52 protein-coding genes (1 of these 52 only partly in view) are annotated in these 56,865 nt (G+C 62.7%); 29 read left to right on the forward strand and 23 right to left on the reverse strand.

Going from position 1 to position 56,865, the window contains the following annotated elements; genetic code table 11:
• Window positions 1–379: 379 nt before the first annotated feature.
• Both FQ746_RS20970 and FQ746_RS20975 read right to left on the reverse strand, forming a co-directional pair.
• On the reverse strand, window positions 380–1,666 hold the full coding sequence (locus FQ746_RS20970) for an SGNH/GDSL hydrolase family protein (RefSeq protein ID WP_144111572.1): 1,287 nt from the start codon (window positions 1,664–1,666) through the stop codon (window positions 380–382).
• Between the two features lie 64 nt (window positions 1,667–1,730).
• Window positions 1,731–3,356: an NAD(P)/FAD-dependent oxidoreductase gene (locus tag FQ746_RS20975; RefSeq protein ID WP_144111573.1), complete on the reverse strand. Its 1,626-nt coding sequence runs from the start codon at window positions 3,354–3,356 to the stop codon at window positions 1,731–1,733.
• Between the two features lie 228 nt (window positions 3,357–3,584).
• On the opposite strand from FQ746_RS20975, the gene paaA reads away from it, so the two are divergent.
• From paaA to FQ746_RS21015, 8 genes are all read left to right on the forward strand, one after another.
• Entirely contained in the window at window positions 3,585–4,583 is a 999-nt protein-coding gene (gene paaA / locus FQ746_RS20980; RefSeq protein WP_144111574.1) for a 1,2-phenylacetyl-CoA epoxidase subunit PaaA, read from the forward strand.
• Between the two features lie 108 nt (window positions 4,584–4,691).
• A complete protein-coding gene (gene paaB, locus FQ746_RS20985) occupies window positions 4,692–4,976 on the forward strand; it encodes a 1,2-phenylacetyl-CoA epoxidase subunit PaaB (RefSeq protein ID WP_007179854.1) in 285 nt (94 codons plus the stop codon).
• A gap of 8 nt (window positions 4,977–4,984) precedes the next feature.
• On the forward strand, window positions 4,985–5,788 hold the full coding sequence (gene paaC / locus FQ746_RS20990; RefSeq protein WP_144111575.1) for a 1,2-phenylacetyl-CoA epoxidase subunit PaaC: 804 nt from the start codon (window positions 4,985–4,987) through the stop codon (window positions 5,786–5,788).
• A 7-nt stretch (window positions 5,789–5,795) separates the two neighbouring features.
• Complete coding sequence (paaD, locus tag FQ746_RS20995) at window positions 5,796–6,338, forward strand: 1,2-phenylacetyl-CoA epoxidase subunit PaaD (RefSeq protein ID WP_144111576.1); 543 nt, start codon at window positions 5,796–5,798, stop codon at window positions 6,336–6,338.
• Window position 6,339: 1 nt separating this feature from the next.
• The gene (gene paaE / locus FQ746_RS21000; RefSeq protein WP_144111577.1) at window positions 6,340–7,428 is read left to right on the forward strand and encodes a 1,2-phenylacetyl-CoA epoxidase subunit PaaE; all 1,089 of its coding nucleotides are present in this window, start codon (window positions 6,340–6,342) and stop codon (window positions 7,426–7,428) included.
• 187 nt (window positions 7,429–7,615) lie between these two features.
• On the forward strand, window positions 7,616–8,428 hold the full coding sequence (locus FQ746_RS21005) for a DUF1835 domain-containing protein (protein WP_144111578.1): 813 nt from the start codon (window positions 7,616–7,618) through the stop codon (window positions 8,426–8,428).
• 14 nt (window positions 8,429–8,442) lie between these two features.
• Window positions 8,443–9,051: a TetR/AcrR family transcriptional regulator gene (locus FQ746_RS21010; RefSeq protein ID WP_144111579.1), complete on the forward strand. Its 609-nt coding sequence runs from the start codon at window positions 8,443–8,445 to the stop codon at window positions 9,049–9,051.
• A gap of 244 nt (window positions 9,052–9,295) precedes the next feature.
• On the forward strand, window positions 9,296–9,961 hold the full coding sequence (locus FQ746_RS21015) for a GNAT family N-acetyltransferase (RefSeq protein WP_144111580.1): 666 nt from the start codon (window positions 9,296–9,298) through the stop codon (window positions 9,959–9,961).
• Window positions 9,962–10,083: 122 nt separating this feature from the next.
• Here FQ746_RS21015 and FQ746_RS21020 read toward each other — a convergent pair whose 3' ends face one another.
• A complete protein-coding gene (locus tag FQ746_RS21020) occupies window positions 10,084–10,581 on the reverse strand; it encodes an Lrp/AsnC family transcriptional regulator (RefSeq protein WP_144111581.1) in 498 nt (165 codons plus the stop codon).
• A 168-nt stretch (window positions 10,582–10,749) separates the two neighbouring features.
• Between FQ746_RS21020 and hppD the strand changes: the two genes are divergently transcribed.
• Entirely contained in the window at window positions 10,750–11,850 is a 1,101-nt protein-coding gene (gene hppD / locus FQ746_RS21025) for a 4-hydroxyphenylpyruvate dioxygenase (RefSeq protein ID WP_144111582.1), read from the forward strand.
• 100 nt (window positions 11,851–11,950) lie between these two features.
• Here hppD and FQ746_RS21030 read toward each other — a convergent pair whose 3' ends face one another.
• Window positions 11,951–12,151, reverse strand: coding sequence for a hypothetical protein (locus FQ746_RS21030; protein WP_144111583.1), 201 nt, complete (start codon window positions 12,149–12,151; stop codon window positions 11,951–11,953).
• 362 nt (window positions 12,152–12,513) lie between these two features.
• Between FQ746_RS21030 and FQ746_RS21035 the strand changes: the two genes are divergently transcribed.
• On the forward strand, window positions 12,514–16,185 hold the full coding sequence (locus tag FQ746_RS21035; protein WP_144111584.1) for an indolepyruvate ferredoxin oxidoreductase family protein: 3,672 nt from the start codon (window positions 12,514–12,516) through the stop codon (window positions 16,183–16,185).
• 98 nt (window positions 16,186–16,283) lie between these two features.
• On the opposite strand, the gene FQ746_RS21040 is transcribed toward FQ746_RS21035, so the two are convergent.
• The 4 genes from FQ746_RS21040 to FQ746_RS21055 all read right to left on the reverse strand — a co-directional run bounded on the left by FQ746_RS21040 (window position 16,284) and on the right by FQ746_RS21055 (window position 24,166).
• Window positions 16,284–18,167 (reverse strand): type VI secretion system tip protein TssI/VgrG, encoded by a 1,884-nt coding sequence (locus FQ746_RS21040; RefSeq protein ID WP_144111585.1) that lies wholly within the window; start codon window positions 18,165–18,167, stop codon window positions 16,284–16,286.
• Window positions 18,167–20,083 (reverse strand): type VI secretion system baseplate subunit TssF, encoded by a 1,917-nt coding sequence (gene tssF, locus FQ746_RS21045; RefSeq protein ID WP_144111586.1) that lies wholly within the window; start codon window positions 20,081–20,083, stop codon window positions 18,167–18,169. The genes FQ746_RS21040 and tssF overlap by 1 nt, the downstream gene beginning before the upstream one ends.
• A gap of 186 nt (window positions 20,084–20,269) precedes the next feature.
• A complete protein-coding gene (locus tag FQ746_RS21050; RefSeq protein ID WP_144111587.1) occupies window positions 20,270–22,552 on the reverse strand; it encodes an NADP-dependent malic enzyme in 2,283 nt (760 codons plus the stop codon).
• Window positions 22,553–22,933: 381 nt separating this feature from the next.
• Window positions 22,934–24,166: an MFS transporter gene (locus FQ746_RS21055; RefSeq protein ID WP_144111588.1), complete on the reverse strand. Its 1,233-nt coding sequence runs from the start codon at window positions 24,164–24,166 to the stop codon at window positions 22,934–22,936.
• A 325-nt stretch (window positions 24,167–24,491) separates the two neighbouring features.
• Here FQ746_RS21055 and FQ746_RS21060 point away from each other — a divergent pair, with 325 nt between their 5' ends.
• Window positions 24,492–25,178: an orotate phosphoribosyltransferase gene (locus FQ746_RS21060; protein WP_144111589.1), complete on the forward strand. Its 687-nt coding sequence runs from the start codon at window positions 24,492–24,494 to the stop codon at window positions 25,176–25,178.
• A 105-nt stretch (window positions 25,179–25,283) separates the two neighbouring features.
• On the opposite strand, the gene FQ746_RS21065 is transcribed toward FQ746_RS21060, so the two are convergent.
• Window positions 25,284–25,973: a response regulator gene (locus FQ746_RS21065; protein WP_144111590.1), complete on the reverse strand. Its 690-nt coding sequence runs from the start codon at window positions 25,971–25,973 to the stop codon at window positions 25,284–25,286.
• A gap of 315 nt (window positions 25,974–26,288) precedes the next feature.
• Between FQ746_RS21065 and FQ746_RS21070 the strand changes: the two genes are divergently transcribed.
• The 6 genes from FQ746_RS21070 to FQ746_RS21095 all read left to right on the forward strand — a co-directional run bounded on the left by FQ746_RS21070 (window position 26,289) and on the right by FQ746_RS21095 (window position 33,018).
• Window positions 26,289–26,879 (forward strand): YbhB/YbcL family Raf kinase inhibitor-like protein, encoded by a 591-nt coding sequence (locus tag FQ746_RS21070; RefSeq protein WP_409932414.1) that lies wholly within the window; start codon window positions 26,289–26,291, stop codon window positions 26,877–26,879.
• A gap of 40 nt (window positions 26,880–26,919) precedes the next feature.
• Window positions 26,920–27,492, forward strand: coding sequence for a flavodoxin family protein (locus FQ746_RS21075; protein WP_144111592.1), 573 nt, complete (start codon window positions 26,920–26,922; stop codon window positions 27,490–27,492).
• Window positions 27,493–27,746: 254 nt separating this feature from the next.
• A complete protein-coding gene (argC, locus tag FQ746_RS21080; protein ID WP_144111593.1) occupies window positions 27,747–28,694 on the forward strand; it encodes an N-acetyl-gamma-glutamyl-phosphate reductase in 948 nt (315 codons plus the stop codon).
• Window positions 28,695–29,200: 506 nt separating this feature from the next.
• The gene (locus tag FQ746_RS21085; RefSeq protein WP_144111594.1) at window positions 29,201–30,631 is read left to right on the forward strand and encodes a DUF2957 domain-containing protein; all 1,431 of its coding nucleotides are present in this window, start codon (window positions 29,201–29,203) and stop codon (window positions 30,629–30,631) included.
• Window positions 30,632–30,731: 100 nt separating this feature from the next.
• Complete coding sequence (locus FQ746_RS21090; RefSeq protein ID WP_144111595.1) at window positions 30,732–31,988, forward strand: DUF2957 domain-containing protein; 1,257 nt, start codon at window positions 30,732–30,734, stop codon at window positions 31,986–31,988.
• A 205-nt stretch (window positions 31,989–32,193) separates the two neighbouring features.
• The gene (locus FQ746_RS21095) at window positions 32,194–33,018 is read left to right on the forward strand and encodes an OmpW/AlkL family protein (protein WP_144111596.1); all 825 of its coding nucleotides are present in this window, start codon (window positions 32,194–32,196) and stop codon (window positions 33,016–33,018) included.
• Window positions 33,019–33,311: 293 nt separating this feature from the next.
• Here the strand turns inward: FQ746_RS21095 and FQ746_RS21100 are convergent, their stop codons facing one another.
• Window positions 33,312–34,181 (reverse strand): NAD(P)-dependent oxidoreductase, encoded by an 870-nt coding sequence (locus FQ746_RS21100; protein ID WP_144111597.1) that lies wholly within the window; start codon window positions 34,179–34,181, stop codon window positions 33,312–33,314.
• A 149-nt stretch (window positions 34,182–34,330) separates the two neighbouring features.
• On the opposite strand from FQ746_RS21100, the gene FQ746_RS21105 reads away from it, so the two are divergent.
• The gene (locus FQ746_RS21105; protein ID WP_144111598.1) at window positions 34,331–34,609 is read left to right on the forward strand and encodes a hypothetical protein; all 279 of its coding nucleotides are present in this window, start codon (window positions 34,331–34,333) and stop codon (window positions 34,607–34,609) included.
• A 213-nt stretch (window positions 34,610–34,822) separates the two neighbouring features.
• On the opposite strand, the gene FQ746_RS21110 is transcribed toward FQ746_RS21105, so the two are convergent.
• The 7 genes from FQ746_RS21110 to FQ746_RS21145 all read right to left on the reverse strand — a co-directional run bounded on the left by FQ746_RS21110 (window position 34,823) and on the right by FQ746_RS21145 (window position 41,197).
• Window positions 34,823–35,035, reverse strand: coding sequence for a hypothetical protein (locus FQ746_RS21110; RefSeq protein WP_144111599.1), 213 nt, complete (start codon window positions 35,033–35,035; stop codon window positions 34,823–34,825).
• 223 nt (window positions 35,036–35,258) lie between these two features.
• On the reverse strand, window positions 35,259–36,011 hold the full coding sequence (locus tag FQ746_RS21115; RefSeq protein WP_144111600.1) for an IclR family transcriptional regulator C-terminal domain-containing protein: 753 nt from the start codon (window positions 36,009–36,011) through the stop codon (window positions 35,259–35,261).
• Between the two features lie 62 nt (window positions 36,012–36,073).
• Complete coding sequence (locus FQ746_RS21120; protein WP_144111601.1) at window positions 36,074–36,325, reverse strand: hypothetical protein; 252 nt, start codon at window positions 36,323–36,325, stop codon at window positions 36,074–36,076.
• A 714-nt stretch (window positions 36,326–37,039) separates the two neighbouring features.
• Window positions 37,040–37,726, reverse strand: a complete 687-nt coding sequence (locus FQ746_RS21130; protein WP_144111603.1) for a DUF2242 domain-containing protein — start codon at window positions 37,724–37,726, stop codon at window positions 37,040–37,042.
• Window positions 37,727–37,895: 169 nt separating this feature from the next.
• Window positions 37,896–38,531 carry a lytic transglycosylase domain-containing protein gene (locus FQ746_RS21135; protein WP_144111604.1) on the reverse strand — a complete coding sequence of 212 codons (636 nt, stop codon included), beginning with the start codon at window positions 38,529–38,531 and terminating at the stop codon, window positions 37,896–37,898.
• A gap of 113 nt (window positions 38,532–38,644) precedes the next feature.
• Window positions 38,645–39,961 (reverse strand): cytochrome-c peroxidase, encoded by a 1,317-nt coding sequence (locus tag FQ746_RS21140; protein WP_144111605.1) that lies wholly within the window; start codon window positions 39,959–39,961, stop codon window positions 38,645–38,647.
• Between the two features lie 12 nt (window positions 39,962–39,973).
• The gene (locus tag FQ746_RS21145; protein ID WP_144111606.1) at window positions 39,974–41,197 is read right to left on the reverse strand and encodes an alkaline phosphatase family protein; all 1,224 of its coding nucleotides are present in this window, start codon (window positions 41,195–41,197) and stop codon (window positions 39,974–39,976) included.
• A 219-nt stretch (window positions 41,198–41,416) separates the two neighbouring features.
• On the opposite strand from FQ746_RS21145, the gene FQ746_RS21150 reads away from it, so the two are divergent.
• From FQ746_RS21150 to FQ746_RS21170, 5 genes are all read left to right on the forward strand, one after another.
• The gene (locus tag FQ746_RS21150; protein ID WP_144111607.1) at window positions 41,417–41,677 is read left to right on the forward strand and encodes a DUF6723 family protein; all 261 of its coding nucleotides are present in this window, start codon (window positions 41,417–41,419) and stop codon (window positions 41,675–41,677) included.
• A 37-nt stretch (window positions 41,678–41,714) separates the two neighbouring features.
• Window positions 41,715–42,311, forward strand: coding sequence for a hypothetical protein (locus FQ746_RS21155; RefSeq protein WP_144111608.1), 597 nt, complete (start codon window positions 41,715–41,717; stop codon window positions 42,309–42,311).
• Window positions 42,312–42,551: 240 nt separating this feature from the next.
• Window positions 42,552–43,634 (forward strand): hypothetical protein, encoded by a 1,083-nt coding sequence (locus FQ746_RS21160; protein ID WP_144111609.1) that lies wholly within the window; start codon window positions 42,552–42,554, stop codon window positions 43,632–43,634.
• 102 nt (window positions 43,635–43,736) lie between these two features.
• Window positions 43,737–44,072, forward strand: a complete 336-nt coding sequence (locus FQ746_RS21165) for a hypothetical protein (RefSeq protein ID WP_144111610.1) — start codon at window positions 43,737–43,739, stop codon at window positions 44,070–44,072.
• Between the two features lie 89 nt (window positions 44,073–44,161).
• Window positions 44,162–45,625 carry a mechanosensitive ion channel domain-containing protein gene (locus FQ746_RS21170; RefSeq protein WP_144111611.1) on the forward strand — a complete coding sequence of 488 codons (1,464 nt, stop codon included), beginning with the start codon at window positions 44,162–44,164 and terminating at the stop codon, window positions 45,623–45,625.
• A gap of 25 nt (window positions 45,626–45,650) precedes the next feature.
• On the opposite strand, the gene FQ746_RS21175 is transcribed toward FQ746_RS21170, so the two are convergent.
• Window positions 45,651–46,310 (reverse strand): helix-turn-helix domain-containing protein, encoded by a 660-nt coding sequence (locus FQ746_RS21175; protein ID WP_144111612.1) that lies wholly within the window; start codon window positions 46,308–46,310, stop codon window positions 45,651–45,653.
• A gap of 113 nt (window positions 46,311–46,423) precedes the next feature.
• On the opposite strand from FQ746_RS21175, the gene FQ746_RS21180 reads away from it, so the two are divergent.
• The 6 genes from FQ746_RS21180 to FQ746_RS21205 all read left to right on the forward strand — a co-directional run bounded on the left by FQ746_RS21180 (window position 46,424) and on the right by FQ746_RS21205 (window position 51,544).
• Window positions 46,424–47,716, forward strand: a complete 1,293-nt coding sequence (locus tag FQ746_RS21180; RefSeq protein WP_144111613.1) for an MFS transporter — start codon at window positions 46,424–46,426, stop codon at window positions 47,714–47,716.
• Window positions 47,717–47,744: 28 nt separating this feature from the next.
• Window positions 47,745–49,271, forward strand: coding sequence for an amidase (locus FQ746_RS21185; RefSeq protein WP_144111614.1), 1,527 nt, complete (start codon window positions 47,745–47,747; stop codon window positions 49,269–49,271).
• A gap of 5 nt (window positions 49,272–49,276) precedes the next feature.
• On the forward strand, window positions 49,277–49,630 hold the full coding sequence (locus FQ746_RS21190) for a RidA family protein (protein WP_144111615.1): 354 nt from the start codon (window positions 49,277–49,279) through the stop codon (window positions 49,628–49,630).
• Between the two features lie 25 nt (window positions 49,631–49,655).
• Window positions 49,656–50,888: an NAD(P)/FAD-dependent oxidoreductase gene (locus FQ746_RS21195; protein ID WP_144111616.1), complete on the forward strand. Its 1,233-nt coding sequence runs from the start codon at window positions 49,656–49,658 to the stop codon at window positions 50,886–50,888.
• Window positions 50,889–51,010: 122 nt separating this feature from the next.
• Window positions 51,011–51,379, forward strand: coding sequence for a superinfection immunity protein (locus tag FQ746_RS21200; RefSeq protein WP_144111617.1), 369 nt, complete (start codon window positions 51,011–51,013; stop codon window positions 51,377–51,379).
• Between the two features lie 21 nt (window positions 51,380–51,400).
• Complete coding sequence (locus FQ746_RS21205; RefSeq protein WP_144111618.1) at window positions 51,401–51,544, forward strand: DUF2934 domain-containing protein; 144 nt, start codon at window positions 51,401–51,403, stop codon at window positions 51,542–51,544.
• Between the two features lie 69 nt (window positions 51,545–51,613).
• Here the strand turns inward: FQ746_RS21205 and glmS are convergent, their stop codons facing one another.
• From glmS to FQ746_RS21230, 5 genes are all read right to left on the reverse strand, one after another.
• Window positions 51,614–53,431, reverse strand: a complete 1,818-nt coding sequence (gene glmS / locus FQ746_RS21210; protein WP_144111619.1) for a glutamine--fructose-6-phosphate transaminase (isomerizing) — start codon at window positions 53,429–53,431, stop codon at window positions 51,614–51,616.
• A 60-nt stretch (window positions 53,432–53,491) separates the two neighbouring features.
• A complete protein-coding gene (glmU, locus tag FQ746_RS21215) occupies window positions 53,492–54,853 on the reverse strand; it encodes a bifunctional UDP-N-acetylglucosamine diphosphorylase/glucosamine-1-phosphate N-acetyltransferase GlmU (protein ID WP_144111620.1) in 1,362 nt (453 codons plus the stop codon).
• Window positions 54,854–54,981: 128 nt separating this feature from the next.
• Window positions 54,982–55,956, reverse strand: coding sequence for a tRNA 2-thiocytidine(32) synthetase TtcA (ttcA, locus tag FQ746_RS21220; RefSeq protein WP_144111621.1), 975 nt, complete (start codon window positions 55,954–55,956; stop codon window positions 54,982–54,984).
• A 3-nt stretch (window positions 55,957–55,959) separates the two neighbouring features.
• Entirely contained in the window at window positions 55,960–56,355 is a 396-nt protein-coding gene (locus FQ746_RS21225) for a dihydroneopterin aldolase (protein WP_144111622.1), read from the reverse strand.
• Window positions 56,356–56,402: 47 nt separating this feature from the next.
• Window positions 56,403–56,865, reverse strand: the 3' portion of a protein-coding gene (locus FQ746_RS21230) for an SDR family oxidoreductase (protein ID WP_144111623.1). Its footprint extends 383 nt past the window's final position; the window shows 463 of its 846 coding nt (coding positions 384–846); the start codon falls outside the window, past its right edge; the stop codon is at window positions 56,403–56,405.

The raw sequence follows: 56,865 nt of genomic DNA on the forward strand, positions 1-56,865 counted from the left end.
CCTTTCATTACTGTGTGAGACTTGATACTTTCGCTTTACCCGGCAAACCCCGAAGAGCCCGCCGGCGCATCGCGCATCAAGCGCCCACACTTATCGGCTGTTAATTTTTAAAGATCGATTACGCAGTCACTACCCGAGCCGCACCGGCCAACTTCACCGCTACCGCCCCGTTCTGCGTCGCTGCATCTGCAGCAGAGAAACGAGATTATGAGGCCTCTTTTTCGTTTCGTCAACACCATTTTTTCGCTTTCGCTTAAAACCTTGTCGACGTCACGGCCGCTGGTTTCACCGCGGCTCCTCGTTCACAACGAGGAGCGAAATAGTAGGTGAGCATCCGTATTGGCGCAAGGGTTCGGCGAAAAGATTTTTCCGCGCAGGATCACCGGCGCGTGGAATTCACCACGGCGTCGACCGGAACGGCCGCCGCCATCGCCTCATAGCCGGCATCATCGGGATGGATATGGTCGCCGCTGTCGAAACGACGCTGCAGGCGATCCGGTTGTGCAGGGTCGCGCAGCGCCGCGTCGAAATCCACGACACCGTCGAATGCGTGGCTGCTCCGGATCCATTGATTGACAGTCAGCCGGATCCGCTCGCGCGGCGCGGGCAACGACGCCGGCGTCACGGTCGCGCCGAACACCTTGACGCCACGACGATGCGCCGCCTCGATCACGCGCTGATAGCCGGCAATCAGATCCTGTGCCGTCACACTCGTATGTGGAAAATCGCAGTCGAGACCGCTCCGAGCTGGCATCGCAGCAAAGTTGATGTCGTTGATCCCGATCAGCAGGATGGCTGTCTTCACCCCCGGCCGCGCCAGCACGTCCCGGTCGAAGCGCCGCGCGAGCGCATCGCCATAACAGGGCGAGTCGCTCAGCAGGCGGTTCCCGCTAATGCCGAGGTTTAGCACCGCCGTCGAGCCGGCGCCCGCCTCGGCGAACCGCTTCGCGAGCGCATCCGGCCAACGTTTGTTCTGATTCAGGCTGGAGCGCATGCCGTCGGTGATCGAATCGCCGATTGCCGCCACTGCCACTGCCACCGACGCCGCAGCCCCTGCCGACGCATCCACCGACAGCCCCGTCACCCACACATATTGCGTAAAGCGCACCCGAAAGTCCGAGCCGGAAGGATCAGCCGCGTGATTACCCGGCCCGGAAACGTAGTTCACCTGGTTCGACACGCGATGCCAGGCGACGATCCGCTGTGCCGGCCCCATGACCGCGCTGATCGCATAAGGTTTTCCGGCGGTAATGCCGAACGTGACCGGGTCGCTGTCCAGCTCGCCGCCGGCAGGAATACTCACGCGCGCTTTACCGCCGAAAGTCACCGCCGCATCGCCCTGCGCGGACACGGCCGCGCCGCCACCCGACCGGGCGATCCGCAACTCGTCGATGACCAACGCGCTCTTCCCGTACTCATTACTCAGATGAATACGCGCCGACTGGCCGGACAAAGTGGGATAAACGATCTGCCGAACCGTTCGTCCAGCCACCTCGGGCGCGCGGTACAAAGGCGGAAGGTCGGGCCGCTCGGGAATCGGTTGCAGCGCGGTGGCCCATGCCGACACCCAGTGCGCGGGACTGTCGGCGGCAAGACTGGTGGTTGAAGCGGCAAATTGCGCAAGCAGCGCCGCGCTGCCAGCAACGGCGAGAGTACGGAAGGTCATTCGGTGGTTGGGTCGGAAGGCAAAACGTGCATTGTGCCCGATCACCCTTTCGAGCGCGGCGGTCTCACACCGCTGCGCGCCCGCCCATCATGTTGAGCGCCAGGGCTTCCGCCACCTCGATCCCGTCGATCGCCGCCGAGTAAATGCCGCCGGCGTATCCCGCCCCTTCGCCGGCCGGATACAAGCCCTCGACATTCATGCTCTGGTAATCGTCCCGCCGCCGCACGCGGATCGGCGACGATGTCCGCGTCTCCACACCGGTGAGCACCGCGTCGTGCATGGCAAACCCGGCGATTTTCTTGTCCATTTGCGGCAACGCTTCGCGAATCGCCTCGATCACGTAATCCGGCAGTGCGGTGCTGAGATCGGTCGGATGCACGCCCGGCTTATACGACGGCACGACGGCCCCGAGCGACGTCGACGGCCGGCCGGCGATAAAGTCGCCGACCAGTTGACCCGGCGCCATGTAGTTGCCGCCGCCCAATTCGAACGCCCGCTCTTCCCATTTCCGCTGAAAAGCAATGCCGGCAAGCGGGCCGCCCGGATAATCGTCCGGCGTGATGCCGACGACAATCCCCGCATTCGCATTCCGTTCCGCCCGCGAGTATTGGCTCATCCCATTAGTCACCACGCGGCCGGGTTCGGACGTCGCGGCCACCACCGTTCCACCAGGACACATGCAGAAGCTATAAACCGCGCGCCCGTTGCTGCAGTGGTGCACCACCTTATAGTCGGCCGCGCCGAGCTGCTTGTGCCCCGCGAACTTGCCGAAACGGCTACGATCGATCAACCCTTGCGGATGCTCGATCCGGAATCCCAGCGAAAACGGCTTCGCTTCTATATAGACACCGCGATCGTTCAGCATCTGGAAGGTATCGCGCGCGCTATGCCCGACCGCCAGCACCACGTGATCGCACCGCAGTGTCTCGCCATTCGAGAGCGCGAGCCCGCGCACCTTGCCCTGATCGATATCGATATCTTCGACACGCGTCTCGAAACGCACCTCGCCGCCGAGTTCGTGGATGGTCGCGCGCATCTTCTCGACCATGCTGACCAGACGGAACGTGCCGATATGCGGCCGGCTCAGGAACAGAATGTCTTCCGGCGCGCCAGCGCGGACGAACTCGTCGAGCACCTTGCGCCCGTAATGCTTCGGATCCTTGATCTGGCTATACAGCTTGCCGTCCGAGAAAGTGCCTGCGCCGCCTTCGCCGAACTGCACATTCGATTCGGGATTGAGCACGGACTTGCGCCACAGACCGAACGTATCTTTGGTGCGCTCGCGCACCGCCTTGCCACGCTCGAGAATGATCGGGCGAAAGCCCATCTGCGCGAGGATCAAGCCGGCGAACAGACCGCACGGCCCCATGCCGATTACCACCGGCCGCGGCGCCTCGGACTGCGCCGGCGCCTTGGCCACGAAGCGGTACGCCATATCGGGCGTCACGCTGCAATGCGGTACGTCGGCCAACCGCTTGAGCGCCGCCGCCTCGTCTTTTACCTCGACATCCACGATATACGTGAGTTTGATGTCGGCTCGCTTGCGCGCATCGTGCGCACGGCGGAACACGGTGTACCGGATGAGCCCGTCGTCTTTCACACCGAGTTCCGCGAGGCGCGCGCGGACCGCGGCTTCGAGAACGCTATCGGGATGATCGAGCGGGAGTTTGATTTCGCTTAGACGTAACATGAGGACCGGGGGATGCAGGAAGGCCGCAAATCGCGGCCAATTCGCAATTTTATAGGTTAAGCGTCGGCACGGGGCATCCTGGCACGCCCGAACCAGCCCGAACCCGTCGTGAGCCGCCGCAAACCCGCGCCAACCGGCCCCTTCCGCCTGTCTCAAAAAATTTATTAACCGACCGGTCGGTTGGTTTATACTGCACGAACTCAGACAACTTCCGCAGAGAGCGTCCCCATGTACACGCAATCCCTGGATATTCCCGGTAACGTCGCTTCCATCGATTCCGGCGCGACATCGCCCGAGCAGGCGCAATTCGATTCGGTCATGGCCGCCGACGGCAAGATCGAGGCGCAGGACTGGATGCCCGAGGCCTACCGCAAGACGCTGGTCCGGCAAATCTCGCAGCACGCGCATTCGGAAATCGTCGGCATGCTGCCGGAGGGCAACTGGATTTCGCGCGCGCCGAGCCTGAAGCGCAAGGCCATCCTGCTCGCCAAAGTGCAGGACGAAGCCGGCCACGGTCTCTATCTATATAGCGCAGCCGAAACGCTCGGCGTCTCGCGCGACCAGTTGATCGCCGCGCTGCACTCGGGCAAGGCGAAATATTCGAGCATCTTCAATTACCCGACGCCCACCTGGGCCGACGTCGGCGTGATCGGCTGGCTGGTGGACGGTGCGGCGATCATGAATCAGATTCCGCTGTGCCGTTGCACGTACGGTCCTTACGCGCGGGCCATGATCCGTATCTGCAAGGAAGAGTCGTTCCACCAGCGCCAGGGTTTCGACGCGTTGATGGCGATGATGGCCGGCACCGACGCGCAACGCGAACTCGTCCAGCAGGCGGTGAACCGCTGGTGGTGGCCGGTATTGATGATGTTCGGCCCCAGCGACAAGGATTCGATCCACAGCAACCAGTCGTCGAAATGGGGCATCAAGCGCATCTCGAACGACGACCTGCGTCAGAAATTCGTCGACGCCACCGTCGACCAGGCCAAGGTGCTCGGCGTCACGCTGCCCGATCCTGACCTGAAGTGGAACGAAGCCCGCGGCCAGCACGATTACGGCGACATCGACTGGGAAGAATTCTGGCGTGTCGTGAACGGCGACGGTCCGTGCAATCGCGAGCGTCTCGCCACTCGCGTCAAAGCGCACGACGAAGGCGGCTGGGTTCGCGAAGCCGCCCTCGCCCACGCCGAAAAACAACGCCAGCGCGCCCAACAGCAAGCCGCCTGACCGTAGCCGCATCGGGCACGCTTTCAGGCAGGCCTGCGGGCTCACCGTCAGGCTTGCCGTCAGGCTCGCCGTCAGGCAAGCATCACGCAAAGAATCAGGAGATCCGCAATGAACAAGGAATGGCCGATTTGGGAAGTCTTCGTGCGTAGCAAGCAGGGACTCGACCACAAACACTGCGGCAGTCTGCACGCCGCCGACGCGCCGATGGCGCTGCGCATGGCGCGCGACGTCTACACGCGCCGCCAGGAAGGCGTGAGCATCTGGGTGGTGCCGTCGTCGGCAATCACCGCCTCTGCGCCGGAAGACAAGGCCGAGCTGTTCGAACCGGCTGGCGACAAGATTTACCGCCACCCGACGTTCTACACGCTCCCCGACGAAGTCAACCACATGTAAGCGCGGCCATGACCCTCACGCCTCAACATCTCCAGTACGTGCTGCGCCTCGCGGATACCGCGCTGATTCTCGGTCAGCGCAATACCGAGTGGTGCGGACACGGCCCGATCCTCGAAGAGGACATCGCGCTGTCGAACATGAGCCTCGATCTGATCGGTCAGGCGCGCCTGCTGTACACGCATGCCGCGTCGCTCGAACAGCAGCTCACCGGCAACGCTCGCACCGAGGACGACTACGCGTACTTCCGCGCGGAGCGCGAGTTCGCCAACTACACGCTGGCCGAGCTGCCGCACTTCGGCCCGCTCGCGGGCACCGCGCAGTCGGCCAAGGATTACGCGGTCACCATCGTGCGCAACTTCCTGTACTCGACGCTGATGGCGCACGTGTGGACCGCGCTGACGCAGTCGGGCGACGAGCAGCTGGCCGCGATCGCCGCGAAGTCCATCAAGGAAACCAGCTACCACGTGCACCACGCGACCGAGTGGCTGATCCGCTTCGGCGACGGAACGGAAGAATCGCATAGCCGCGCCCAGGCCGCGCTCGATTATCTGTTCCCGTACACCCGCGAGTTTTTCAGCACCGACGCGGTGGAAGAAAGCATCGCGGCGGCCGGCATCGGCCCGCTGACGTCGGACCTCGAAGCCGCCTGGCTGGAAGACGTGAACGCCGCGCTTGCCGATGCCTCGCTCAAACTGCCCGAACCGGTCAAGCACATCACGACCGGCAAGCACGGCGAGCATTCGGAGCACATGGGCTTCGTGCTGGCGGAAATGCAAAGCCTCGCGCGTCAGCATCCCGGCGCTAACTGGTAATCCGATCATGACGACCTCGAACGCCCTTCACCCGGACGACGCCACGCTCGCGCGCGCGTGGACCGTGCTCGAATCGGTACCGGATCCGGAAATTCCGGTGGTATCGATTCGCGAGCTCGGCATCCTGCGCGACGTGCGCCGGGCCGACGACGGCGCGCTCGAGATCGTGATTACGCCGACTTACTCCGGTTGCCCGGCCATGTCGCAGATCGCCGAAGACGTAGCCCACGCGCTCGACGACGCCGATCTGAAGCCGTACCGCATCGCCACCGTGCTGGCGCCCGCCTGGACCACCGACTGGATGACCACCGAGGCGCGCGAAAAGCTGCGCGCCTACGGGATCGCGCCGCCCACGGGCAACTGCGGCTCGCCCGCGCCCATGCAGGAAAAAGTGATGCGCTTCGTGCCGCGCGCGCTGCCCGCACCGGCCTGTCCGCGCTGCGGCTCGGCGCATACCGAGCGCCTAGCGCAATTCGGCTCGACCGCCTGCAAGGCGCTGTACCGCTGCCTCGACTGCCGCGAACCCTTCGACTACTTCAAACCATACTGATATGGCTACCCCGCAATTTCACCCGCTGCGTATTCGCGAAGTACGTCCCGAAACCGTCGACGCGGTGTCGGTCGCTTTTGAAGTCCCGGTCGAACTGCGCGACCTGTATCGATTCACGCAAGGCCAGTTCGTTACGCTGAAAACCCATATCGACGGAGAAGAAACGCGCCGCTCGTATTCGATCTGCGTCGGCGTGACCGATTACGATCGCGACGGCGAACTGCGCATCGGCATCAAGCGCGTACGCGGCGGGCGCTTCTCGAACTTCGCGTTCGATACGCTGCAGCCCGGCCATACGATCGACGTGATGACGCCCGACGGGCGCTTCTTCACGCATCTGAACGCCGATCAGGGCCAGCAATATCTGGCGTTCTCCGGCGGCTCGGGCATTACGCCGGTGCTGGCAATCATCAAGACGACGCTCGAAACCGAGCCACGCAGCACGTTCACGCTGGTGTACGGCAACCGCAGCGTCGACCAGATCATGTTCGCGGAAGAACTCGAAGATCTGAAAAACCGCTTCATGAACCGCTTCGTGCTGTACCACGTGCTGTCGGACGATCTGCAGGACGTGGAGCTGTTCAACGGCGTGCTGGATCAGGAGAAATGTGCGGCGTTCATCGAGAACCTGATGCCGGCCGACGCGATCGACGAAGCGTTCATCTGCGGCCCAGGCCCGATGATGGATGCCGCCGAAGCCGCGCTGAAAAGCGCGGGCGTGGCGCCGGCAAAGGTCCACGTGGAGCGCTTCGGCTCGCCGCTGCCGCAAGCGGGCGTGCCGCCGGTTGAGATCACCGACGACACGCCGGCCGCCGAACTCGAAATCGTGCTGGACGGCAAACGCCGCAAGCTGCGCCTGCCGTATCAAGGGGTCAGCGTGCTCGACGTGGGCTTGCGCGCCGGCCTCGCGTTGCCGTATGCGTGCAAGGGCGGCGTTTGCTGTACCTGCCGCGCGAAGGTGCTCGAAGGTGAAGTGAAGATGGAAAAGAATTACACGCTGGAAGAGCACGAAGTGCGGGACGGTTTCGTGCTGACCTGCCAATGCCATCCGATCAGCGATCGCGTGGTGGTGAGCTACGACGAGCGCTAATCAGTCGCTCGAGCCGGGTCGGGCGCAGCAGCGCCCTGGAAACGCCCGTCGTGCTTTCAGCCGTTTCGTGATCCGCTTACACTAGGGGCCGCTCGGGATCGGAGTCTGTTCCGGTCCGCGAGCGGCCTCTTTTGTTTCGTGATGCCGTTTTGTCACCCAGCCGCCGGAACCGACCGCACCCAAGCCGATGAGCACCATCCACCTCACCAATGGCGATGTCGCCGCCGAGTCCCTGCGCGCCGCGCTCACGGCGGCTGGCCGCGACGACCGCGTGCATGCGTTGCGCGACGACCTCGCGGTCGGGCCGCTACGCGGCATCGACGATATGCCCGAAGTCCGCGCGGACTTCTGGGAACGGGTCAGCACCGACACGCGCCGCGACTTCCTGCGTGAATTCCGCGAGCAGGCAAAAGCGCTCGACGACATCGCCCATGACGACGCCCATCTGGTGATCTGGCATGGCGAAAGCGCCGCCGATCAACTGATGCTGCGCCGGGTCTGCTACCACCTGCGCAACAGCCCGCAGCGTCTGAACGAGGTGCGCCTGTCGGTTCGCGACCTCACCGATGCCGGCGCCTGGGCGCACACCCGCAAAGACCGCGCGACTTCCGTCGGCATGTTCGCGCCAAACGTTCTGCAGGCTCGTCTGCCGCAAGCCGCGCCTATCTCGGTGCTGCGCATCAGCCGGCTGGCGCTCGAATGGCAGGAAGTCAAACAGGCGAACGGCGAGACCCGGCGCTGGCGCGACAACGTGTTCACCAGCGGCAGTTTCGCCGACCTGGACGCGATGATCCTCGACCAGCTCACCGGCGACTGGCAATCCGCCGCGCGCATCGCGGCCGAATTGATGAGCGCCGAACTCGGATTTCTCGTCAGCGACAATGTCGTGCTCTGGCGTTTCCGGGAACTGGTCGCGAGCCGGCGCATCAGGCTGCGCGGCGATCCGAATACATGGCGAACGCTCGAGTTGTGCGGCGCGCCGGCACCTTGTCCACACTAATCCAATAGACAACCATGGCCCGAACCCGAGCCCCCGACCACGAAACCCAGCGCGAGCAGATCCTCGAACTCGCCGCGGCGAAGTTTGCGCAAACCAGCTATCCGAGCACCTCGATGGCGGAACTGGCCGCGTCCTGCGGCACCTCGAAAGCGCGTCTGTACCACTACTACGCGAGCAAGGAAGCGATTCTGTTCGATCTGCTGGACCGGTACACCAAGCGGCTGATGCTGATCATCGCCGAGGTGGAGGGCGCCAGTCAGCGCCGCGGACTCAGCGAGCGGGACACCTTCGCCGAGCTGATTCGCGCGTTTCTGTCGGAATACGAGACATCGCATAGCCGGCACGTCGCATTGCTCAACGACGTGAAGTATCTGGTGGACACCCAGCGCGAGGTGATTCTGAATCGCCAGCGCGATGTGGTGGCGGCGTTCGCCCGCCAGCTGGCGCGCGCTTACCCCGAGCGCGCCACGCGCGACAACCAGACGGCGTTGACGATGATGGTGTTCGGCATGATCAACTGGACGTTTACGTGGCTCAAACCCGACGGCCGGCTGGGTTACCGGGAGTTTGCCGAACAGGTGGTCGGCATGGTGGACCACGGTCTGGGCTCCACACTCGCCTGATATTGACGCGCAGCAACAATAATCCGACGAAACTGGAGCACCAGTTGCAGGCGTGCGACGGCGTGCCACGTACGCACGTTACAAATTCATTTTCTTAAAAATCAATAACTTATTGGTTCAAAATTAACTTTTTAGATAACCCGCTCCAAATTTGATACGGGTTTTCCCTAGTGATCGTTTTAGCTTTCCGCTAAAATCTTTTTTGCGGCGCACCAAGCCGTTCGATCTTTAGGAGAACCTGACCATGAATCTGACTACCCCCCGCGCCGCCGAGCCGATCGTCGCTCACGATCTGCCCGGGTCCGCCGGCCGTACGCCAGCGCTGGTCCGGGAACTCACTGCCGCCGACCGCGACCGCCTGCTCACCCACTTCCTCGCCCTCGGCGAAGACGACCGCCTCCTCCGTTTCGGCCAGTTCACGCCGAATCACGTCATCGAGAACTACGTCCGCGCCATCGACTTCACCCGCGACACCGTGTTTGGCGTGTTCGACAACCATTTGCAACTCACCGGCGTCGGCCATCTGGCCTATCTCCCGGCTGAAGGCGACAACCGCACGGCCGAATTCGGCGTCTCCGTTCTCGAAAGCGTTCGCGGTCTGGGCATTGGCTCGAGACTCTTCGAACGCGCCGCCATCCGTAGTCGCAACACGCACGTCACCACGTTGTACGTGCACTGCCTGTCGCGCAACTCCACCATGATGCACATCGCCCGCAAGGCCGGCATGAAGATCGAATACGCGTACGGCGAAGCCGACGCGTATCTGACGCTGGCTCCGGCCGATCAGTCGAGCATCATCGCCGAGATGCTGCAGGAGCAGGCCGCGGTGTTCGACTACGCAATGAAACGTCAGGCGCGCCACGCGTCGCGTCTCTTCGAGACATTCATGCCGACAGCCGCGGCAGCCTGACAGGCAACGCGGACACAACGCGAACGCAACGCGAACGCAACGCGAACGCAACGCGGGCACGACATGACAAGGGCAGCCTTCCGGCTGCCCTTGTTGCATTCACGAGCGCCGCCAGCGACAAATCACAGAATCGGCAACGCAGTCGTCTCCTTGATTTTCTCGAGCGAAAAGCTCGTCTTCACGTCGATCACCGACGGGTGGTGCAGCAACTGATCCTGCACGAATCGCGAAAAGTGCGCCATGTCCTCGACCTGAACGCGCAGCAGATAATCCATATCGCCCGTCATCGCATGGCAGGCGACCACTTCCGGCCACGTCTGGACTGCCGCGCGAAACAGGTCGGCATGCGTCGCGTCGCTACGCGACCGGTGCGCGCCACCCCCGCGCTTCTCCAGCCTCACGTTCACGTACGCAAGCAGATCGAGCCCCAGCCGCTGCGGATCGAGCAGCGCAACATAGCCGCGAATCACCCCGCTCTCCTCCAGCCGGCGAATGCGCCGCAGACAGGGACTCGGCGACAGATTGATGCGCTCGGCAATCTCCTGATTCGACAGCCGGCCATTTTCCTGAAGGATCGTCAGAATGCGCCTGTCGATGGCATCTATCTCGATATCGGCCATATCCCGTTACCTTTTCAAAAGATCGCGCTAGAAAATAGCGCCATCGTAGGGAGAGACGATTAAGTTCGCAAGTTTTCGTCGCCAAGCCGACTTTACACTTGCGTCATTCAGTCGCGCCCATTCCCCACAGCGTCGGTCATCGCGTCGGCGCCCATCAGGAGACAAACAATGCAAGTGGCAACCTGGGAAAATCCCGTCGGCACCGCCGGTTTCGAATTCATCGAATACACCGCGCCGGACCCCGTCGCCCTCGGCAAGCTGTTCGAGCAGATGGGCTTCACCGCCGTCGCCAAACACCGCAACAAGAACGTCACGCTGTACCGCCAGGGTGAAATCAACTTCATCGTCAACGGCGAAAAAGATTCGTTTGCGCAGCGCTTCACGCGTCTGCACGGCCCGTCGATCTGCGCGATCGCTTTTCGCGTGGAAGACGCGGCCCAAGCCTACAAACAGGCGATCGAAAAAGGCGCTTGGGGTTTCGACAACCGGACCGGCCCGATGGAACTGAACATTCCGGCTATCAAGGGTATCGGCGACTCGCTCATCTATTTCGTCGACCGCTGGCGCGGCAAGAACGGCGCGGAGCCGAACAGCATCGGCAACATCGACATCTATGACGTCGACTTCGAACCGATTGCCGGCGCGGATCAGCATCCGGTCGGACACGGCCTCACCTATATCGACCACCTGACGCACAACGTGCATCGCGGCCGCATGCAGGAATGGGCGGAATTCTACGAGCGTCTGTTCAACTTCCGCGAAGTGCGTTACTTCGACATCGAAGGCAAGGTGACGGGCGTGAAGTCGAAGGCGATGACCTCGCCTTGCGGCAAGATCCGCATTCCGATCAACGAAGAAGGCTCGGAAACAGCCGGCCAGATTCAGGAATATCTGGACGCGTATCACGGCGAAGGCATTCAGCACATCGCGCTCGGCACCAACGACATTTACGCGACAGTCGACGGTCTGCGCGGCGCGAACATCTCGTTGCTCGACACCATCGACACGTATTACGAACTGGTCGATCGCCGCGTGCCGAATCACGGCGAAAACCTTGCTGAACTGAAGAAGCGCAAGATTCTGATCGACGGTGCACCGGAAGATCTGCTGCTGCAGATTTTCACCGAAAACCAGATTGGCCCGATCTTCTTCGAGATCATCCAGCGCAAGGGCAACCAGGGCTTCGGCGAAGGCAATTTCAAAGCGCTCTTCGAATCCATCGAACTGGATCAGATTCGCCGCGGTGTGGTTCAGGACGTCGCTTCGTAAAAACGCGCGCCGACTAACGCATAGCTAAAGCAGGCAAAAAGAAAGGGCGAGGATCGCAAAATCCTCGCCCTTTCTTTATTCACGTCGCCTGAACGACGCGTTATGAATTCTGGTCTTCCTCATCGCTCTGGCTCGGTCGCGAAACGCGGCCCAGCGCGACGGTAGAAGGCGTGACTTCCGCCGGCCGGGTTACCACGTTCGACAGCGCCCCCGCGTTGCTCGTGCTCGAACGCACCGGTGCGCTCATTGCGAAGAATGCGGCTGAAACCATCAGGAAGGTCTGGATATTTTTCGTGTTCATGCGTACTCCTTTTTCTAACTGCCCTGTTGTCGTGAAGCTTCGCAAAATGCGAAACGTTGCGCAGACATTGCTCACAGGTGCCGGATTAGACAGAGATTTCAACTGCGGTTCCCTGAAATCGTAGCTTTTACAGCTTGTTACAGGCGCCCTCCCTCGCAAAAACCACCACGCGGGGTCATCCAGCCCGAAATACCCGTCGAATACGCTGCAATGCGGCGTAAACGATGACTGTGGCGGGTTTTTACCAGTGCTACCATCGCTCGAAACACGTCACTATGGCGGCCCCGGCCCGAAGCATTCACAAGATGCCGAGGCTCAAAAAAAGTTTTGGTGATCCCAAACTGGGTGGAGGAGTACACATAATGAATGCCCCACTAGACGCAGGCCAACGAGCCAAGCTCGAAGCCGCGCTAACTTCCGTCACGCTCGACGACAAATACACACTCGAACGCGGTCGCGCGTACATGAGCGGCATCCAGGCGCTAGTGCGTCTGCCCATGCTGCAGCAGGAACGCGATCGCGCCGCCGGCCTCAATACCGCCGGCTTCATCTCCGGCTATCGCGGCTCACCGCTCGGCGGACTCGACCAGTCGCTGTGGAAGGCCAAGAAACATCTCGCCGCACACCAGGTCGTGTTCCAGCCTGGCGTCAACGAAGACCTCGCCGCGACCGCCGTGTGGGGTTCGCAGCAGGTCAATCTCTACCCCAGCGCCAAATACGACGGCGTGTTCTCGATGTGGTACGGCAAGGGCCCGGGCGTCGACCGCAGCGGCGACGTCTTCAAGCACGGCAACTCGGCGGGATCGGCGCAACACGGCGGCGTACTGGTGCTCGCCGGCGACGACCACGCCGCCAAATCCTCCACCCTCGCGCATCAGTCCGAACACATCTTCAAGGCTTGCGGCCTGCCCGTGCTGTTTCCGTCCAACGTGCAGGAATACCTCGACTTCGGTCTGCACGGCTGGGCCATGAGCCGCTATTCCGGCTTGTGGGTCGCGATGAAATGCGTGACCGACGTGGTCGAATCGTCCGCCTCCGTCGATATCGACCCGCACCGCACCCGCATCGTCCTGCCCGAAGACTTCGCGATGCCCGACGGCGGGCTGAACATCCGCTGGCCCGATCCGCCGCTCGTGCAGGAAGCGCGGCTGCTCGACTACAAGTGGTATGCGGCGCTCGCCTACGTGCGCGCCAACAAGCTGGATCGCGTCGAAATCGATTCGCCGCACGCGCGCTTCGGCATCATGACCGCCGGCAAGGCTTATCTCGACGTACGGCAGGCGCTGACCGACCTCGGTCTCGACGATGAAACCTGCGCGCGCATTGGCATCCGTCTGTACAAGGTCGGCTGCGTGTGGCCGCTGGAAGCGCAAGGCGCGCACACCTTCGCGCGCGGCCTCGACGAAATTCTGGTGGTCGAGGAAAAGCGCCAGATTCTCGAATACGCGATCAAGGAAGAGTTGTACAACTGGCCCGATGCGCAGCGTCCGCGCGTGTTCGGCAAGTTCGACGAGAAAGACGGCGCGGGCGGCGAATGGTCGGTGCCGATGGGCAACTGGCTGCTGCCGGCGCATTACGAACTGTCGCCCGCGATCATCGCCAAGGCCATCGCCACGCGGCTCGACAAGTTCGATCTGCCGTCCGACGTGCGCGCGCGCATCGCCACGCGCATCGCCGTGATCGAAGCGAAGGAAAAGGCGCTCGCGCGCCCGCGCGTCGAAGCCGAGCGCAAGCCGTGGTTCTGTTCGGGCTGCCCGCACAATACGTCGACCAACGTGCCGGAAGGCTCGCGCGCGATGGCCGGCATCGGCTGCCATTACATGACCGTGTGGATGGACCGCAGCACCACGACCTTCAGCCAGATGGGCGGCGAAGGCGTCGCCTGGGTGGGTCAGGCGCCGTTCACGCACGACAAGCACGTGTTCGCCAATCTCGGCGACGGCACCTACTTCCACTCCGGCTTGCTCGCCATCCGCGCGGCGATTGCGTCGAAGGCGAACATCACCTACAAGCTGCTCTACAACGACGCGGTCGCAATGACCGGCGGCCAGCCGGTCGACGGCGTGCTGACCGTCCCGCAGATCACCCATCAACTCGCGGCAGAAGGCGCGACGAAGATCGTCATCGTCACCGACGAGCCGGAGAAGTATTCGGCGAACGTGGGCCTCGCGCCGGGCATCGACATCCATCATCGCGACAAGCTCGATGAAGTCCAGCGCGAACTGCGCGAAGTGTCCGGCACCACGATCCTGATCTACGACCAGACCTGCGCAACCGAAAAGCGCCGGCGCCGCAAACGCGGCACGTATCCGGACCCGGCGCGCCGCGTGGTGATCAACGAAGCGGTGTGCGAAGGCTGCGGCGACTGCTCGGTGAAATCGAACTGCCTGTCCGTCGAACCGCTCGATACCGAATACGGCACCAAGCGCCAGATCAACCAGTCCACCTGCAATAAGGACTTTTCGTGCGTGAATGGCTTCTGCCCGAGTTTCGTGTCGGTGGAAGGCGGGCAGTTGCGCAAACCGAAGGCCGCGTCGGGCGTTGCGGGTGAAGGCGCGGGTGCAAGCGCGGGTGCAAGCGCGGGTGCAAGCGCGGGTGCAAGCGCGGGTGCAAGCGCGGCTGCAACATTCCCGCCGGTACCCGAGCCGGACGTGCCCGCGATCGACCATCCGTACGGCGTGCTGGTGACGGGCGTGGGCGGCACCGGCGTAGTGACCATCGGCGCGTTGCTCGGCATGGCCGCGCATCTGGAGAACAAAGGCGTCACGGTGCTCGACGTGACCGGCCTCGCGCAGAAAGGCGGAGCGGTGATGAGCCACGTGCAGATCGCCCAGAAGCCGGCCGATATTCACGCGACCCGCATCGCGATGGGCGAAGCGAATCTCGTGATCGGTTGCGATGCGATCGTCACGGCCAGCGACGAATGCGTGTCGCGCATGCAGGCCGGTCGCACGCGCGTCGTGCTCAACAGCGCGCACACGCCGACGGCCGATCTGATCAAGAACCCGAACTGGCGCTTTCCTGGCAGCAGCACCGAAGCCGATGTGCGCGCCGGCGCAGGCGAGGACGGCGTCGACATGGTCGATGCGAATCACTTTGCCGTGGCCCTACTCGGCGACGCGATCTATACCAACCCGTTCGTGCTCGGCTATGCATGGCAGCGCGGCTGGGTGCCGCTCACGCACGAATCGCTGATGCGTGCGATCGAACTGAACGACGTGCAGATCGAGAAGAACCGCGCCGCTTTCGAATGGGGTCGCCGCGCAGCCCACGATCTCGCCGCCGTGCGCGCGCTCGTGCAATCGCAGGGTCGCGGCGCGATGGCCGACAGCGCGAGCAGCAAGATCATCGCGCTGCACACGCCGAAAGCGCTCGATACGCTGATCGAAAAGCGCGTCGCCTATCTCACCGCCTGGCAAAACAGCGCCTATGCGGAGCGCTATCGCACACTGGTCTCGCAGGTCCGCGCCGCGGAAACGGCGCTCGAATCGGGCGACGGCCAGTTGCCGTTGACCGAGGCCGTTGCGAAGAACCTGCACAAGCTGATGGCCTACAAGGACGAGTACGAAGTCGCGCGTCTCTACAGCGATCCGGCTTTTATCGACGGACTGAAGTCGAAGTTCGAAGGCGACTGGAAGCTGCACATTCATCTCGCGCCGCCGACGTTCTCGAAGAAAGACGCGCGCGGTCATCTGGTGAAGAAAAAGTACGGCCCGTGGGTGTTCAGCGCGATGCACGTGCTGGCCCGCTTCAAGTTCCTGCGCGGCACGGCGCTCGACGTGTTCGGCAAAACGGAGGAACGCCGCACCGAACGCGCGCTGATCGGCGAATACGAGGCGCTGGTGCGTGAACTGATCGCGGGACTCAGTGTGCACAAGCGTGAACTGGCGGTGGAACTGGCGAATCTGCCGGATGGCATCCGCGGCTATGGGCACGTGAAGGAAAACAATCTGAAGGGCGTGCGAGTCAAGTGGGGCGAGTTGCTGAACCGCTGGCGCTCGCCGCAAGGGACCGCCGAACGGCACGTAGCATGACGTGAGGTGAGGTGAACCATGTCACCGGCCGGCTCGTTGCCGCGCCAGTGACATGGACCTCGTTCAAGGCGATTGAACGTGGTGGGCTTTCCGTTGCGTCAGGTTGCGGCGGGCTTCGCCTCCCGCGCTTCTATCGGAAAAACGGCCGGTTCGCTCGATACGATCTTCACGCCATTGATCGTGATGCTGCCGTTACTTTCCATGACCAGCCGCGCCGCCCCGCAAGTCAGACTGATTTGGGTGGCCGACGTCAGTGCGAAATCGGCGCCGACTTCGACGCTCTGCGCGCCGGCCACTTCCGTCTGCTGTCGACCGGACACGACCCGGTATTCATTGCCTCCGACCGACGTGCTGCGATTCGCCAGCACCGAATGGGTCTCGTCGTTCTCCACCTCGGTGCGCAGATTGCGCTCCGCCTGAATCCACAGTTCTTCGGCGCCCTGCCGGTCTTCGAAACGGATGGCGTTCGCCGTGCCGTAGTGGCCTTTCAGCGAGCGCGTCAGCATGCCGCTCTGCGTGGCGTTCGCCGGCAAGTCCCACGGCGGCATGGTCAGCGCGTTGTACACGCGCCCCGTGACGATCGGCCGGTCAGGGTCGCCGTTCTCGAAATCGACGATGACCTCGGTGCCGACGCGCGGCACGTTGATCGCACCGAAATGGCTGCCGGTCCAGGGATAGGACACGCGCACCCAGCAGGACGCGTCGTGATCGCACACCGGCGAGCGGTCCCAGTGAAACTTGAGCTTCACCCGTCCGTACTGATCGGTCCAGATTTCCTGTCCGCGAGGACCGACGACGATCGCGGTCTGCGGACCGCTCGTGCGAGGTTTGGGCACATTGCGGGGCGGCCGGAAGACGGCCGTCGCCGGCTGCACCTGGAACTCGGTGACGAAACCGAATTCGCCCGAACCGCTCGACGCGCCGGTTTCGGTCGCCGCGAAGCGCGCACCGATGACCAGATACTCGCGATTCCCGTTGGCCTTCGGATAACCGGACAGCGTGAACGTGGTTCCGCACACCACGTTGCGGACCTGGCCGCGTCCCCATGACCGGCCGGCGTGGCAGCGGACTTCTTCCATACGGAGTTTCGCCACGCGTTCGCCGTCCACCACGTCCGTATAGTCGCCCGGCCATTCGTAACGTTCCAACGCATGATGAGCGCTTGCGCGAACCGAAGTGCTCCGTGCCGAGAGGTCGGCCTTGGGGTGTTCGAAGTCGAAATCGTCGGTCGTCCAGCGATCCGGCTGCAGGCTTTCGGCTACACGGAACGCGTCGACGTATTCCCGGTCGATGTCGTGGCCGGGCGGGCGATAAGCCAGCGTCTGCCAGGCGGCACTCTGCACCGGCTTGTGGGCACCGACGTGATCCACGAGCACGAGGCGCTGAACGCCCTGCGAATGCTCGAAGAACCAGTAGATGCCGTGCTCCTGCATGAGCCGCTGAATGAACGCAAAATCCGTTTCGCCGTATTGCACCTGATAGGTCAGGTTCGGGTAGCGCACGCTCAAGCGTTTGTCGTGCAGGTAAAGATACGGTTTCAGCACCTCATCGATAATCTCGACGACCGTCTTGTGCTGGAAAATCCGGTAGTCCGATCGTTGATCGGCGAGATAAAGCCAAGGCCTCACGATCGCCTGGTAATGGCACTGCCGGCTTCTCTGCTCGACGAACCGCGCTTCGGTGACGAGGCCGCTGATTTCGCGCGTGGTGGGTTCGCCTGGGTTCGTCCCATCGAGCTGGATCGATACCGTTAGCTCCTTGCCGAGCATCGCCGTGAGGTCGAGATTGGCCGCTTCGTCGTCCGGCTGAGCAAGCGCGGGTGTCGTCAGCAAGTCCAGCGTATAGCGGAAAATTGCCGACAGATTTTCATGGCCGTCGATTGCGCTCAACTGCAACGCGGCCTCGCCGCTCGCCAATAGCGGTAACGCGGGGCCGCGGACGGTGACGGTGCGGCGCGGTGAAGACGTCGGCCACCTATCCATCACAGCACTCCGCGCGTGCCCGCACGCACCGGCCAAAGAGCGATGCGTCCTCGTTGCGTCGAGCGCAGTTCTGTTTGCGTGAACGAGACGGTCGAAACGTGACGCGCGAGATAGTGCTCCAGAATCAGCCCGAATAGATATGGGCTCGTGCCGTGGAAGGCCGCCTCGTCTACGCACAATGCGCATTCGATCCCGCGGCCGATTGCGAGCAGTCCATTGCCCGGCAATTTGCGAGTGACCGCCCGCGTCTTTACGCCGACGATACTTTCCACCTGACGACGATGCGCGTCGTCGTCGCTTGTCAGGAAAAGTCCCAGCAACTCACGCAGCCCTTCACCCGGCAGCCGCCGGCCGGAATCGTCGAGCGCCAGATAGTCGAGTTTCAGTTGGCCGATCAGCCGCCACGCCGCGTCCCGCTCCGCCAGCGGCGCGCGCGGCATCGACGGCGGCCGGATCAGTCCGACGCTCTGAAGCGGTGCGGAACTGGCCAGCAGAAGATCGTCGATACCATCGCGCGGCAAGGACAGCGGTAGATCGCGATTGGTCACCCAGGCGCTCGCGGACAGATAGCGGAGGTTGCCGCGGTAGGGCGCTTCGTGCCGGTCGGTCAACGACACGAACGTTTGCGTGTCGATGTGGCGCGTGCGCACGTCGCGAGGGCGGCCGGTCTGCGAACCCAGTTGCCGCTCGCGACGCAGCGAGAAGTATGCGTCGTGGTGGCCGGCGCCGTTGCCCAGCGCTTCGTATAAAGGTTTGAATTGGATCGCCGCGGAAGCCCCCGCAAGCTGGCCGCTGAGTCCGTTCACGGAGAAGACTTCATAGTCGGACGGCGCCTGGCGATCGGGGATCATCAGGAATTCATGGGCGTGAGCGCCTACCTCGATGCGGTCTATCTCCTTTGCGAACAGATTGATCACCGGCGTGCAGAACAGCGCGAAACAGCCAGCGTCGACCTGATTCGCGAGCGCGCCGTGCAAACGGTCGAGCAGCACGACGATCTCGACCTCCGGTCCCTCGATACGTCGAAGGCCTGTTGCCAGCCCCGTCAACGTGAAGAAATAGAAACGGTCGGCACACGCGAAATACTCGTGCAGCAGATTGTGTCCGTGGAATTTGGATGACACGAGCGGCAACAGACCGTGCTCTTCACCGAGACCTTCATGCACCACTGCATGCGAAGTCACCGCGGTCAGCACCGCGCTCTGCGCACCGAACGCACCTTGCGCACCTTGCGCACCCTGCGCACCAATCACCGACGCCACACTTCCCGTATGCAACAACTCGAAAAGATGCGACACCACCTGAACGTCTCCCGCCAGATAAACCGGCAGGCGGTCGAGTCCCTGCAAACTTCCAATCGCGCTACCGTTCGTCGTGCGCAAGCGCAGCCGAAGCGCGCCACGCACCGTCACGTTCGCGGGCACGTAGCGGTCGAGCGCGGGAATGTCGGGCGGCACACCCGTAAGTCGCGCGGCGACGATCTCAAGCGGATAAAGCGTGACATCCTGACTGCTACGAAACTTGCAGACGGTGTTTTCGCCATCGACCCTGCGCGACTTGAACACCGTGCCGCGTGCAAGCGTGAAGCCCTCGACGAGATTCCCTTCGGTCCGGCTCGGGTACAAGCGCGACACGGCGATGGATGGCGTCGGCGCCACGTAATTTGGATACACCACTTCGAGCATGCGCTGCGTCAACTGCGGAAAATCCGCGTCGAGTTCGAGCCGCATGCGCGCGGCCACCAGACTGAACGATTGAAAGAGACGCTCGACATACGGGTCCGCGACTTCACCCGCTTGCATCGGGCGCATGCCGAGTCGGCTTGCGATCTTCGGATGCGCTTCGGCGAACTCGCCGGCGAGCTCGCGCAGATACATCGACTCCTGGTTGTAGTAGTCGAGCAGTCGGGGATCCATGCGAAGGCTCCAGTCGTTCTACACCCGCGTGATCGGGCTAGCTGCGCAAGAGTCTACTGGATGATTTAAGGCCTTATTTTTTGGGATATCCCGCAATTAGGACCGAGCGCCGAAAACAACGCGAACAATAAAAAACGCCACGGACCGAGGCTCCGTGGCGTTTTTTCAGAAGCTATCGGGCAACGTTTATTGCGCGTTCTTTTTCTGCAGCGCGTTAGCCGACGCCACTGCCGTCATGTTGATGATCCGGCGCACCGTCGCAGCGGGCGTCAGGATATGCACCGGCTTTTCCGCGCCGAGCAGGAACGGTCCGACCGTCACGCCTTCGCCGCCAATCATCTTCAGCAGGTTGTACGTGATGTTCGCCGCTTCGACGTTCGGCATGATCAGCAGGTTGGCTTCGCCGGTCAGCGTCGTGCCGGGGAATGCCGCCTTGCGAACCGCTTCGGACAACGCCGCGTCGCCGTGCATTTCGCCGTCGATTTCGAGCGTGGGTGCGCGCTCGCTAATCAGCTTGCGCGCAGCCGCCATGCGTTGCGACGACGAGGAAGGCGCGCTGCCGAAATTCGAGTTCGACAGCAATGCGACCTTCGGCGTGATACCGAACTTTTCGATTTCGCGCGAAGCCAGCAGCGTCATGTCGGCGAGCTGTTCGGCGGTCGGCGTTTCGTTCACGTACGTGTCGCAGATGAACAGGTTGCGCCCTTGCAGCATCAGCAGATTCATTGCCGCGAAGTTCTGCACGCCGTCGGCCTTGCCGAGCACCTGCTCGATGAACTTCAGATGCGTGTGGTACTGCCCGATCATCCCGCAGATCATGCCGTCGGCTTCGCCCAGACGCACGAGGATCGCGCCGATCAACGTGTTGAACTTGCGCATCGCGGCTTTTGCGACGTCCGGCGTCACGCCTTCGCGCGCGCCCAGTTCGTGATACGCCTGCCACGATTGCTGGTAGCGCGGATCGTCCTCCGGATCGACCACTTCGAAATCTTCACCGCACTTCAGCTTCGAGCCCATCTTCTTCAAACGCATCTCGATTACCGACGGACGACCCACCAGAATCGGCTTCGCAATTTTCTCCAGCAACACGAATTGCGCGGCGCGCAGCACGCGCTCGTCTTCACCTTCGGCGAACACGATGCGCGCCGGCTCCGACTTCGCCGCGGCAAACACCGGACGCATGACCATGCCGGTGCGATACACGGTCGTGCCGAGTTCTTCGCGATACGCATCCATGTCCTGGATCGGACGCGTGGCGACGCCCGAATCCATCGCGGCCTGCGCGACCGCCGGCGCGATCTTGATGATCAGACGCGGATCGAACGGCTTCGGAATCAGATACTCCGGACCGAATTCGAGCGAGTGGCCTTCATAGGCTTTCGCGACTTCATCGCCCTGATCGGTTTCTTCGGCGAGTTCGGCGATCGCGCGCACGCAGGCGAGCTTCATCTCTTCGGTGATCGTCGTGGCGCCGACGTCGAGCGCGCCGCGGAAGATGAACGGGAAGCACAACACGTTGTTCACCTGGTTCGGATAGTCCGAACGGCCGGTCGCGATGATGCAATCGGGGCGTACGCGCTTTGCGTCTTCCGGACGGATTTCCGGTTCCGGATTCGCGAGCGCCAGGATCAGCGGCTGCGTGCCCATCTCGACGACCATCTCCGGCTTCAGCACGCCGGCGCTCGAGCAGCCGAGGAACACGTCGGCGCCGCGAATCGCGTCGGCGAGCGTGCGGGCTTCGGTATTGGCCGCGTAACGTTCCTTCGACGGATCGAGATTGCCGCGTCCTTCGTAGATCACGCCCTTCGAGTCGGTGACCAGCACGTTCTGCTTCGACAGACCGAGGTTCACCAGCAAATCCAGACACGCGATAGCGGCGGCGCCCGCGCCCGAACACACGAGCTTCACTTCGTCGAGTTTCTTGCCGACCACTTTCAGGCCGTTCAGGATGGCCGCGGACGCAATGATCGCGGTGCCGTGCTGATCGTCGTGGAAGACCGGAATCTTCATGCGCTCGCGCAGCTTCTTCTCGATGTAGAAGCATTCCGGCGCCTTGATGTCTTCGAGGTTGATGCCGCCGAGCGTCGGCTCGAGCATCGCGATGGCTTCGACCAGCTTGTCCGGATCGGTCTCGGACAGTTCAATGTCGAACACGTCGATGCCGGCGAACTTCTTGAACAGACAACCCTTGCCTTCCATCACCGGCTTGGCCGCGAGCGGGCCGATGTTGCCGAGGCCGAGCACCGCCGTTCCGTTCGTAATCACGCCGACCAGGTTGCCGCGCGAGGTGTATTTCTGCGCGTCGAGCGGTTCGTCGTAGATCGCCATACAGGCCGCGGCCACGCCCGGCGAATAAGCCAGCGACAGATCGAGCTGGTTCGACAGCGGCTTGGTCGGCGTGACGGAAATCTTGCCCGGCTTCGGATTCTGGTGATAGGCGAGAGCGCTTTGCTTGAGTTGTTCGTCCATTGTTTGGCCTGAAGAACGTGAAAGAAACGTGAAAACAAAGAAGAGAAATTAGGCCCGGCTTCCAGCAGCGGTGCGTACCGTCGGCGTCGCATGCATCGATCGGATGGATGGTCGACAGAGGCGGTTTATCGCGGGCGCCGGTTCGGCGCGGCGTCGAACCTCGGCGGAGGGCAAGACGGTGCGGAAGTGCTGCGCGGGGCAGTTAGTGTACCCCTGAATGCAGCGCCGGAAAGAGCGGATAGCCGATCCTCACCATCGGCGAAACGCCCGCTGGCTATGGTGCAGCGCCGCATAGCGCGGCACTGGCGCGGCACTCGCGCGGCGCTTCGGCGGACGCGAATCCGGTGTATCGGCAGTTGCCGGAACGCGGTGCCGCTGAACTCAGTCGAGTTCCGCGCCGCGGCGTTCGGCGATCAGAAACAGCGTCGCGAAGATGTCGAGCAGATAGATGCAGGCGAGCAGCGCGAGCGCGGCGCTGAACGAATAACGGGCGGCCAGCGCGCCGACTACGACCGGTCCAAAGCCGCCTACGGCCCGGCCGATGTTGAAGAGCACGTTTTGCGCGGTCGCGCGGGCGTCGGTGGGATACAACTCGGAGATCAGCGCACCATACCCGCCGATCATCCCGTTGACGAACACGCCCATGGCCGCGCCGCCGATCAGCAAAGCGCTCGGCGTGGTCAGATGCGCGTAGACGAAAACCATCACCAGTGCGCCCGCCTGGTAGAACAGAAACGTCGGCTTGCGCCCGAAGCGATCCGCGGCGACACCGAACAGCCAGATGCCGCACGCCATGCCGAGCACGGTCACGGCCGTCCACAAGCCGGATTTCGTCAACGAATAGCCGAAGGTCTTCGACAGATAGCTCGGCAGCCAGATCATCAGCCCGTAGTAGCCGAAGTTCTGCACCGAACAGAGAATCGCGATGCCGAGGCTCGCGCGCGCGGTACGGGCGTCGGCGACGAGACGCCTGAGCGGCAGCTTGCGTGCGCCACGCGCCGCGCGCTCGGTGAACAGCGCCGGCTCTTCCACGCGACGGCGCACGAAAAAGGACACCACGGCGGGCAACAGTCCGAGCGCGAACATGCCGCGCCAGCCGATTAGCGGTAACAGCAGCGGCGTGAGCAGCGCCGCGGCCAGCACGCCGAGTTGCCAGCCGAGTCCCACGTACGACGACACGCGCGCGCGTTGCGCGGCCGGCCAGGCTTCGGCCACCAGTGTCATGCCAATGCCGAATTCACCGCCGAGCCCGATGCCGGCGATGGTCCGATATGCGAGCAGGTCCGGGTAGCCCTGCGCCAGCGCGCAGAGTCCGGTGAAGACCGCGAACACGAGGATGGTCCACGTGAGCATCCGTACGCGCCCGAAATAGTCGCTCAACACGCCGAAGATCAGGCCGCCCGCGACGGCACCGATCAACGTCCACGTCACCAGCGAGCCGGCTTGCGCGGAACTCAGATGCAGGTCGGCCGCGATCACCGGCAGCATGAAGCCGAGGATCAGCAGATCGAAGCCGTCCATCGCGTAGCCGAGCACCGCGGCGAGCAGCGCGCGGCCCGCGTAGCCGCGCCGGGCTGGCGCAGCGCTGTGGGTGGAGGAGGAAGCGGTGTTCATCGAAAGCCATCCGTAGGGCAAGGGGACGGCAACGCAGAGCGAGCGCCCGGGAATTTCGCGTGAGTGTAAAGGCGGGCCTTGCCGGTCACAAGCCGACCAAAAAGCGGCTCGGGAAGCTGGCTCGACCGCGGACGGGAGCGCTCGGCCCGCCGACGGCGACCGCCGTGTGCCTGGCCAGCCCGCTACCTCGGGCGTGCCTCTTTCAGGTAAAATGCCCGCCTACGCGCGCAGCAAACCGGCCTGCACTTCCCGGCCGACCGTGACACCTGGCTGCGCCACCGGGCCTTGCGCCCGCTTCTCCCCGCTTACACCCAAGGATTCGCCCATGACAGGCTTCGATCGCCAGACGATCTCCGACACGACCGCCAAGATGCTGCTGGAAGTTCAGGCAGTGCACTTCAACGCGGAGAAACCGTATATTTTCACGTCCGGCTGGGCAAGCCCGGTGTATATCGATTGTCGCAAGCTGATCTCCTACCCGCGCGTGCGTCGGGGCCTGATGGAGATGGCGGAGACCACCATCCTGCGCGACGTCGGCTACGAGCAGATCGACGCGGTCGCCGGTGGCGAGACCGCTGGTATCCCGTTCGCGGCATGGCTCTCCGACCGCCTGATGGTGCCGATGCAATACGTGCGCAAGAAGCCGAAGGGCTTTGGCCGTAACGCGCAGATCGAAGGTTTGCTGACCGAAGGTCAACGCGTGCTGCTGGTCGAAGACCTGACCACGGACAGCCGCAGCAAGATCAACTTCATCAACGCGCTGCGCACCGCCGGCGCCACGGTGAATCACTGCTTCGTGCTGTTTCACTACAACATCTTCAAGGAAAGCGTGTCCGTGCTGAAAGACATCGACGTCGATCTGCACGCGCTCGCCACGTGGTGGGACGTGCTGCGTGTCGCGAAAGAAAACAAGTACTTCGACACCAACACGCTCGACGAAGTCGAAAAATTCCTGCACGCGCCGGCCGAGTGGTCGGCGGCGCACGGCGGCGCTAACGCTACGCCGCAGTAAGGCTGCGCGAAATCTGCTGATCCGCTGAATCCGCAGTACGAAAAAGGCCGCCTGTCTCACGACAGGCGGCCTTTTTTTGCCGCGGCGCGCTGGAAAAGTGCGCGCTCAGGAGCCGCCGGTTTTTCCCGTCACCGAATGCGACGACAGGTTCATCAAGCCATTACTCTGCGCGTACTGGAACAGTTCGGAGTCGCGATCGATACCGAGTTTGCGCATCGCCGTGTTCTTTTGCGTGCTGATGGTTTTGATGCTGCGGTTCAGTTGCTCGGAAATTTCCTTGATGGTCATGCCCGATACGAACAGCCGCACCACTTCGAGTTCGCGGCGCGACAACATCACTTCGTCGTTCTTGCCACCGGAATTCATGCGCAGCGCATCGAGCGATGCCTTCACCGATGGGCTCATATATTCGAGATGACGGCTGACGTGTTGGACGGCCAGTCCGATATGACTGAGATCGTCCGACTTGTTGACGACCGACGTGACACCGAGTTCGCTCAGGCGCTTGAGGAGCGCGGCGTTCTCCAGCATGGTCAGGACGACGATGGGAAGCTCGGGGAAATTGCGCCGCAGATAACCGATGAGAGGTAAGCCGTCGCCGTACTGGCCGCCCGGCATGGCAAGGTCGGTGACGAGGACGTCGCAGGCCACGGTCTGCAGCACCTTGACCAGTTCCGTCGACTGCCGTGCACGCGCCACCACCTGAAGACCGGGAAACTTGAGCAAGGCCTGCTCGGCGCCGAACAGAATGACGGGATGGTCGTCGGCGACCACGACCCTGACGGGATCTTGCATTGCCCTCCCCTCTACAAATGAACCGCTCTCCAGAACTTCTAGCATTTCTATTCTTTGATACTCAAACCTGATCGGATACGCGGCGGAAGACGCGCGGACAATTCCTCCGACTATAGCCGATTTCGCCTCATCCAATCCTTGCAATTGCTAACAATCATCGATCGGAGAGCTAATGTTCGACAGGATTCGACCGCGAGACACAAATTAGGGACAATAAACCCCCACGAGGACGTCCGCCTCGCGCCCTGACAGGAGAACCGGCACATGCACTTGCATTGCCTGCACGTTTCGCTGGCATCGTCGTGCCGGCGATGTTTGCCGCGTACGGGGCTCGGGCTGTCGTTCTCCCGCCCGTCGTCCGCTATCTGCAGCCTGCTGGGACTTCTTCTGCTGGCCGCGTCCGGCGCTCCGGCATTCGCCGACAGCGCATTCGCGGTGAGCAGCGCCAGCGTCAAAGCCGGCGGCACGCTCGACACCGCTCAGGTCTTCAACGGCAACGGCTGCAAAGGCGGTAACCGTTCGCCGCAACTCAGCTGGCGTAACGCGCCGCCAGGCACTCGCAGCTTCGCAATTACCGTGTTCGATCAGGATGCGCCCGGCCGCGGCTGGTGGCACTGGGCGGTCGCGGGCATTCCCGCCGGCGTCGGCAGCGTGCCCGAGAACGCGAGTTCTTCGGGCTTTCTCAAAACGCTCCACGCCGTCGAAGCGCGCAACGACTTCGACAGCGACGGCTATGGCGGTCCGTGCCCGCCGCCGGGCAAACCGCATCGCTATGTCATCACCGTGTATGCGCTGAACTCGGCCGATCTGCGGCTCGCGCAAGGCCGGCCGGCTTTGATGTTCGATCACGAAATCAGCACCGTCGCCATTGGCCACGCGCAAATCGTGGTCAACTACGGACGCTAGCCCCCCTCTCTCAACCAGTTGCTCACTCCCGGAGCGTCCCATGTCGAAAATCGTCATCGTTTATCACAGCGGCTATGGCCATACGAAGAAAGTCGCCGAGGCCGTGCTGGCCGGCACGCTCGAAGCCGGCGCCGACGCGCGGCTTTTGCCCGTCGGCGAAATCGATGACGCCGCGTGGGCGGAGCTGGCCGGCGCCGACGCCATCGTCTTCGGCTCGCCGACGTACATGGGCGGCCCGTCCGCCGACTTCAAGAAGTTTGCCGATGCCAGTTCGAAACCGTGGTTCGGCCAGACGTGGAAGGACAAGATCGCCGCCGGTTTCACCAATTCGGCGACGATGAACGGTGACAAGTTTTCGACGATCCAGTACTTCGTCACGCTCGCGATGCAGCACGGGATGATCTGGGCCGGCACCGGCATGATGCCGTCGAACACCAAGGCCGCGACGCGCGACGACCTGAATTACGTCGGCGGCTCGACCGGCCTGCTCACGCAATCGCCCGCGGATGCGACACCCGAGGAAGCGCCGCCGGCCGGCGATCTGGAGACCGCACGCCGGTTCGGCGCGCGGGTGGCCACCGTGACGGCGCGCTGGATTGCGGCGGCGAACTAAGACGGCAGCTCAAGCGAGCGAGGCGGACCGGGCAAGCAAAGAGCAGCCAGCCGCCGGCCCGCCGTGCGCTGCGGTATTGTCTTTATCGGCATGCATCTGGCGTGCAACCGGTCACGCCGATGTCACTTTCGGCGCGCATCGTCGTTTTTTCACCCGCTTTTTCACTCCCCGCCGCACGGTTGCCGCCATCAGGTCTTAAAATACCGTTCCGGCGCCGCGTCGCGCCCCGTTTCCAGCAAGCCAGTGAGATCGAGATGAGCACGAAAGTTTTTGTCGACGGACAGGAAGGCACGACCGGCCTGAAGATTTTTGAATACCTGTCGCAACGCGCCGACGTGGAAATCCTGCGTATCGAAGAAGCGAAACGCAAAGACCTCGACGAGCGCCGTCGTCTCATCAACGCATCGGACGTCACGTTTCTGTGTCTTCCCGACGTCGCCTCCCGCGAATCGGCTTCGCTAGTGGAAAACGATCGCACCGTGCTGATCGACGCCAGCACCGCATTTCGCACCTCCGCCGATTGGGCTTACGGGCTGCCGGAACTGGCGCGCTCGCAACGCGAGCGGCTGCGCACCGCCAAACGCATCGCCGTGCCGGGCTGCCATGCATCGGCCTTCGTGCTGGCCATGCGGCCGCTGGTCGAAGCCGGTGTGGTCGCGCCGGACTTCGCTGCCCACGCTTATTCCATTACCGGCTACAGCGGCGGCGGCAAGAAAATGATTGCCGACTACGAAGCCGGCGGTAACGAGAAACTGAAAAGCCCGCGCTCCTACGCACTGGGCCTTACGCACAAGCATCTGCCGGAAATGGCCGCTCATACGGGCCTGAAATCGGCGCCGGTCTTCACGCCCATCGTCGGGGATTTCTACAAGGGGCTCGCGGTCACCACGTTCTTCTCGCCCAGCCAACTGGCCAAGAAGACCACGCCGCAAGACGTGCAGACGCTCTTCGCGGAATACTACGCGGGCGAAGCCTTCGTCCACGTCGCGCCGTTCGATGCAGAAGCCAATCTGGACAGCGGCTTTTTCGACGTGCAGGCAAACAACGACACTAACCGGGTCGACCTGTTCGTGTTCGGCAATCAGGAGCGCTTCGTGACCGTCGCGCGTCTGGACAATCTGGGCAAGGGCGCGTCGGGCGCGGCCATCCAGTGCATGAACCTCGCCATTGGCACCGCTGAAGAAACAGGCCTGAACCGATAGGTCGAACCGCCAGCACGAATCCGAAAACGGGCGGCTAACTCGCCGTCGATTCATACGCAAAGCCGGTCCTCACCAGACCGGCTTTTCTGTTTTAAAAATCCATTATTCAATCCGTGATTCGCGCCTTTAGTCGGTATTAATCCGCATTACTTCAAATAGAAAAATCGGATCGCGCCGACTGGCACGGTAATTCGTTCACTTCAAAAACCCGCTCAGCATAGTTTTCCGCCTAGGGAAACTCCTTATTTTTTAGCGAACGGTCGTTCGAAGATGATAGAGCCATTTTGCTGAATCGCTTACCTGGCAAGGGTGTGCGGGGATGCAACGGGGTCGGGTTTTCACGCATGAAAGGCTTCTTTGTTTAAAAGGCCGGGGAACGTCCGCCTGGTGCGCTTGCGGATAAATTCCGCTGTTTGAATCGTTCTTTTTAGACGGCTCATTCAATTGACAGGCATTAACCACACGGCGAAATTAGCTCGCACAATTACATGAAGGGAGACAGCAGCATGTCGCACGCTATTACTCGAGGTCTGGCATTGGCCATTGCCACGGCTCCATTACTGATTGCTTGCGGCGGCGGCAAAGCCAGCGATCCCGCGCCGATTAATACGCCGCAATGCTCGGGTGCGAGTTGCGGCCCGCAAGGCGCGCCGACCCCAGCTGCGACCGACACGTCGCTGTGTCCTGCCACGGCCGATATCGGCAACAGCACGTTCCTCGGCGGTGCGGGTAGTGGCGAGGTCGTGCAGTTGAATATCAATGCCACGGCGATGACCTACACGCTCAAGTGGCTCGAGTCGCCCGTTCCGTTGCGCACGGGTTCGGTGACCCCGAGCCGCGCGGGTACGACCATTACCGGCGCGGTCATTCACCCGCCCACCGGCGCGCTGCCGACTGCCGAACAGACGCGCTGTGCGTTCATTCTCGGCGCCGGCACCGGCACCGGCGCCGGCGACGGTCAGCCATACACGACACCGGACTACACCAACAACCCGAATCCGCCGATGATCCTGGTCGGTCTGGGCGGCGTGGCGGGCGGCGGAATTCCGGGTGCGGATATCGAGTTCGACGGGTTGAACATTCTCCCGCCGGTCATCGTGAACGTCGGCGCCGTGCCCGCACGTCATTTCGACTTCTACCCGTTCCTCGGCTTCGCCAACACCACCACCGATATCACCAAACTGCCGGGCACCTATAACGGCCTGCTTTATCACCTGGTTCCGTCGGGCGCCTATGCCGCGGCTGCGACCAACACCGTCGAAACCTTCGACGCGAGCGGCACCTGCACCAGCAGCAACACCGCTACGACCGGTTACTCGCCGAATGCAGGCGGCTGCCTGACCACGGGCAACCCGCTGGTGCTGAACAGCAACGGCTACTTCGACAGCACGGCGGCACCGCAGATCAGCACGCAACTCGCGCTGCCGCTAGTCGGCGCCAGCGGCAAGAGCGGCACGGCGCACATGATCATTGGCCAGGTCAATGGCGCCACCGTGCCGCTGGTCATCCGGACCGGTTACATCAATCTCGGTACGGCACCGCTGCACCTCGACGCTCAGGTCGACGACGAATCGGGCATCGCCATGCTGGCCACGACGGCAACGCCGATTGCATCCGGCGGATTCGACGGCGGCTACGTCGGCGCGGACTCGAACTTCAGGACGACCGCGACGCTGATTCAGGGCAACGTCGGCACGTTCATCAACCCGAGCACGTCGGCAGCGGAAAGCGGTTTCGGTATTGCTTACGGTCTGGCGAGCCCGGGTCTGATGGGCGTGCAGGACACCAACGGCGCCACGGGTTTCGCCATCGCATCCGGCGGCCTCTACGCGATCGAGATCCAGGGCACGGAAAACGGCGGTGTTGCCGCAACGTCCGCCAACTCGGCCACATCGAGCGTCCCCTACTTCGGCATCGGCGCCCAGATCAGCAAATAACCGGCAAACCCGACGGCGACCCGCTCGCCGTCCGGGATATCAAAAAAAAGTGGCCGGATTGGACTCCGGTCGCACACAAACGAGAAATTCTGGAGGTCGTATGAAGTTGAGAATCGTGTCGGTGCTCGCGCTTGCAGCGCCGTTGCTCGGGGCATGCGGTGGCGGCGGTGGCGGCGATGGTCCGGTGACTGAGGTGCGGCTGTGTCCCGCCTCGCTCGACTACACGACGGTATTCACCGGCGGCGGCGCCAGCGGCGAGCTGGTCAAGCTGCAACTCGATACGACCAAGATGACCTGGCAGGTCAACTACGTGCAATCGCCGATTCCGGCCGCCGTCGGCACCGTCTCGCCGACCCGCGCCGGCCAGACCGCGAGCGGCACGCTGACTCAGGAAACCCTCCTGCCGACCAACAAGCTCAACCAGTGCGCGTATCGCCTGAACGGCGCGAGTCTCGATGCCAGCCGTCCGGCGCGGATTTTCGTCGGCGAAGGCGTGGCGGGCGGCACGATCCCCGGTGCGGAAATTTCGTTCGGCGGCATTCTCGGCGTCGGCGCCGTGCCCGACACGACGTTCCCGTACTACCCGTTCATCGGTTTCTCGTCGGTCGAGACGAATATCGCGAATGTGAAGGGCACGTACAACCAGGTGGGTTATCACCTGATTCCGTCGCAGAGCTTCGCGCCGGTCAAGGTCGATTCGACGATCACGATCAACGCGGACGGCTCCTACTCCGAGTGCGACAACTCGGGTGTCAATGCGGGCAAATGTCAGCAGCCGGGCACGAACTTCGTGAATGCGACCGACACCAGCGGCGCAACCGTCAGTGCATTCGAAACCGACAAGTTCCTGGGTCAGGGCACGCCGACTCTGGCGACTACGCCGAAGGGTCGTGGCTACATGATCGTCGGCAAGCTGAAGGGTCAACTCGTGCCGATCCTGGTTCGGGCGGGCGCGGCGAACGCGTCGATCACGACGCCGGTGAACGGCGAGATCGGTCCCTACGCCGACGACGAATCGGGCATTTCGATTCTCGCGCCGCAAGCCACGATCGCTTCCGGCTCGCAGAACGGCGAGTACATCGGCGTGGATAGCCAGTTCGACTACCGCACGACAGCGCTCGAAGGCGCGCAAGCGACCCTGCTCGATCCGTTCAACGCGTCGCAAGCCTCGCTTGCGACGGCGCTGAACCTGGACTACACGCAAACCGTGCCGGGTGTCGTTACGACAACGCAGGTCGGGGCATCGACGGGCACCACGCCGACCGGGAAGATGATTTTCTCGGGTGGCGTGTTCGGCTACCTCGATATCACCAACGCGGCCTCGCCGTACTTCTCGATCGGCGCCTTCGTCCAGTAAGCGGCGCAGCCAGGCCGCCATGAATCGACGCGGCGTTCGCGTCCCGGCTGCGGCGCACCGCGGCAGCCGGCTGCTCATGGCGGCGTTCACAGCGTCGCCGACAGCAGCGTTCTCAGATTATCCAGCGCAGCGGCAGGCCGACACCCGCCAACCGCCGCTGCTCGCCGCACGCGATGAGCGCAGCGAGTGACTCAGGAGGAACACGATGAAAAAACTCACTTTCGCGATACTGGCTGGCTGCCTGTCGGCCAGCGCGTACGCCCAGCATGCGGGCGACAACGTCGCCGTGCTGGGCTGGTTTCACGTCATGCCGCAGGACTCGAGCACGGCATTGACGACCAACGTCGCACCGACGCCGATCAACACACCGTTGCGACTGCCCAACTCGTTCACGTCGGCCGGCACCGGTCTGTCGACGAATAACGCCGATACCGTCGGCCTGACGTTCAGCCACTACCTGACCGATCACATCGCCGTGACGACCGTGGCGGGCGTGCCGCCCGTATTCAAGATTTACGGTACGGGGACGATCCAGCCGCCCGGACCCGCGGGCGCGCTCGGCCAGCAGAACCTGGGCGACCGCCAGACCAATCCGATCGTGAAGAGCGTGCGCCAGTGGAGCCCGGCGATGCTGCTGCAGTACTACTTCAACGCGCCGACGGCGAAGTTCCGGCCTTTCGTGGGTGTCGGCGTGTCGTACAACTGGTTTTCCGACGTGCAGTTGAGCCCGGCGTTCATCCAGTCCACGCAGAACAACCTCGGCGCCGTGCTCGCCGCCGGCGCCGGCAAGCCGGGACAAACGCAGATTTCCGCGAAGGCGTCGTCGTCGTGGGCGCCGGTTTTCAACGTGGGTCTCGCATACAACATCACCGATCATTGGGGTCTGGTGGCGTCGGTGACCTATATCCCGCTGAAGACGACGTCGTCGGTGATCATCAAGGCAGCGGACGGCTCGGAGCTGGGTGTGTCGAGAGCGGATCTGAAGGCGGATCCGATCATCTCGTTCCTCGCGGTGTCTTATAAGTTCTGATCGCGATCGATGCTGTTGATGCAAAAAAGCCGGCGGCCCTTGTGGAAAGGGGCCGCCGGCTTTTTTTCGCTGTGCGCAGGTGAAAAATTCGGGGCAAAAAAAAGCCCGCCTAGTTTGGCGGGCTGAATCCATATCAGAGGAGACATGGAGGAGACAGGAGTGACTATAGCAAATGGGTTGGTGCGTCGCAACATTCAAATTAGGGTTGACCCTTTGCGTTGCTTAAAAGCAACACGTTTCGGATCTAGTTGAATTCGGCCACTGCCCCGAGTTGCTCCCGTGTTCCTCCATGCTCAGCGACCCGCGCGCCGCGCCGCGACCTGGCCCAGCACCGCGAAGTCTTTTTCGCCGTCTCCGTGAGCAATCGCTTCGATCAGGCTATCGCGGACGACGCTGGCAATCGGCATCGGCGTCGTCACCGCGTCAGCCGCGGCGAGTGCGAGTCGCACATCCTTCAATCCGAGACGCGCCTTGAACAAGGCCGGCTCGTAGCGCTGCTCGGCGATCAACTTGCCGTAGCCCGCGTAAACCGGCCCCGGAAACAGGCCGCTCGTGATGACATCGAGAAAATCCTGCATCGCGAGGCCATGGCCGGTGACCAGCGTGGCCGCTTCGCCGAGCGTTTCGATGGCCGCGCCGAGCATGAAATTGGCGGCAAGTTTCATCACGTTCGCCTGCTGCGGCAACGAGCCGATACGCCACGTCTTCTGGCCGATCACGTCGAAAATGGGCTGGACGCGATCGATCGACTCGGCAGGCCCGCCCGCCACGATGGTCAGTTTGCCGGCCGCCGCGACATCGGGGCGCCCGAGCACCGGCGCCGCGACGTAGTGAACGCCGCGCGACGCGTGCGCGGTCGCCAGTTCTTCGGCGAGCGTCACGGAGATCGTCGCCATGTTCACGTGGATCAGCCCGCGCGGCGCATGCTCCAGCAACTCGGCGGTCACGACTTCACGCAGGGCGGCATCGTCCGCGAGCATGGAAAACACGGCGTCGCCCGCGAAGGCCTCGGCCGGCGTCGCGACGCTTTGCGCGCCCGCGTCGACCAGCGCTTGCGCGCGTTCCGGCGAGCGGTTCCACACGCGCACCTGGTGCCCGGCTTTCAACATGTTTGCCACCATCGCGGCGCCCATCTCGCCGAGACCGATAAAACCGATGTCCATCTGTCGCTCCGTCATCTTCAAAGAACCCGAAGTAAAGCATACCCATGCGACACGTGCAGGACAGTGCGCAGCAAAACTTCCGGCGCGAGGCTGGCGTCGCTGCGCGGTGCGTACAATACGGGATTACTTATCTGGCAGAGGCCTTCCGTATGGCGATGAAAAAAACCGACCTTGAAAAGAACAAGGCACTGAAACTGAACAACGCAATGAAGCTGTCCACGGCCGACCGCTTCGGCAAAGGCGCCACCGCCGAGCCGAAACTCGACCGGCGCGAGCAACGCAAGCTCGATCAGGCGCAGGGTCTAGTTGCCTTTGCCTGCAAACTGAACGGCGATCTGGTCGCGGAACTGAAAGAGCGCGCACTCACGCATCCCGAAGGCATGAGCGGCCTGCTGAACGAAGTGATCAAGCGCGGACTGGCGAGCTGAACTGAACGAGCCGGGTTGCGGCAACCAGCGGCGAGCGCAATCGCCCGACACTGCAGCGCGACACCGGCGCCAGATGCAAAAAGGCCAGAGCACGAGCTCTGGCCTTTTTGCTGGCTACCCGCCGATCCGGACAGACGCCGTGCCGCCAACGAGTGGCGGGACCGCAACGTACCGGTGCGGCAAGCCTCAGGCGTCCGAAGACGTCCGGCCGGCTTAGTTTTGCGCGCCCTTGTCGTTCGTGCCAGCTGCCGAAGCCGCTGCCGAAACACCAGCCTTCTTGCCATGCGTCTTCAGCTTCTTGATGTGATGCTTCTTCGGCGCGCTAGCTGCAGCGGCCGGTGCTGCTGCGTCCGACGATTGTGCGAAAGCCTGAACGGAAACCAGCGCGATCGATGCAGCTGCGAGCGAGACGATGAATTTTTTCATGTGTTGTTCCCCAAACCTGGACGACTGAGTCAATGTGAATGAATAGATGCACGGTAAAGCAGGCGGCAAAACGGCGCCATCCCGCTCCCCGCGGGAGAGTATTACCCAGTGTAGGCGGTTTGTCATGCTCAAAACTCGATATGTATTTTCCGGGAGACAGCACGCTTTCGTCGTCCTTTCACTCATTAAGTAGCCCGTATTAGGGAGATTACCTAGTGCGGGATCAAACGAGATTGCGTAGCAGGCTGGCGGTCTCCTGTAGCGTCGGCAGTACGCGCTGCAAAGCGGCTTCCGGGCTCTCCTGACCGATCGACATACTCACGCTGATGGCAGCCACCATCGCCCCGTGACGGTCGCGTAACGGCACGGCGACACCGCGCACGCCGACCTCCAGTTGCTGATCGGTCACGACGTAACCGTAGCGGCGAATTTCGGCCAGCACGTCGCGCAGACGTTCGACGCTTGCGTAGGTGTGCGGCGTGAAGACCTTGATCTGATACGACGCCAACCATTGCTCGATGCTCTCGGGCGCCTGGAACGCCAGCAACACCAGACCTGCCGACGACAACGGCGCCGCCACGCGCGAACCGAGCACGAAGCCGACCGCCATCGCCCGGTTCACGCCGTTGCGCGCGACGTAGACGACGTCGTGTTCATCGAGGATGGAGACGAGAGCCGTTTCCTGCACGGTCGCCGTTATGCGCTGCAGAAACGGCTGCACGATACGGGGCAAACGCGCCGAGTCGAGATACGACTGACCGAGCCGCAACACGCGCGGTGCGAGCCAGAACAGCTTGTTGTCGGTATCGACGTAGCCGAGTTCGCGCAAGGTCAGCAGATAACGGCGCGCCGCCGTGCGCGACAGGCCGGCGCGCGCGGCCACCATCGTCGGGGTCATGCGCGCGTGTTCTTCGTCGAATGCTTCGATGATCGCCAGCGCTTTCGCCGCGCCGGCAATCCAGTCTTTCTCGTCCATGGTTGATCTGCCAGTCCGATAGCCGCTGAAAACGGGCTATCGTAACCGGCCAGGAAGGGTCGCTAGGCCGCGCGCGGCTGCGAGATGAAACGGGGCGTGTCGGCGGTGGGCGGAAATACGCACCAGCAGCCGTCGTCGTGACGAAAGAAGAACAGGCCGCGGGCATCGGCATCCTGGGACGTCTCGACGCGCACATAGCGTCGACCACCCAGGCGAGTCCGGCTGAACTCGGTCACGCGAACCGGCGCGGAAGGCTCCGGCGCCAGCCATTTTTCAACGAGGAAACGCAGGGACTGCTCGCTTGCCGTTCTCATGATCCGCTCCGCGCCGGTTTGTGTTCATGCGCATCGCGATTGGCTTCGGGGCTATCGTCGGACTCGCCGGCATCGGCATCGGCGTCGGCATCCTGTTGCGCCGATTCGAGCAGTAGAGCCCGATTGGTGGCTGCCGCCCGCAGCGTCGTACAGTGGCTGGCATGCCGGATATCCGAAAGAAGACGGACGAGTTGTCGTGCTGTTCTGCGTTTCATCTCACACCCCCGCACTGCACCAAAGACTTCACAAACTTCTTTAACTCTATGCCCGGATCGACCGTCGCTGAAATGGTTTTGCTGAAATAGCAACAGTCGCGCATGCAAAAGAAGGACGCAATCTTTGTACCGTATTGATCATTGGATTGATCGTCGGTTTGAACAAGTTAACGGCCCGCGATGCGCGGACTGTACGGTGGTGGGCATCAGGGTTATCCACAAACGCATCTGGATAACTTCGGGACAATGCATGGAACAGCCTGTGGGCCGAATCTTGACAAGACGGACTGCCCATCCGCCGTGAGCCAGGTTATCCCGGCCTCGTAGTTTTTCTACAGATTCGGTCCGCAGGGTTATGAATTCCGCATGACATTGATGTGACGGATGAATACCGAGTTATCCACAGAACGGGTTAACCCTTGTTAACTACTACTACAAAGATATATGTATGAAGTAAACCCATTGGGATAATTGCCGCCGCATTGCATCGGTTCGACGCTTACGGCGCCCTCACCGCTTCGCTCGAGGGTTGCACCGAAGCCGCCTTGCCGATTTCATCGGGCATAGCTGGAAGCGGCGCGGGCGCCGTCGCCTCGACCGGCACCGGCAACAGACGCGTTTCAATTGGCGTACTGGTCACGGGCTGCGTTCGCACGACCGTTTGCAGGTAATGATCGACGAGCCCGAAGAAACGGTCGTAGAACTTGCCCGATGGAATCGTCTCACTCGAAATCTTGACCATCGCGTCGCTGTTCGAGCGGATAGGCAGCGACAGCGAGCCCAGCACGCTCAAACCGACACTCGCGGACGTATCGCTCTTTTTCAGCGCGAAGCCGTTCTGCACGGCATTCACATAGACGATGCTCGTATCGCTCGCCTCTTCGCCCGGCGTGCACACCACGTGGAAATCGACGGAAACATGCGTGTCGCCGGTCGGCTGGAAGTTTTTGGTACCGTCGACGGTGTCCGGGCGCGGCATCGTCGTCAGATAGCCCTGGCTCAGAAGCGCACGGCGCGCCGCCTCGCAGGCATCCGTGGAGTTCGAGTTGAAATTGCGGGCGTACGGACTCGCGCCGGTTTCGAACAGTTCCTGCTGGAATTTGGGTTGAGGGGTGTTAGTGCACGCGACCAGACTGAGCACGCCAAGGAGCGCAGCAGCGGTGGCTTTGAAAAACGACGTCGACATGGAGAAAAACCGGGAGGTGCGCAGCGAGCGCGAATGGGAAAGCATTGTAGAGCGACTGTCGATCGCGCGTAAAAAGCGTGCAGACCGCTTCGCTTAAAGCCTCTGCTTAACCTGGGAATTCCGATAAAAACCGCAGCAGGGCTGCTGCGAAGAAAAGAAGCGTTGCGCTTCAGTTCGGCGCCGCCGCGCCTTTACCCGGTGCAAACTGCCCGGCCGTGGCCGGCACGGTGAAGGTGTTGGCCCAGTTAGCCTGCGCGTCCCCGCAACGATCATCGGGACGTGCGCCGCAAGCGCCGAGTTGCACGTTCGGTAGAACGGTGACGCCCTGCGGTGGCGCCACGTTTTCGAAATCTTCCACCTTCAAACTGACCTTCTGGGCGTAAGCCTGCGAACCGCCGTAGCTCTTCAACGCCGCGTTCATATCGCCGTTGGCCGAGCGCATGTAGCCGTACAGAATCGCGGAGCCCACTTCGATGTTGGTGGTCGGCTCGGTGAGGTCTTTCACGTTCCTGAGCAGCCCGCGGTGGGCGCTTGGGACGACCTGCATCAGACCCGTCGCGCCATTCGAGCCTTTGGCCTTTTCCTTGAAGCGGGATTCAATCGAGATGATGGCCAGCAGCAACGCCGGCGGCAGCGAATATTTCGACGCGGCGGATTGCACGGCTTCGGAGATCTTCTGTGCCTTCTCTTTGGCGAGGCCAAATTTGTGGGTGAGATACACCGACATGCGGTCGCCATTTTCGTCGGCCATTGCGGCTTGCATCAGGCCGAGCGAAAGCACGATCAGGCAGAGTAACCGGCTCATAGCGAGGGACGCCAGAAAAAGGAATTCGCGCATTATAGCGCTGCCCGAAAAATAGGCACCCAAAAACCGGAATTCGTCTTATCAATCGATACCGCGATGAATCGAAAAGGAAATCACTTGGGTCGAGCGGGCCTGGCCGAGTAACCGTCGTTGAGCGTCGTGAGGAATGCGGCCACGTCGTCGATATCCTGCTCGCTCCAGACCGGCCGCTCACCTGCATGGCGCGTCAGCGGCTCGTCGACGGTATCGACGTTCACACGCAACGCCACCGGCAGATCGTTGAACTTGTCGACCTTGCCGTGCGCGTCTTTCGGGTACCACTTCGCCGGATTTGTATCGCGCTGCACGTAGAAGCGCAGCGCGTCTTTCAGCGTGTGGAACCGGCCATTGTGGAAAAACACCCGCCGTGTCGCCGTATTGCGCAGCGACACCGACTTGAACAACCCGCAATTGCTCTTATCCGCCGCCTGATCGGTACGCAGCGGCCCGCACAGGCCCATGTCGAAGTACTTCGGATCGGCGTTCGCCCGCAACTCGGTGTTGCGCGGCACGCCGAGCGCCTGAAAATTGAAATCGGTGAAGAGCGGGTGCGATCCATCCGCGCCGCGCTGATCGATATGACACGACGCGCAATTGCCGCCCGCCGGGTCGTCGAACAGCTTTTTGCCGCGCAACTCCTGTGTCGTAAGCGACACCTTGCCGTCGAGGTAGTCATCGAACTTGCTGGTGTACGGATGAAAACTCGGGTCTTCCAGTTCGAAGCGCTCGATCGCGTACATCGCCTGGGTGAACGCCTTGCTGCGATCCGCGAAAATATTCTGGCCGAACACTTCCTTGAAGCGCGCCGCGTACGGCGTGTGCTCGAGCTTCGCGAGCACGGCCGCCGGGTCCTTGTTGGCCATTTCGTTCGGATCGAATAGCGGAAACGTCGCCTGATCGTGCAGACGGTTGAAGCGTCCGTCCCACCCGAAGCCGCCGACCGGCGCATTGTCCGTCTCGCTCAGCCGCTCGGACAGGCTCGCCGCCTGCGCGTGACTCCACATCGGCGTGCGGTTCAGGACGTAACGCAGGCTCGGCACAGCGCGCGTGCCCTGCGAGCGCAGGTCCGCGCCCCCGAACTGCGCCGCGAGCCCGTCGGGCGGCCCATAGGCGTGCGACGGGCTATGACAGCTCGCGCACGACATCCGTCCGGACGCCGAAAGCGACGCGTCGAAGAACATCAGCTTGCCGAGCGCCGCGGCATCGCTATAGACCGGCTTGACGTCGGCGGACGCCGCCGGCAGGTCCGCCGCGGCGCTAGCGGCATTCGCTGCTCCGGCCACACCCGCCAGCGTCGTCGCCGCGCCCAGTATCAACGCCGCGCGCACCGCCCGCCGTACGACGCCGCGGAAAGTCGATCGTGCGCCCGGGCGCGAAGCAAAAACCAGCATCGAGTCAGCCGCTTACAGGTTCGTGAAGATGTCGTTGCCGAACCCGACCAGACCGGCCTGCCCCGCATAGCCGAGATGGCCGACCTGGAAGATGTCCTCGATACTCTTGAGCATCGAATAGTGGTTGTACTGCACCGTCGACACCGTGCCCGGCTTGATGAACTTCGAGATCATCACCGCGCCGGTCTGGTCGCCGCCATAGCTCTGCTTCGTGAGATTGATCGTCAGGCCTTTGTAGGACAGCGACGAAGTCTGCGGGAACGCCGCCAGGTTCGGACCCGGTTGCTGGCTGCAGCAGGTCGCACCCGTAAAGGTCAGGTCCTCGCTGGTGGAGGTTTGCGTTACCGTCGCGTAACTGCTCTCGTCGAAGTTGATGATGAGCAGGCCGTCCTGCTTGAACGCGGGCGATGCCGTGATAATCGGTACCCACTTCTGCAGGAACGTGTTGGCGCTCGTCAGTCCACCGGGCTGGCCGTTCACGCACGGCGCGTCGTGACCGTCGTCGCACAGGTTCGGTGTGATCAGGTTGAAGTTCGCGGTGGTCGAAACGGCTTGCAGATCGGTCGTCAGCTTGTTCAGATTCACGACGTTCTGCCCGCAGTCCGCCGAATCGATGATCGAGTGGAAGTACATGAACGGGTTATGCCGCGTCGCGTACTGATCGCCGAGCGGCACCGCCGCGCTCGGCGCTTCCGCCGATTGCGTCAGATCGGTCGTATTCAACGCCGGGTGACCGCAGGTCGCCGCTTCGCGAGTCGGGTCGTTGCCCATGTCGCCTTCGTAGCCCTTCCACGTGTAGCCGGCCGCCTTCAGCTGGTCCGGCAGCGTCTTGATACTCGCCGGATACACGCAACCCGACCCGATCGCCTGGCCGTCCGACGTGACGCCGGTGAGCTTGTAGTCCTGGAACGTGATGCAATCGTTGTCCGTTTCCGGCGTCGGCGCCTGGCCGCTGAGCATCGAAATGTAGTTGTCGAGGCTCACGTGGCCCGTGCCGTAATACTGCTGCACCATGGCGCCCTGGGAAGCCAGCGTCTGCGACAGATAAGGCGCCTTGGTGTTCGCGCCGAACGTGGTCGCGTAGTTTTCGTTTTCCAGCGTGATGACGAAGACGTGGCGGATCTGCTGCTGCCCGGCACTGAGCGACGACGACGAACCGCACGCCGCGACGATGACGCCGATCAAAGCCGCGCACACCATCATGAAGAGTGCGCGCAACGCATTGCGTTGTGACATGGAAAGCCCCTGCGTATTGTGGAGTTGTAATCTGGGGGCAAACTTTAGGTGACACTTGTGACGGCCGCGTGAATTGCGTCGCTGCTGCGGCGGAAAAAAGCGCCTCACGCCGGATTTGAGACAATGAAGCCCGTCGGCGAATCTGTTGCCGGCGCAACCAGGTGTAGCCTTGGCGTTTCGCGAAGGCGTGCACCCATCGATCAAGAGATGTTTTCAGGTATGAGCAAGACCGGATTTATTCCCAGCATTCCCGCCACGTCGGAAGACGATTTCGATATCTCCGCAACATCGAAGCTGGCGGGCTACCGGCGCTTCTTCGGCATATTGAAAGTGGTTCGAACCACCGACGGCCGCGTGCTGTTTCCGTTCGACGGTGCGCCGGAACTCGGCCCGTATCCCACCAAGCTCGAAGCCATCGCGGCAGCGCAGGTGTATGGCGAACACATCGTCGTCAGCGACCTCGCGCGGCCGGAGTTGTAGGCGTCGGCGGGCAGGACATCGACAGGAGCCAAACAACATGAACTGTCCGCACAAAACCGTCTTATCGCATGTGCTGGTCCTGACGACTACTGCGTTACTGGCCGTCGCCGGTCGCTCCGCGTCGGCACAAGACGCGCCCGTCGATCCGCAAGCCGGGCAGAAGGCGCTCGAAAAAGCCGCCATGGTTCATCACCAGGTCCGTATCGTCGCCATCGATGCGGCGAACCATCGCCTCACCCTGCGCAGCGCGCGCGGCGATCTCGCCGACGTCGAGGTCGATCCCGCTCTGGCCGATATCCGCAAGCTGCGCGTCGGCGACAGGTTGAACGTGGCCTATCAGCAGGCGCTGTTGCTGCACGTCGACAAGCTGGCCACGCGAGGCGTGCGTGAGCGCATAGAAACCACGACGACGCTGCCGGCGGCCAACGGTTATGCGTCGTCGGCGCATCGCGTGCAGGTCGTAGCGACGGTACTCAGGATCGACCGCCGCAACCGCCTCGTGACGCTGCGCGGACCGAAGCACCAGCAGGTGCTGAGAGCGTCGCGCGAGATCGCGCTCGACCGGTTAAAGGTGGGCGACAGCGTGCGCGCCGAGTTTATTTCAGCGGCCGCGGTGGAACTGGTGCGCGAATAAGCCGCGAACGTTGCCGCGTGCGTTCCGGCCGGCAGCACGTTTGATACCGTCAAGATTCAGTCCAATCAGGACTGAAATGCGTCGACGCGACACAGCGGTCTTACTTTCAGCGAGCCGACGTTCTATAACCATCCCGGTATCCGGCGTGAGGCCGACCCGTGCGACTTTGTTCCCGTCATCACGCTTCGCTTTCGCCCTCGATGAACTCACCCTGAGACGGCGTCGACCCACGGAGGCGTGATGGCAACAGATGGCGACAACAGCAGCCTGCTGCGCGACCTATGGATGCCCTTCTTCCCTCCCATCGCGCTGCCGCCTCATGTGTTCCAGCATTTGCCGATCGCGGCCACGATGCCGGCCGCGGTCGTCACGCGTGCTCCGTCGCTCAGTCTCGACGATCTGCTCGCCGGCGCAGCGCAGACGGACTGCGAGCGGGCCTGCATCGCCGGCGCGCTGACGATGCTCGAGCGGGACTGGGCGCTATTCACGCCCGAGACGAAAGACTACTTCGCGAAACTGCAACGGAAGTATCCGCGTGAATTGCACTGGATTCCCAGGCTGAGCGAACTCGACGCCGCGCTGCTAGCCGTGCGCTGGGAAACCGCCGACGCGATATTCGAAAGCGAGAAGCGCCGGCAGTTCGACTATCTGGTGACGAGGGGCGTCGACCTGGCCGGCGCGACGCTGAACTTCGGCGTCCGCGGTGCACTCGACACGCTGATATCCGATGTGCCGAAGGTTCTGCAGGCGCTGGTGCTGACTCGCATCGATTGCGACGTCGCCGCGATTTCGTCGATCGCGCCGACGGTCAAACCTTTACTCGGCGAGCGCATCCGCCGTCGTGCACGCGCGGCCTTCGACGAAATGCTGAACGCCATCGGCGACATCAACCGCAACGAGCCCAAGCTCACCGGATACGGTCCGTTCGAAGAAATGCGCCGCGAACTGAAAGCTCGCATCGCGCAAGTGCTGGACACACCGGCCTTGCTCGAACGGCCGACCACGGAGCGCATCGAAGCGCTGCGCAAGCTCGAACCGGCCGGCGACCCGACGCGCTCGTCCACTCCAGCCGAAGAGCAGAGAACCCGCGCCGAGCGCTGGCAACGAGCGATCCAGAACCATCCTTTCGGCGCGGGCGTGATTGTCGTGATGGCGGTTCTGGCGACGGTCGGCGGCGGCATCGCCGGATTCAGCGGCGCCATCAAGTCGGGGCGCGATCTGTTCTGGCCTGCCGCGGCGTCGGCACCCGCCGCATCGCCCAACGGCGACATGCCGCGTAAGACGCCTCTTGATCGAACCGTCGCGCTTTCCGATAAAAGTTGATCCGCGCAGAACGACCTGCCACGTTTTCGCGCCTCCGCCGTGCCATGATGCTGTCTGGCAAACATAAGACGATCACGGTCCATTGGGCGAAGAGAGGTCAAAGTGGCGAATAACAATGGTGTGGACGGAAACGTCGATGCGGCTCCGGAATCGCTGCAAACCCTTGCCGAGTTTCTCGAACGGTCTCTCGACAGCGCGACGAGCGTCGTGATGATGCGGCATACGGCGAGCGTGTGCACCGTCTATCTGGGCGATCCGGCCGGCCCGAAAGAAGAGCTGAAACAGATCGGCACGATCGCTATCACGCTGGCCAACGAGATGCTCGAATCGACTGCATCGGGCGCGAACCAGATTCAGATCGGCGTACAGGTTTACCGGTTCGTGCGCAGCTTCACGCAGATCGGAGACGTCGCGGCGGTGGTGTTTTCCGCGGATTGAGCATCGCTCGCTCACTGAGTGTCACGATTCGGCTCCAACGCAACGAAGCCTGTGTATCCTCCTGAGGTCGCCTTTCGAGGAGCGCATGCGTGAACTATCCGATCATTCTTGGGTTTGGTCTCGTGGCCGCCGACGTTGTCGTCTGGCGTCTGCGCGTACCGGCGCACGAAGTCATCCGGCTCTTCATCAGGCTCGCGCTGTTTGCGGCATTGAGCTGGGTGCTCTTCACGTCCGGGCTGAGTCCTTTCTCCCAGGCACCGTATCGCGATGCAGTCGAACTGCACTGGCTCGGGCAGGTGCTGGAAATCATCTGGTGGCTCATGGGTGCGCGCCTGCTCACCCTGTCTCTGGACACGCTTCTTCTGCCCAGCGCCTGGCGAAGACAGCGGCTGTTCTCCGATGTTTTCGGTGCAATCGTCTTTCTCGCCGCGGTCGTGGCCGCACTCGGCTTCGTGCTGGAACTGCCGATACGCGGTCTGGTCGCGACATCGGGCGCGCTAGCCATCGTGCTTGGGCTGGCAATCCAGAGCACGCTCAGCGATGTGTTCGCGGGCATCGTGCTCAACACCACGGAACCCTATTCGGTCGGCGACTGGGTGATGATCGACGACATCGAAGGCAAGGTCGTCGAGATGAACTGGCGCGCCACGCATCTGCTCACGGGCCAGGGCAACACGCTGATCGTTCCGAACGCCGTGGCCGCCAAAGCCAAGATTTCCAACAATTCCCGCCCGGGCGATGTGCACGGTATTTCACTCGTGCTCGAAGTCGACCCGCAAGCGCGGCCGCGAGCGGTGCTCGACGCATTGAGCCGGGCGCTGACCGGATGCAGTTCGCTACTCCAGACGCCCGCGCCCTATGCGCGAATGAAGCGCACGACGCTGAACTCGGTTCACTACGAAGTGGCCGGTTTCGTCGATGAGATGGGCAAGAAACTATCCGCATCCAACGACCTGTTCGACCTCTGCTACCGGCATCTCGCGGCCTCGGGTCTGACGCCGCGCGCGCTCGGCGTGACGGCGCCGGCCGTCGCCATGCACGACCTGAAGGAAGCGCTTCTGCAGCGGGTGACGCTGTTCGAAAGTCTGACGGGAGAGGAAGTAACGAGACTCGCGAAGCGCCTCACCCGGCACGAGTATCAGGAAAAAGAAAAAGTGCTCGCCGCCGATACGGTTCCCGACAGTCTTTCCATCGTTCAGTCGGGCGTGCTGTCGGTGACGGTCGACGACACGTCGGGCGAGCGGGAGTTGACCCGCATCGGCCCCGACGAAGTGTTCGGGGAAGCGGGCTTGCTCGCCGGGTTGCCCATGCATGTGTCCATCACGACGCTCACGCCGACCGTTCTGTTCCAGCTGAACAAGGACGACATGTCTTCGTTCCTGAAAGATCATCCCGAGGTGGCGAGGCAGATGTGTCAACTGCTCGCTTACCGGCAGGACCGCCTGGGCCAGCTCACGACGCCGATCCCCGAGACTCGGGATGCGGGACATTCGGTGTTTCAGTGGCTATTCGGCAAGGTGCGGCTACTTCACTCCCTGCACGAGCATTCCTGAGCCGTTCCCAAGCGCGGAACTCTTTTTAAAGTGCCTGCGGCGGCCGATGCGTTTCCGTATCGACGCAGCAAACCAGCACTTCCGCCTCTTCCTCGCCGACGCTCAGGTAGACGTGGCCCACCGCGCTGTCGAAGTACAGACTGTCGCCCTCGTCGAGACTGAATGCCGTGCCGTTCTCGAAGCGCAGCTCCAGCTGTCCTTTGAGCAGGAACACGAACTCCTCGCCGCTGTGGCGGATGTAATCGGGGAAATCGTCGACCTTGCGCGCGCGGATGTGCGCGCGCATCGGCACCATCCGCTTGCCGGTCAGATCGTTGGCAATCATGCCGTACTCGTAGTTCGGCGTGTCGTAGACCGGCTGTTTGCCCGAGCGCGTCAGCGAGGGCTGCATCGGACCGGCCCCGCTGCGGCGCTTCGCGCGCCCGAAGATCGCGTCGAACTCGAGGTTCAGCGCATGCGCGAGCGCGACGAACTTGTCGTACACCAGCGCGATGTCGCCACGCTCGGCTTTGGAAATGGTCGATACCGCGATGCCGGACAGCTCCGATAACTGCGCCAGCGTGAGATCGCGCGACTTGCGGGCTTGCCGCAGACGCGTGCCCACGGATTTGTGGTCGATCAGCAGGTCAGGTTTGGCGGTCTCCGCGCGGCTGTCTGCGGCGGGCTTGGCCTTTGCCTTTGCCATATGAAACGGGCTCCGTATGCGGATGACGCAAAGGGTTTTGTCGTATATGAGAATTATTTTTTTCTCATATATGATAGCTCACACCTTCTCTCCGCCTTCTCAGGAGTCGTGACGTGGCATCTCTCGCAATCCAGAAAACGGGCTTGTCGAAAGCTCAGGTCATCGCCGCCGCCACGCTCGGGACGGCGCTCGAATACTACGATTTCACCATCTACAGTTTCTTCGCGATCCAGATCGGCAAGCTGTTCTTTCCGTCCGCGTCGCCGGTGAACCAGTTCCTGCTGTCGATCGGCGTGTTCGGCGTGGGCTTCGTGGTGCGTCCGCTCGGCGGCATCGTGATCGGCGCGTACGCGGACCGCGTGGGACGCAAGAAGGCGATGGTGCTCACCATCATGCTGATGGCGCTCAGTTGCGCCCTGATTGCGTGCGCGCCGACCTACGCGAGCGCCGGCCTGTTCGCGCCGCTGATCGTGCTGTGCGCCCGGCTCATCCAGGGTTTCGCGGCGGGCGGCGAATTCGGCCCGGGCACGACGCTGCTCGTCGAATACGCGAGCGATCGCACGCGCGCGTTCTTTGCCAGCTGGAATTTCGCGGCGACCGCGCTCGGGCTTGCGTTCGGCGCGATCGTCGCGACGCTGGTCAACGTGTTGCTGCCCAAGGAGATCGTCGATACGTGGGGCTGGCGTTTGCCGTTCCTGCTCGGCATCGTTGCCGCGCCGGTCGGCATGCTGATTCGCCGCCGTCTCGAAGAAACCTTGAGTGCGGAGCCGTCGTCACCGCGCGCCGCGCCACGGCGCGGCGCGTTGAAGGCCGCGCTGACCACCCATCTGAAGCTGACCCTGCTTGGCACTTTCGCGGAACTCGGCGGGTCGGTGTCGATATACATCACTGCGTTCTTTCTGCCGAATCACGCGGTGCGGACGCTGCATCTGTCGCCTACCGCATCGGTCACGTCCGGCGTGATCAGTTCTCTCGTGCTGTTCGCAATCGCGCCGATCGCCGGCAAGCTCGCCGACCGCTTCAGCCGCAAACGCGTGCTGGTCACTTCACGCGTGATCCTGCTGCTCACCGTGTATCCCGCCTTCGCGTGGCTCTCCGCTGCGCCTTCGATGGCGTTGTTGTGCGCGGTGTCTGCGTATCTGTCGATCTTCGTCGCCGCGCAGATCGTGCCGGTGCTGGTGATGATTCCCGAACTGTTCCCGCGCGAAGTCCGCGCGACGGGAATTGCCCTAACCTACGTGGTCAGCGCGTCGTTTTTCGGCGGCTTCTCGCCGTTGATCGCCAGCTGGATCGTCGAGCGCACCGGCAATCCGCTCGCGCCGGCCTGGTATGTCGCGGTGGCCTGCGCCGTGTCGCTGATCCCGGTCATCTGGCTGCGCGACCGCACTGGCGAAGCCATCGGCTGAATCTTCCATTTCACGAGGAACCCGAACGATGTCCGACAAAGCCGAACTGGTCAGTCTGTCCGCCGTTGAACTGCGCAGACTGATCGGCACGAAAGCGATCTCTCCCGTCGAACTGCTCGAAGCGTGCATCGAGCGCATCGGCGCCGTGAATCCCGCGGTCAATGCCGTCACGGCCACCGGTTTCGATGCCGCGCGCGCCGCAGCCAAGGCCGCGGAACAGGCCGTGATCGACGGCAAGCCGCTGGGCTTGCTGCATGGCCTGCCGCTCGGCGTGAAAGATCTCGAAGATACCGCCGGTCTGCTGACGACCTACGGCTCGCCGATGTCGCGCGGCAACGTGCCGTCGCGCGATGTCGTGCTGGTCGAGCGCCTGCGCGCTGCGGGCGCCATCGTCGTGGCGAAGACCAACGTGCCGGAACTCGGCGCGGGCGCCAACACGCGCAATCCGGTGTGGGGCGCGACCGGCAATCCATTTAATCCGGATCTCAACGCGGGCGGCTCGTCGGGCGGCTCGGCGGCGGCGCTGGCGTGCGACATGCTGCCGGTCTGCACGGGCTCCGACACCGGCGGTTCGCTGCGGATTCCCGCCGCGAAATGCGGCGTGGTGGGCTTCCGGCCGTCGCCGGGACTGGTGCCGAACTCGCGCCGTCTGCTCGGATGGACGCCGATCTCCGTGGTCGGGCCGATGGGCCGCGACGTCGCCGATACCGCCTTGCAGCTTGCCGCGAGCGCCGGCCAGTCGGCGGGCGATCCGCTCAGCTATGCCGTCGATCCGCTCGCCTTCGCGCTGCCGCCGCATCTCGATCCGGCGACGCTGCGCATCGGCTATACCGAAGACTTCGGCTGCTGCGACGTCGATCCCGACATCCGCGCAACGTTTCGCGCACGGATCGCCGACATCGCCCGGATCGTGCACACCTGCGAGCCGGTCGCGTTCGATCTCGGCGACGTGCACCGCTGCTTCGACGTGATTCGCGCGGAGAGTTTCGTCGCCGGTTTGCACGCGGCGTACACGCGCGACCCGAGCGCGCTCGGTCCGAATACTCGCGCGAACTACGAGATGGGTGCGAAGATGTCGCTCGCCGACAGCGCCTGGGCGCAAGCCGAGCAGACCCGGATTTTCCAGCGCTTCCAGCAGGCGTTCTCGCGCTACGACGTCATCCTCTCGCCGACCACGCCCGTCTCGCCGTTCCCGTGGACGCAGATGCATGCAACGGAGATCGACGGCCGCGCGCAGGAGAATTACTATCGCTGGCTCGCGCTCACGTACGTGGTCACGCTGACCACGCACCCGGCGATCGCGTTGCCATGCGGTGTCGATCAGGCGGGTATGCCGTTCGGCCTGCAGATCGTGGGTCCGTTTCGCGGCGACATGAAGACGCTCGCGGTTGCGCAGGCGCTCGAATTCGCGTTTGCCGCGTCGCCGCAGTTGCGCCGCCCGCGTCCCGATCTTGCGCGGCTTGCGCAACCCAACCCGGCGCTGACGTCCATCGTCACCGCGCCTCCGCTTTTCAACCCGACCGGTGGCGATACCGCCGGTCTTTCAACGGTATAACGACCATGACCGAATCGATCAAACGACTGCAAACGAATGCCCGCATGAGCCAGGTGGTGATCGCCAATGGCGTCGTCTATCTGTCGGGCCAGGTGCCCGATAGCGCGGGCGCCGCTATCGACGTGCAGACGAAGGAAATTCTCACGCGCATCGACACGCTGCTGGCGTCGGCCGGCGTCGACAAAACGCGGCTGCTCACCGCCAACGTGTGGCTCTCCGATCCGAAGCATTTCGATGCGTTCAATGCCGTGTGGGATGCATGGGTCGCGACCGGCCATGCGCCGACGCGTGCTTGCGTCACTGCTCTGCTGATGAAGCCGGGCCTCGACGTCGAAGTCGCCGTCACGGCGCTCGCCTGACCACGCAGCCAAAGGAATCCAGACGATGAAGTTCGATACGGTCGTGCTCGGCGGAGGCATCGTCGGCGTGTCGGTTGCGTTGCAGTTGCAGCGGCGCGGACTCGCCGTGGCGCTGGTCGACCGCAAGGCGCCGGGTAACGAGACCTCGCTCGGCAATGCGGGGCTGATTCAGCGCGAAGGCGTCTATCCGTACGCGTTCCCACGCGATGCCGGTTCGCTCGCGCGTTACGCGGGCAATCGCGCGAACGACGTGCGCTATCACCCGGCCGCCATGCCGAAGCTGATGCCGTTTCTGTACCGCTACTGGCATCACTCGCGGGCCGACCGTCATGCGTTGATCGCGCGCGCGTATTCGACGCTGATCGAGCATTGCGTGACCGAGCATCGCGCGCTGATCGATGCAGCGGGCGCGCAGGCCTTGTTGCGAACCGGCGGCTGGATGAAAATTTTTCGCACCGAAGCAGCCCTGCAGCGGACCATCGCCGAAGCGCAGCAATGGCACGCGGAATACGGCGTGGAATACCGTGCGCTCGATCGCGCCGCGCTGCGAGCCGCGGAGCCGTCGCTCAGTCAGACGTTGGCTGGCGCCGTGCGTTACACGTCGTCCGATTCGGTGAGCGATCCCGGCGGCCTCGTCACGGCTTATGCGAAGCTCTTCGAACGGCTCGGCGGCAAGGTGCTGATCGGCGATGCGGCCACGCTCGAACCGTCGTGGCGTGTCATGACGCAGGAAGGCGAGGTCGAAGCGAAATCCGTCGTTGTTGCAATGGGACCGTGGTCAGGCGAGATCGCGGGCAAGCTTGGGTACGACCTGCCATTGGCGGTGAAACGCGGCTACCACATGCACTACACGCCGGCCGACGGCGCGAAGCTGAACCAGCCGGTGCTCGATGCGGAAATGGGCTACATGATCACGCCGATGGTGCGCGGCATCCGTTTGACGACCGGCGTCGAACTCGGCTTTCGCCATTCGGCAAAGACACCGGTTCAACTCGAAGCCGTCGAACCGATCGCACGCGAGGTCTTTCCGCTTGGCGCGCGCGTCGATGCACAACCCTGGCTCGGGGCACGTCCCTGCACGCCGGACATGATGCCGATCATCGGCGCGGCGCCGCGTCATCGCGATGTGTGGTTCGCATTCGGACATGCGCATCACGGGCTCACGCTCGGTCCGATTACCGGACGGCTGATCGCCGAGATGATCATGGGTGTACCGACGATCGTCGATCCGAAACCGTTCCGGGTCGACCGCTTCTGATGGTTCGACTGGTGGATTGTTCGGCTTGCCGCAATTGTCATTTCCCGCTGCCGGCATGGCGAAACAGCAGAGGTCCCGCCTAAACTATCGCTCGTGTCTCTTGCGGCATCGAGGTAATGACCATGTTGAAGATAGTTGAAGGCGCAGCGTTGATCGGCGCGACGATGTTGTACTTCGCGCCGTCCATGATTGCCGACGCGCGAGAACGTAAAGACGCGTTCGCGGTGACGATGGTAAATATCCTGCTCGGGTGGACGGTTATCGGTTGGTTCGCAGCGCTCTTATGGGCGCGTCATCCGGTCAGCGACCGGCAATTAAGACATTTCACGAGTCGGGCAAAGCGCGCGGTCGCGAAGGTGACGGTCGATGCACTCGTGGCCCGCGTCGAAGGTCGAGCGAGTTCGGTTCCGTTGTTCAACCGTCGATTAGTGCCGGTAGTCGCGCGTATTGCTGCGGATTCTGCGCATGCTGGCCGTCATCACAAAGGGTAAGTGTCTTTCTGGAGAGTGAAAATGGACGTCCCCGTTACTGAGGAGCAGATTCAAACGCTCGCGTTTTATCTTTGGGAAAAAGATGGAAGCCCTGATGGAAAGGCTCAGGAGTATTGGGAGAAAGCGAGACGGCAGTTGGGTGCGGATGAGGGGAAAGGGGAGTGAAAGGTTTTGTGGGAGGGATGGGGTAGAAGCGTTTGATTGAAACGCTTCTATTTTCTTCTCAACGCTTCTTCACTCCACCGTCACCGACTTAGCCAGATTCCGCGGCTTATCCACATCGGTACCTCTCGCACAAGCCGTGTGATAAGCCAGCAACTGCAACGGCACCACATGCAGAATCGGCGAGAGCAAACCATAATGCTCCGGCATCCGGATCACATGCAGGCCTTCGTCGTTGACGATTTTCGTATCCGCATCCGCGAACACATACAACTGGCCGCCCCGCGCACGCACTTCCTGAATATTCGATTTGAGCTTTTCGAGCAGCGCATCGTTCGGCGCCACCGTCACCACCGGCATTGCCTCCGTGACGAGCGCAAGCGGCCCGTGCTTCAGCTCACCCGCCGGATAAGCCTCGGCGTGGATATAGGAAATCTCCTTGAGCTTCAGCGCGCCTTCCAGCGCAATCGGATAATGCAGACCGCGCCCGAGAAACAGCGCGTTTTCCTTGCGTGAGAAATCTTCCGACCACGCGATAATCTGCGGCTCCAGCGCCAGCACGCTATTCAACGCGGCCGGCAAATGCCGCAACTGTCTCAGGTACTCGGCTTCCTGCGCTTCATCAACGAACCCGCGCAACTTGCCGAGTGTCGCGGCCAGCACGAACAACGCGACCAGTTGCGTCGTGAATGCCTTCGTCGACGCCACGCCGATTTCCCGCCCGGCATGCGTGAGGAACGCCAACTCCGTCTGACGCACCATCGCACTCGTCGCGACGTTGCACACGGTCAGCGTGTGCCGATGTCCCAGCGACTGCGCATGCTTGAGCGCTGCGAGCGTGTCCGCCGTTTCGCCAGACTGTGAAATCACCACCACGAGTGCCCGCGGATTCGGCACCGACTCGCGATACCGATATTCGCTGGCCACCTCGACCTGAGTCGGAATCTTCGCCACGGATTCGAGCCAGTACTTCGCGGTCAGCCCCGCATAAGAGCTCGTGCCGCAAGCCAGAATCAGCACGCTGTCGATTTCCGCGAACACCTTGCCCGCGTCCGCGCCGAACAGTTCCGGATCGAACGAATCGCCTTGCGGAATCGTGTCGGTGATCGCGCGCGGCTGCTCGAAAATTTCCTTCTGCATGAAGTGACGGTACGGACCCAGCTCGACCGCTCCGCCATATGCCGCCACCTGACGCACTTCGCGCGGGGTCTCGTCGCCGTGACGATCGGCAATGCGCACACCGTCGAGCGACAGTTCGCAAACGTCGCCTTCTTCCAGGAAGATGAAGCGCTCGGTGCTGCCGGCCAGCGCGAGCGCGTCGGACGCGAGGAAGTTCTCACCGTCGCCGAGCCCCACCACCAACGGCGAACCCTGGCGCGCGCCGACCACCGTATGCGGCTGGTCTTTATGCAGCACGGCAATGGCATACGCGCCATGCAGATGAGCGATCGCTTCGCGCACCGCGGCGAACAGGTCGCCGTTATACACGCTATGAATCAGGTGAGCGATAACCTCGGTGTCGGTTTGCGAAACGAACGTGTAACCCTTTCCACGCAGCATTTCGCGCAGCGTCTCGTAGTTCTCGATAATCCCGTTGTGTACCAACGCCAGCTGGTCTTTCGAGAAGATCGGATGCGCATTGTCCGTAACCGGCGCGCCGTGCGTGGCCCAGCGCGTATGCGCGATACCGGTGACGCCCTGCAGATGGCTTTCGCGCACCTGGTCGTCGAGATCGGCGACCCGCGAGACGCTGCGCGCGCGCAGCGGACCGTTCTCGCCGAGCACGGCGACGCCGCACGAGTCGTAGCCGCGATACTCGAGGCGACGCAGTCCTTCGATCAGGACGGGGACGATATTACGTTGCGCAACCGCGCCGACAATGCCGCACATGGCGTATTCCTTTTTCAGTGCTGGAAATCAAGGAGCGCGCCGCAGGCGCGCGTCGTGTGATCAGCTCTTCTTTTTGGTCGGGCGAACATAACCCGTCTTACTGGTTTGAGTCTTGTCGTTCAGAACGAGCGAATCGGCTTCGACGTCTTTCCAGACCGTCGTGCCGGCTGCAATCGTCACGCCGCGCCTGATGCGCACTGGCGCAACCAGTTGCGTGTCGGAGCCGACGAACACGTCGTCTTCGATCACCGTGCGGAATTTGTTGGCGCCGTCGTAATTACAGGTGATGGTACCCGCGCCGATATTCACGCGCGCGCCGATGTCAGCGTCGCCGATATAGGTGAGGTGATTCGCTTTCGAGCCGTGCCCGAGCACCGCGTTCTTCACCTCGACGAAGTTGCCGACATGCGATTCGTCGTGCAAAGCCGCGCCGGGACGAAGTCGCGCATAAGGGCCGAGCACCACGTTCGCGCCGACCTGGGCGCCTTCGATATGCGTGAACGCATCGATCCGCGTACCGGCGCCGATCGTGGCATTGCGGATCACGCAATTCGGTCCGACCGTCACGTTATCCGCCAGCGTCACCTGCCCTTCGAAGACGCAATTCACGTCGATCGACACATCGCGGCCGCATTCGAGCGTGCCGCGCACATCCAGACGCGCCGGATCGGCCAGCGTCACGCCCGCGATCAGCAAGGCCTCGGCGACGTTGTGCTGGTGGATGCGTTCGAGTTCGGCGAGTTGCTGCTTGCTGTTCACGCCGAGCGTTTCCCACTCATCGTCCGGCTGCGTGGTGACGACGTCCAGCCCGTCGGCGATCGCCATTTCGACGGCGTCGGTCAGGTAGAACTCGCCCTGCGCGTTGTCGTTCTTCAGCGCGGCGAGCCAGCCGCCCAACCGCCCGGTGGGCGCAACGACGATGCCGGTGTTGATCTCCGCGATCTCGAGTTGAGCGGGCGTGGCGTCTTTCTGTTCGACGATGCGGGCGACCTTGCCCGCGTCGTCGCGAACGATGCGGCCGTAGCCGCTGGGGTCGTCGAGTGTGACCGTGAGCACGCCGTAGCCGCCCTGCCCGGCGCGCCCGGTCAGCGCCTTCAGCGTGCTGGCGCGGGTGAGCGGCACATCGCCGTAAAGCACCAGCGTGGGCTCGTTGGCGTCGAGCAGCGGCAGCGCCTGTTGCACCGCGTGCCCCGTGCCAAGTTGCTGTTCCTGCACGGCGAACTGCACGTCGGGCGCGGCGACCGCTGCACGCACCGCGTCGCCGCCATGGCCGATTACCACGACCAGACGGCTCGGCTCGAGCGAACGGGCAGTGTCGATGACATGAGCGAGGAGCGGCCGGCCGGCCAGAGGATGGAGCACCTTGGGAAGCGCGGACCGCATGCGCTTGCCGGTGCCTGCCGCCAAAATCACGATGTTCATGGCGTCGGCAATTGACTAGTTTGGAGCCGACGATTCTATCATGCAGCCCTTCTGCGAAAGGGCTGCCAGCGCACGCCTGGAACGCTGCGGACCGTGCGCAAACGCGCATTACGAGCGCGGTTTCTGGTTTAGATGTCGTCGAACTGGACGATCGAGATCGGCTTCGACAGGCCGGGCAGCGAGCCATCGCCGTTGCCGGTGGAGCAAGGTTCTTCATCGAACGCGATATCGCCTTGCGGATCGGCCTCTCCGCTCGCATGCAAACCGGCGAACGGAAACAGCTTGTGATCCATCAGATGCGATGGCACCACGTTGGACAGCGCGTTGAACATGTTCTCGATACGGCCCGGGAAACGCTTCTCCCAGTCGCGGATCAGCGCTTTCATTTCGGCGCGCTTGAGGTTCGGCTGGCTGCCGCACAGGTTGCACGGAATGATCGGAAACTCGCGCAGATCCGCGTACTTTTCCAGATCGGTTTCCTTCACGTAGGCGAGCGGGCGGATGACGATGTTCTTGCCGTCGTCGGACTGCAGCTTGGGCGGCATGCCCTTCAACTTGCCGCCGTAGAACATGTTCAGCAGCAGCGTTTGCAGAATGTCGTCACGATGATGGCCCAACGCGATCTTGGTGGCGCCGAGTTCGCCCGCGACGCGATACAGAATGCCGCGCCGCAAACGCGAGCACAGCGAGCAGGTGGTTTTGCCTTCCGGCACCAGCCGCTTGACGATGCTGTAGGTGTCCTGGTTCTCGATATGGAACGGAATGTCGAGTTGCTTGAGATATTCCGGCAGCACGTGTTCCGGGAAACCCGGCTGTTTCTGATCCAGATTGACCGCGACGATCTCGAAGTTGATCGGCGCGCGTTCGCGCAACCGCATCAGGATTTCGAGCATCGCATAGCTGTCTTTGCCGCCGGACACGCAGACCATCACGCGGTCGCCGTCCTCGATCATGTTGAAATCGACGACCGCTTCGCCCACCTGGCGAACCAGGCGCTTGAACAGCTTGTTGTTCTCGTACGCTTCCTTCTGTTCGCGGCGCGTGAGCGGCGCCTTGACGGTCGGAGCAGCGGCGGTGTCGTTGAGGATGTCGGGCGCATTCATCAATCAATCCTCCTTCATGCGAAACACTTCGACGCCCACCGCGTCGCAGTCGGGATACACGTCCGGCTTTTCCGTCGACAGACACACGGCCCGCACTTGCGGATGCGCGAGCAGCGTCGTGACGAGGTCGTCGCAGAGCGTTTCCTGCAGATGGATATGGCCTTGCTCGACGCGCCTCGCGATGGTGGCGCGCATGAAGTCGTAGTCGACCACTTCGCTGAGCTTGTCGTCGACCGGTGTGGAGAGCGCGAGCGGCACGAACAGTTCGACGTTGATCACGACGCGTTGCTCGCCCCGCTTTTCGAAGTCATGCACGCCGATGTTGATGTGCACTTCGTAGTTGCGCAGAAAAAGCCGGCGGCAATCGGCGAGCCGGGGATGCGAAAGAGCGGCAAACATGTTCGTTCCAGTCGAAAAAAAGCGTGCTGGGCACGCAAAGGGGCGTTTCAGGCGCCCGTCAAAAACATCACGTCGCGCGGCAGCGGCACCAGGTGCTGGCCGCCGTCGACCACTAGCGTCGTTCCGGTGACGCCCGCTGCATCGGCGAGATACAGCGCCGCGGCGACGATATCTTCCGGCCGCGACGCACGGCCCAAAGGCGTCGTGCGGTGAGCCGCGTCGAAGCCGTCCGGCGTCTGATCGCCGGATTGCATGGTCAGACCGGGCGCCAGACCGACCACCCGCAGTTTCGGCGCCAAAGCCTGCGCCAGCGCCACCGTGGCGGTTTGCAGCGCCGCCTTCGACAGCGTGTACGACAGGTAATCCGGATTCATGTTGAAGAGCTTCTGATCCAGCACGTTGATCACCACGGCGCGCTGGCTTTCGTCGTCGCGGGCGGCCTCGGGCGTGGCCTCGTAGAGCATACGCGCGAGCACCAGCGGGGCGCCGAGATTCATCGCCGTCAGCTTG

Source organism: Paraburkholderia sp. BCC1886 (assembly GCF_900996245.1).
Classification (GTDB): Bacteria; Pseudomonadota; Gammaproteobacteria; order Burkholderiales; family Burkholderiaceae; genus Paraburkholderia.

What these genes read in the sequence shown, in the direction of transcription:
- FQ746_RS20970 (WP_144111572.1), bottom strand. Translation starts at nt 1,666, where the DNA reads ATGACCTTCCGTACTCTCGCCGTTGCTGGCAGCGCGGCGCTGCTTGCG.
- FQ746_RS20975 (WP_144111573.1), bottom strand. Translation starts at nt 3,356, where the DNA reads ATGTTACGTCTAAGCGAAATCAAACTCCCGCTCGATCATCCCGATAGC.
- paaA (WP_144111574.1), top strand. Translation starts at nt 3,585, where the DNA reads ATGTACACGCAATCCCTGGATATTCCCGGTAACGTCGCTTCCATCGAT.
- paaB (WP_007179854.1), top strand. Translation starts at nt 4,692, where the DNA reads ATGAACAAGGAATGGCCGATTTGGGAAGTCTTCGTGCGTAGCAAGCAG.
- paaC (WP_144111575.1), top strand. Translation starts at nt 4,985, where the DNA reads ATGACCCTCACGCCTCAACATCTCCAGTACGTGCTGCGCCTCGCGGAT.
- paaD (WP_144111576.1), top strand. Translation starts at nt 5,796, where the DNA reads ATGACGACCTCGAACGCCCTTCACCCGGACGACGCCACGCTCGCGCGC.
- paaE (WP_144111577.1), top strand. Translation starts at nt 6,340, where the DNA reads ATGGCTACCCCGCAATTTCACCCGCTGCGTATTCGCGAAGTACGTCCC.
- FQ746_RS21005 (WP_144111578.1), top strand. Translation starts at nt 7,616, where the DNA reads ATGAGCACCATCCACCTCACCAATGGCGATGTCGCCGCCGAGTCCCTG.
- FQ746_RS21010 (WP_144111579.1), top strand. Translation starts at nt 8,443, where the DNA reads ATGGCCCGAACCCGAGCCCCCGACCACGAAACCCAGCGCGAGCAGATC.
- FQ746_RS21015 (WP_144111580.1), top strand. Translation starts at nt 9,296, where the DNA reads ATGAATCTGACTACCCCCCGCGCCGCCGAGCCGATCGTCGCTCACGAT.
- FQ746_RS21020 (WP_144111581.1), bottom strand. Translation starts at nt 10,581, where the DNA reads ATGGCCGATATCGAGATAGATGCCATCGACAGGCGCATTCTGACGATC.
- hppD (WP_144111582.1), top strand. Translation starts at nt 10,750, where the DNA reads ATGCAAGTGGCAACCTGGGAAAATCCCGTCGGCACCGCCGGTTTCGAA.
- FQ746_RS21030 (WP_144111583.1), bottom strand. Translation starts at nt 12,151, where the DNA reads ATGAACACGAAAAATATCCAGACCTTCCTGATGGTTTCAGCCGCATTC.
- FQ746_RS21035 (WP_144111584.1), top strand. Translation starts at nt 12,514, where the DNA reads ATGAATGCCCCACTAGACGCAGGCCAACGAGCCAAGCTCGAAGCCGCG.
- FQ746_RS21040 (WP_144111585.1), bottom strand. Translation starts at nt 18,167, where the DNA reads ATGGATAGGTGGCCGACGTCTTCACCGCGCCGCACCGTCACCGTCCGC.
- tssF (WP_144111586.1), bottom strand. Translation starts at nt 20,083, where the DNA reads ATGGATCCCCGACTGCTCGACTACTACAACCAGGAGTCGATGTATCTG.
- FQ746_RS21050 (WP_144111587.1), bottom strand. Translation starts at nt 22,552, where the DNA reads ATGGACGAACAACTCAAGCAAAGCGCTCTCGCCTATCACCAGAATCCG.
- FQ746_RS21055 (WP_144111588.1), bottom strand. Translation starts at nt 24,166, where the DNA reads ATGAACACCGCTTCCTCCTCCACCCACAGCGCTGCGCCAGCCCGGCGC.
- FQ746_RS21060 (WP_144111589.1), top strand. Translation starts at nt 24,492, where the DNA reads ATGACAGGCTTCGATCGCCAGACGATCTCCGACACGACCGCCAAGATG.
- FQ746_RS21065 (WP_144111590.1), bottom strand. Translation starts at nt 25,973, where the DNA reads ATGCAAGATCCCGTCAGGGTCGTGGTCGCCGACGACCATCCCGTCATT.
- FQ746_RS21075 (WP_144111592.1), top strand. Translation starts at nt 26,920, where the DNA reads ATGTCGAAAATCGTCATCGTTTATCACAGCGGCTATGGCCATACGAAG.
- argC (WP_144111593.1), top strand. Translation starts at nt 27,747, where the DNA reads ATGAGCACGAAAGTTTTTGTCGACGGACAGGAAGGCACGACCGGCCTG.
- FQ746_RS21085 (WP_144111594.1), top strand. Translation starts at nt 29,201, where the DNA reads ATGTCGCACGCTATTACTCGAGGTCTGGCATTGGCCATTGCCACGGCT.
- FQ746_RS21090 (WP_144111595.1), top strand. Translation starts at nt 30,732, where the DNA reads ATGAAGTTGAGAATCGTGTCGGTGCTCGCGCTTGCAGCGCCGTTGCTC.
- FQ746_RS21095 (WP_144111596.1), top strand. Translation starts at nt 32,194, where the DNA reads ATGAAAAAACTCACTTTCGCGATACTGGCTGGCTGCCTGTCGGCCAGC.
- FQ746_RS21100 (WP_144111597.1), bottom strand. Translation starts at nt 34,181, where the DNA reads ATGGACATCGGTTTTATCGGTCTCGGCGAGATGGGCGCCGCGATGGTG.
- FQ746_RS21105 (WP_144111598.1), top strand. Translation starts at nt 34,331, where the DNA reads ATGGCGATGAAAAAAACCGACCTTGAAAAGAACAAGGCACTGAAACTG.
- FQ746_RS21110 (WP_144111599.1), bottom strand. Translation starts at nt 35,035, where the DNA reads ATGAAAAAATTCATCGTCTCGCTCGCAGCTGCATCGATCGCGCTGGTT.
- FQ746_RS21115 (WP_144111600.1), bottom strand. Translation starts at nt 36,011, where the DNA reads ATGGACGAGAAAGACTGGATTGCCGGCGCGGCGAAAGCGCTGGCGATC.
- FQ746_RS21120 (WP_144111601.1), bottom strand. Translation starts at nt 36,325, where the DNA reads ATGAGAACGGCAAGCGAGCAGTCCCTGCGTTTCCTCGTTGAAAAATGG.
- FQ746_RS21130 (WP_144111603.1), bottom strand. Translation starts at nt 37,726, where the DNA reads ATGTCGACGTCGTTTTTCAAAGCCACCGCTGCTGCGCTCCTTGGCGTG.
- FQ746_RS21135 (WP_144111604.1), bottom strand. Translation starts at nt 38,531, where the DNA reads ATGAGCCGGTTACTCTGCCTGATCGTGCTTTCGCTCGGCCTGATGCAA.
- FQ746_RS21140 (WP_144111605.1), bottom strand. Translation starts at nt 39,961, where the DNA reads ATGCTGGTTTTTGCTTCGCGCCCGGGCGCACGATCGACTTTCCGCGGC.
- FQ746_RS21145 (WP_144111606.1), bottom strand. Translation starts at nt 41,197, where the DNA reads ATGTCACAACGCAATGCGTTGCGCGCACTCTTCATGATGGTGTGCGCG.
- FQ746_RS21150 (WP_144111607.1), top strand. Translation starts at nt 41,417, where the DNA reads ATGAGCAAGACCGGATTTATTCCCAGCATTCCCGCCACGTCGGAAGAC.
- FQ746_RS21155 (WP_144111608.1), top strand. Translation starts at nt 41,715, where the DNA reads ATGAACTGTCCGCACAAAACCGTCTTATCGCATGTGCTGGTCCTGACG.
- FQ746_RS21160 (WP_144111609.1), top strand. Translation starts at nt 42,552, where the DNA reads ATGGCAACAGATGGCGACAACAGCAGCCTGCTGCGCGACCTATGGATG.
- FQ746_RS21175 (WP_144111612.1), bottom strand. Translation starts at nt 46,310, where the DNA reads ATGGCAAAGGCAAAGGCCAAGCCCGCCGCAGACAGCCGCGCGGAGACC.
- FQ746_RS21185 (WP_144111614.1), top strand. Translation starts at nt 47,745, where the DNA reads ATGTCCGACAAAGCCGAACTGGTCAGTCTGTCCGCCGTTGAACTGCGC.
- FQ746_RS21190 (WP_144111615.1), top strand. Translation starts at nt 49,277, where the DNA reads ATGACCGAATCGATCAAACGACTGCAAACGAATGCCCGCATGAGCCAG.
- FQ746_RS21195 (WP_144111616.1), top strand. Translation starts at nt 49,656, where the DNA reads ATGAAGTTCGATACGGTCGTGCTCGGCGGAGGCATCGTCGGCGTGTCG.
- FQ746_RS21200 (WP_144111617.1), top strand. Translation starts at nt 51,011, where the DNA reads ATGTTGAAGATAGTTGAAGGCGCAGCGTTGATCGGCGCGACGATGTTG.
- FQ746_RS21205 (WP_144111618.1), top strand. Translation starts at nt 51,401, where the DNA reads ATGGACGTCCCCGTTACTGAGGAGCAGATTCAAACGCTCGCGTTTTAT.
- glmS (WP_144111619.1), bottom strand. Translation starts at nt 53,431, where the DNA reads ATGTGCGGCATTGTCGGCGCGGTTGCGCAACGTAATATCGTCCCCGTC.
- glmU (WP_144111620.1), bottom strand. Translation starts at nt 54,853, where the DNA reads ATGAACATCGTGATTTTGGCGGCAGGCACCGGCAAGCGCATGCGGTCC.
- ttcA (WP_144111621.1), bottom strand. Translation starts at nt 55,956, where the DNA reads ATGAATGCGCCCGACATCCTCAACGACACCGCCGCTGCTCCGACCGTC.
- FQ746_RS21225 (WP_144111622.1), bottom strand. Translation starts at nt 56,355, where the DNA reads ATGTTTGCCGCTCTTTCGCATCCCCGGCTCGCCGATTGCCGCCGGCTT.